Source organism: Frankia sp. CpI1-P, assembly GCF_001421075.1.
GTDB classification, from domain to species: domain Bacteria; phylum Actinomycetota; class Actinomycetes; order Frankiales; family Frankiaceae; genus Frankia; species Frankia torreyi.
In genome coordinates this window covers 1-57671 of record NZ_LJJX01000010.1, presented here as the reverse complement: position 1 = coordinate 57671, position 57671 = coordinate 1, and the positions used below count along the sequence as shown (strand labels likewise).

Below are 57671 nucleotides of genomic sequence, written 5' to 3'. Positions count from 1 at the left end.
CGTTCCCGGGCCACCTCCCGCAGCGCGGTCAGCGTCGGGCCGGTCAGCGGCTCCGCCTGCGCCCGGTAAGCGTCGAAATGGAAGTAGCCGGTGGCCCACAGCTCGGGGAGCACGACGAGGTCGGCGTCGGTCCGGCGCAGTTCGGCCAGCACCCGGCGCACCCGGTCCGCGGCGCTCTCGCCGTCCGGGCAGTCGATCTGCAGGCACACGGTGCGGATGCGGCCGGCCGCCGGAGCGGTCGCCGACGCCGGTGCCGGTGCTGGTGCCGAAAGCGGTGCCGGTGTCGTCGGGTTCATGGCGGGTCTCCAGCATGTCGCGATCAGCTCAGGCCGAGCATCGACTTCCACTGCTGGGCGCTCGTCGGCCGGAAGACGTGGTTCATCCGCTTGACGACCGACAGGTCCTCGGAGGACTGCGGCGAGTACTGGTGGCCCGGAAAGACGGTGGTGGTGTCCGGCAGGGTGGCCAGCCGGCGCAGGCTGTCGTACATCAGCCCGGCATCGCCGCCGGGCAGGTCCATCNGGCCGCAGCCCTCCAGGAACAGGGTGTCGCCCGCGACAAGCCGGTTGTCGACGACGAAGCACTGGCTGCCGGGGGTGTGACCCGGGGTGTGCAGGAGCTGGATCGGGATCTCCCCGACCGTGACCACGTCGGCGTCGTCGTGCTCGACGAGGTCGGTGGCGGAGACCTCGGTGGCCCGGCGCACCCACTCGGCCTCGGCCCGGTTGACGTGGATGGGCACGGGCACGCGGGTGAGCAGCTCGCGGATGCCCTCGATCTCGAAACCGAACGCGGAGCCGCCCACGTGATCGGCGTGGTAGTGGCTGACGAGCGCGCCGGTGAGCCGCATGCCGTCGGCGGCGACCAGGGCGAGCAGGTCGTCCACCTTGTAGGCGGGGTCGACGACCACCGCCTCGCCGGTCTCCCGATCCCCGACGAGGTAGACGAAGTTGACCATCTGGGTGCCGACCGGGTCGCCGACGGCGAAGTCGCGGCCGGACAGAAGCTGGCGGAAGTACAGACGCTCGGTCATCCGTTCAGCTTATGAAGGTCCGCCCCGAGGTGGGACGAGCCGGCGACGTGGGGCTACATTCGGCGACATGACGGGGGATGAACCCACGTCGCGGACGCCGGCAACCGGCCCCCCGCAGCCGCCCGACGCCCGGGTCACTCCCCGCCAGGTGGCGCGCTGGCGTCGCTCCGGGCTGGTCCGCGACGGCGGCCGTGACCTGGCCCAGCTCCGGATGATCGGGACGCTGTGGCGGGCCGGGATCAGCCTGGGCCGCATCCGCGCTGCCTTCGACCGCGCGGCCACCCGTGCCGACCCCACAACGCACGACTCCGGATACGACTTCCGGCGTTACGCCGTGTATGCGGACGAACTGTACGTCCAGCACGCCGACGGAAGCTGGGAAGGCGACCGCCGCCCGGGCCAGCTCGTCCTCGACGAGGCGCTGCCCCTGCACCCGGTCGACGTCGCGCTTGTGTCCGGACCATCCGCTCGCCCGGCGCGCGCGGTCGTCACCCGCCCGGCGCCCCCCATCCGCTCGCCGGGCCCGATCGTTCCGGCCGATGTCGAGGCGATCCGGCGCTTCCTCGCCCGCCAGGACCGCCCAGAACCCCCACAGGATCGCCCAGAACCCCCGCAGGACCCGGAACCCCCGCAGGACCCGGAACCCCCGCAGGACCGGGAATCCGTCGCGTCATCCGGCGACCGGCCGGGGTGCCCGGTGGGCGGTGAAGAAATCGAGGATGGCGCCGGTGGCGTCGAAGGTGCGCCCGGCGGGTGAGTCGTGTGGGTCGCGGCGGGCCTCGGGACTCGCCGGCCACAGGTGGGTGCCGCCGAGGACCGTGTCGAACAGGACCTCGCCGCCGCCCGCGCAGCCGACGTAGCGGCGGGTGACGATCTCGGCGGCGGGCCGGGTGGTCAGCGGGGTCGGGTCGCAGCCGTAGCGATCGGCGTAGGCGCGGACCACCTCCGGCGCCGCGGGCACCCGGGTCGAGGAGCCCGCCACCACGCCGCCACCGTAGGGCACCGACGGATCGGCGGTGCCGTGCACGGCCATCGTCGCCGGCGCGCGCCCGGCGGGGCAACGGGCCTCGAAGGTCGAGGAGACCATGGCCACGGCGGCGAACCGGGCGGACCGGCAGACCAGCGCGGCGGCGAACTCGGCGCCGTTGGAATGCCCGGTGGCGTACACCCGCCGGCCGTCGAGGCAGAACCGGGAGGCGAGGTCGGTCAGCAGGGCACCGACGAAGCCGACGTCGTCGGCCCTGCCCGGCTCGCTCAGGGTGTTCCACCGGCGCGGCGTGCCGAGCGCGTCGGGAGTCACCACGACGAAGCCGCGCCCGGCGCCGGCCGCACCCAGGCGAGACCGCTGATCCTCCAGCGCCGCGTCCGCCTTGAAACCGTGGAAGTCGAAGACGACGGGATAGGAGAATCGCCCGTCGTAATCCGCGGGCACCGCCAACCGGTAGGAACGCCGGACGCCGTCGTGAACGAGAACGTGCACCCCGCCGGACAGCGGAACGCGTCCGGCGGACGCCGCACACCCGTCGCCGGCCGTCAGGCGGGACGAGCCCGCGGCCAGCCGCAGTGGCGGTGCGCCGGCAACCTGGCCGATGGTGGTCTCGGAGCGGCCGGGCAACACCGCCACGGCCAGCGACATGACCGCCGCCATGACGGCGATGCCCATCACGGCGAGCGGCCATCTCGGCACACTCCCAGCACGGAACATCTGACCACGGTACGAACAAGGCCCGGGAAATATGACGTCTGGCCACGGACGCCTGTCCGACTGTCCGCATCGGGACAGGCGCCCGGCAGCGGACCTTCGCCGACGAGGCTCGGCGTCCTCCCCGCGTGGCGAACCGCCGACCAGGCGGCCGACAGCCGCGGCATCGTCGCGATCGTTGCGGAACGGGTCGGTCTGCGGCGGTTTCCCGCACGTACGAACGCGGCGGGGGACAGAACCATAGACTGGCGGAAGGCGGCGGCGCACCGACGGCACCGGCTCACCCGCGCCCACCCGCCTCCTCTCCGAGGCGTTGGCCTGGCGGCCCGTGGCCCGCGCTCGACCGCTCCGCGTCCGACACACCGGCACCGCGCCAGCCACCGATCTCCCCGGGGGGCAACCATGACGTCCGCATCGGCTCCGCCCACGCCCGGCGCCGCGGCGGCGCCCGGTTCGAGGCCGCCGGCCCGCCCGGCGATCCTCACCGTCGACGACGACCCGAGTGTCTCCCGCGCGGTCGCCCGCGACCTGCGGCGCCAGTACGGGGAGCGCTACCGGATCGTGCGCGCCGAGTCCGGGGCGCAGGCGCTCGACGCGTTGCGGGAGATGAAGCTGCGCGGCGATCGGGTCGCCGTGCTGCTCGCGGACTTCCGGATGCCGGCGATGAACGGCATCGAGTTCCTCGAGCAGGCGATGGACCTGTACCCGACGGCGCGTCGCGTGCTGCTGACGGCGTACGCCGACACCACGGCGGCGATCGACGCCATCAACATCGTCGATCTCGACCACTACCTGCTCAAGCCGTGGGACCCGCCGCAGGAGAAGCTCTATCCGGTCGTCGACGGTCTGCTCGACGCCTGGCTCGCCGCCGACCACAGCCCCGTCACCGAGACCCGCGTGGTCGGGCACCGCTGGTCGGCGCGTTCCTACGAGGTGCGCGACTTCCTCGCCCGCAACCAGGTGCCCTACCGCTGGTACCTGTCCGAGGAGCCGGAGGGCGCGCGGCTGCTGGTCGCGGCCGAGGCGTCCCCCGACACGCTGCCGGTCGTGATCACTCCCGACGGGGTGACGTTGACCGACCCCACCGACGCCGAGCTCGCCGGCCGGGTCGGGCTGACCACCTCCCCCGCCGCGGACTTCTACGACGTCGTGGTGATCGGCGGGGGCCCGGCGGGACTGGGCTCGGCGGTGTACGCGGCCTCGGAGGGGCTGCGCACCGTCCTCGTCGAGCGCACGGCCACCGGCGGGCAGGCCGGCCAGAGCTCGCGGATCGAGAACTACCTGGGCTTCCCGGACGGCGTGTCCGGCGCCCAGCTCACCGACCGCGCGCGCCGCCAGGCGGTCAAGTTCGGCGCGGAGGTCCTCACCGCGCGCGACGCCGTCGCGCTGGAGATCTGCGGCCCGGCGCGCACGGTCCACTTCGACGACGGCCGGCAGATCTCCGCGCATGCCGTCGTCCTCGCCACCGGCGTGTCCTACCGGCAGCTCACCGCCCCCGGCCTGGACGAGTTCACCGGCCGCGGGGTGTTCTACGGCTCCGCGCTCACCGAGGCGCCCTCCTGCGCCGGGCAGGACGTCTACATCGTCGGCGGGGCGAACTCCGCCGGCCAGGCGGCGATGCACTTCGCCCGGCACGCCCGGCGGGTCACCATGGTCGTGCGCGGGTCGTCGCTGGAGGCGTCGATGTCCCACTACCTGATCCAGCAGATCGCCGGGGTCGAGGCGATCACCGTACGGACCTGCACCGAGATCGTCTCGGCGGAGGGCGACGGCCACCTCGAACGGCTCACGCTGCGCGACAACGCCAGCGGCGAGACCGAGACGGTCGACACCCAGTGGCTGTTCATCTTCATCGGCGCCGCGCCGCGCACAGGCTGGCTCGACGGCGTGCTGACCCGCGACGAGCGCGGGTTCGTCCTGGCCGGGCCGGACCTGGTCGTCGACGGCCGCCGCCCGCCGGGCTGGTCGCTCGACCGCGACCCCTACCACCTGGAGACGTCGGTGCCGGGGGTCTTCGTCGCCGGCGACGCCCGCGCGGAGTCGGTGAAGCGAGTGGCCTCGGCGGTCGGCGAGGGCGCCATGGCCATCGCGCTCGTCCACCGCTACCTGGAGAAGCATTGATGTGCCTCGCCGGAGCGAAGACGGCCCGACCAGGAGGGCGATCATGAAGACGGTTCCCTGCGACGTCGACGAGCTGCGCACTCTGTTCCTGTTCGAGAAGCTCNCCGACGACCAGCTTCACTGGCTGTGCGAACGCGGGCACGCCGAACTGCTCGAACCCGGCCCGGTCTACAGCGAGGGCGCGCCCGCGACCTGCTTCTACGTGCTCATCTCCGGCGCGCTGGTGATGTCCACCCGGGTGGGTGCCGACGACATCGAGGTTGTGCGCTCCTCCCAGCGGGGGGTGTACGCCGGCGCCTGGCACGCCTATCTCGGCGACCGGGTGCCCCAGCTCTACAAGAACTCGATGCGGGTGACCGAGCCCAGCCGCTTCTTCGTCCTCGACGCCGACGACGTGGCGACCGTGATGCGCGAGTGGTTCCCGATGGCCCTGCACATGCTCGAGGGCCTGTTCTTCGGCATGCAGAACACCCAGCAGGTGGTNGGCCAGCGGGAGCGGCTGCTCGCGCTGGGCTCGCTGTCCGCGGGGCTGACCCACGAGCTGAACAACCCGGCGGCCGCCGCCGTGCGGGCCACCTCGGCGCTGCGCGAGCGGGTCGCCGGCATGCGGCACAAGCTCGGCATGATCGCCGCTGGTCCGTATGAGCGGACCGAGCTGGAGGTGCTCATCCGCCTGCAGGAAGAGGCGGTGGAGCGGGTGGCGAAGGCACCGACGCTCACCCCGATCGAGGTCTCGGACCGCGAGGACCTCATCGGCGACTGGCTGGACGAACGTGACATCGGCGACGCCTGGGACGTCGCGCCGATCTTCGTGCAGGCCGGCCTGGACGTCGCCTGGCTCGACCACGTGGCCGACTCGGTGCCGGCGGGCGTGCTCGACGGCGCCGTGCGCTGGCTGACCTACACGGTCGAGAGCGAACTGCTCATGCGGGAGATCGAGGACTCCACCACCCGGATCTCGACCCTGGTCACCGCCGCCAAGCAGTACTCGCAGATGGACCGGGCGCCGTACCAGACCGTCGACCTCCACGAGCTGCTCGACAGCACCCTGGTCATGCTGGGCCGCAAGATCGGCGACGACGTCGAGATCCGCCGGGACTACGACCGGTCCCTGCCGGCGATCCCCGCCTACGCGGCCGAGCTCAACCAGGTCTGGACGAACCTGATCGACAACGCCGTCGCCGCGATGGACCACCGCGGCACGCTGACGGTGCGTACCTTCGCGGACCACGACTTCGGCGTCGTCGAGATCGGCGACAGCGGCCCCGGCATCGACCCCGCCATCCGGGACCGGATCTTCGAGCCGTTCTTCACGACGAAGGCGGTCGGCGAGGGCACCGGTCTCGGCCTGGACATCTCCTGGCGGATCGTGGTGAAGAAGCACCACGGCGACCTGCGGGTCACCTCCGTCCCCGGCGACACCCGCTTCCAGGTCCGCCTTCCCCTCGTCGCCCCCTCCGCCTCCGCCACCGACAGCCCAGCCGAGGACCCGCCCGCCAGCCCGCCGCAGTCCAAGCAGACGTGAATTCGCCCACCAAGATTTCACGTTTTCGGTGCCAGACCTGAATTCTGAACAGGGAGCACAGGAGCCGCCGGACCCGCGCCGGCGGGGTCCGCGAGCTGCTCCAGCAGGTCGGCGGCCTTCTCCTCGCGGCCGGCGCGCGCGATCTCGGCCTGCAGGCGGCGCGCCTGCGTCGCATAGCGGGGGTCGGCCAGCACCTGACGGACGGCCGTGCGGATCTGCTGCGCGGTCGGTGTCTGGGTACGCAGGTCGATGCCCACGCCGGACCAGGCCACCCGGGCGTTGACCTCGTTCTTGTCCTCGGTGCGGCCGGCGCCGACGATCGGCACGCCGTGCGAGAGCGCGAGCTGTGTCCCGCCGTACCCGCCGTTGGTGAGGAAGACGTCGATGTGCGGCATGAGCTCGTCGAAGGGGATGAAGCGTTCGACCCGGGAGTTGACCGGCAGCGTCCCGAGTTCGGCCGGGTCGGCGCCGCCGGTCACGGCGACCACCAGGATGTCCTCGCCGGCGAGCGCGTCCAGCGCGGGACGGATCAGCTGGGCCGAATCGGTCGCGACGGTGCCCTGGTTGACCAGCACGACCCGGCGGCCCGCCGTCAGTTCGGGCCACCAGGCCGGCGGCTGCCAGGCCGGGTCGGCCAACGGGCGCGGCGGGCCGACGAAGCACACCTGGGGCGGCAGATCCGGAACGGAATACTCGAAGCCGGGCGGGCTGAACTGCAGGTACAGCCGGCAGACCAGCGGATACTCGAACACCATCTGGGCGGTGGGCGCCAGGCCGAGCTGCCCGCGGACGTCGTTGACCGCGGCGGTCATCGGCCGGAACACGACCCGGCGCATGAGCTGGTCGAGCGCGCGGTTGCGCAGCCGTCCGACCAGGCCGGCGGACGGGGCCAGCCCGAGGCCGAAGGGCGCCAGCTCCCGGCTCGGGAAACCGAGCACGGTGATGCCGAAACCGGCGAACGCCGGGCCGCCGAGTTCCTGGATCAGTGCCGCAGCGATGAAGGCGGTGTCGCCGACGATGACGTCCGCGGATTCCCGCTCGAGCAGGGCGCGCAGATCCCGAACGTGTCCGAGCAGGGGAAGGGCGAACCCGTGGACCATCTCGAACTGGAGCTTGCGCAGTCCGGTCCGCTTCTGGTGACCGNGGAACCGCTCGTTCAGGTCGAGGACGCTGAAGTCGTTGTGGTGCTCGCTGAGGGGATGAAAGGTGGCGCCGGTGGCCGTGATGGCGTCGGCGAAAGCCGAACCGGCGTACCACCGGACGCTGTGGCCGCGCCCCACCAGGGTCCGGGCGACCGGGTAGGCCGGGGCGGTGTGGCCTACGCCGGGAGTGGTGGCGAACAGGAAACGGGCCACGGGAAGGTCACCTTTCGGCCGGACCGTCAGGCCACCGGGCTCAGTCCGCCGTCGAGGTTGACGGCCGTGCCGGTGATGTAGGCGGCCCGCGGGGAGAGCAGGAACGCGACGAGGTCGGCGAACTCCTGCGCCCGGCCCACCCGGCCCAGCGGGATGCCGGAGTCGCGCCCCATCCGCGCGTAGAGCTCGTCGATCCCGATGCCCTGCGCGGCCGCGGCCCGGTCCCACTGACCGCTCTCGACCATGCCGATGAGGATCGCGTTGACCCGGACGTTGTCCGGGCCGAGCTCCTTGGACAGGGCCTTGGTGAGCGCGAGTCCGGCGGCCCGGGTGACCGACGTCGGCATGGAGCCCGCGCCCGGCGCCCGGGCGCTGATCGACAGCGAGTTCACGATGCTCCCGCCGCCCGCCCGGCGCAGGTGCGGCAGGACGAGCCGGGACGCCCGCACCGCCGCGTGCAGCTTCAGGTCGAGGTCGCCCTGCCAGGCCTCGTCGGTCTGGCGCTCGAACGGCCCCGCGGAGCTGGCCCCGGCGTTGTTGACCAGGGCGTGGACGGCGTCCCACCGCTCGGTGGCAGCGGCGACGAACCGATCGAGGTCGGCCGGTTCCCGGACGTCGGCGACCACCGGCAGGACCTCCCCGGCCGAGCCACCCGCCGTCTCGGCGACCGACCGCAGCCGCGCGGCGTCCCGGCCGCAGAAGGCCACCCTGGCCCCCTCGGCGGCCAGGGTCCGCACCAGCGCGGCGCCGAGGCCGTCCGAGCCGCCGGTCACCAGCACGACCCGGCCCGAAAGCTGCAGATCCATCCCGCTCCCCTACTCCAGGCCGCCGCCCTGCCGGCCCTCCCACCGACGCCGGCCGTCCCGGAAGCCGGCCGTCCTACTGAAGGTAGTGCTCGACCTGGGAGACGCTGCCGGGCTCGGCGCCCTGCGGGTCCTGGCCGGCGTCGCGCCGGGCGCGGNGGCGGCGCAGCAGGTCCCAGCACTGGTCCAGCGCCTGCTCCAGGCGCTCGAGGCGCTCGTGCTCGGTCTCGGCGTCGATCTCGCCGCGGGCGCGGCGGCCCCGCAGCTCGTGCTCCTCGGCCACGAGGGCGCTGACCTGGGCGTAGATCCGCTCGTCGTCCACCCGCCCACTCAATCACGCCAGCCCGAGGCCGTGGGATCGGACCGCAAAGCGGAAGACNTTCGCGGAACGCGATTCTCGGGATGTGACCTGGCATACTGCGCGGGTGGAAATCGCGATGATGCGAGCCGCGGTCTGCCATCGGCTGGGCACGCCGGACGAGATCACGACCGAGCTGGTACCCAGACCCGAGCCAGGGCCGGGCGAGGCGTTGATCAGGGTGCACGCGGCGGCGGTGAACCTGCCGGACGTGCTCATCGCCGCGGGCCGCTACCAGGTGCCGGTGCCACCGCCGTTCACCCCCGGCAGCGAGTTCGCGGGGGTCGTCGTCGGCGTCGGGTCGCAGGTGACAGGCGTCCGGGTCGGTGACCGGGTGGCCGGCGCGGCGATGAGCGGCGCGTTCGCCGAGTACGTCGCCGCGCCGGCGACGTCGCTCATCCCGGTGCCGGCCGGGGTGGATCTCGCCACCGCCGCGGCGAGCTGGGTCTGCCACCTCACTGCCTACCACGCGCTGCGCTCGATCGCGGACATCGCGCCCGGGGAGCGGCTGGTCGTGCTCGGGGCCGCCGGCGGCGTCGGGCTCGCGACGGTGGAGCTGGGCGCGCTGCTCGGCGCGCGGGTGATCGCCGCGGCCTCCAGCCCGGAGAAGCTCGCGGCCTGCAAGGAGCGCGGCGCCGAGCACCTGATCGACTACGAGCGCACGCCGTTACGCGACGCGATCCGGGCGGCGGCCGGCGGCGCGGACGTGGTCGTCGACCCCGTCGGCGGACGCTTCGCCGAGGCGGCGCTGCGCACCCTCGGCTGGGGCGGGCGGTTCGTCACCGTCGGCTACGCCAGCGGAGAGATCCCGCGCATCCCCCTCAACCTGCTGCTGTTGAAGGGCATGATCGTGCGCGGCTTCGAGCTGCGCACCTTCCCCCAGTTCGAGCCGGAGCTTGCGGCGCGNGACCGGGCCGAGCTCGCCGAGCTGCTCGGCGCCGGCCGGGTCGCCCCCCTCATCGGCGCGCGCTTCCCGCTGGCCGCCACCGGTGCCGCCCTGACCCACGTCGCCGAGCGGCAGGCGATCGGCAAGGTCGTCCTGGAGATGACGGACGGCGACGACACCGGCGTCGAGGCCTGAGGTCATGGCCCCACTCCTGCCACCCCGGACCGGATGACTACTTTCCGTCACCATTCGCTGGTGTCGGCACCGCATGGGGGCACGGCCGCCCGGGTATGGACAGGACCGGGCTGCACGGGGTGCGTCGGGCCGCACGGGGTGGGTGAGGAGTCTTGGTACAGGAGCGTCCGGACCTCTTCGAGCTCCTGAACCTCGCGGTGACCGTGACGGATCTTCGCAGCGGCCGCCTGCGCCGGGCCAACGCGGCGGCCTGCGACCTGCTCGGCCGTTCCGAGGACGAGCTGATCGGCACGTACTGGCAGGACGTCACCGTGCCCGAGGAGCGCGCGCTGNGGCACGAGGAGATCCACCGGCCCGGCCAGCACGACCCGCCGTCCCGGCGGCTGGTCNGCCTGTGGCGCCCGGACCACAGCACCGNCCACGTCCTCGTCACCTCGGCGACGGTGCCCGGACCCGCGGGATGGGAGATCCTCAGCCAGCTCCAGGACGTCTCCGACGAGATCACCGCAAACGACCGGCTGCGCCTCATCCTGGACAACACGCCGGTATCGATGTTCCTGGTGGATCGGGCGGGGTTCGTCCTCGCCAGCGAGGGCCTCATGGACGCGACGCTGTCGCGTCTCGCCGAGCATCCCGACATCTCGGTGTTCACGCTCTTCGAGGACCTGCCCAACGCCCTCGGCCTGCTGCAGGCCGCGCTCGCCGGACGTCCCCTGCACAACGTCATCGAGGCGTTCGGCCGCTGCTTCGACCTGCATCTCATGCCGATCGAGGGACCCGAGGGCGAGGTGAGCTACCTGACCTGTGTCGCGACGGACGTCACCGAACACCAGCAGGCGCTGGCCACCCTGCGAACCCGCTCGGTCGAGCAGGCCATGGTGGCCGACCTGGGCCAGCAGGCGCTGGAGAGCCTCGACGCCGCCTCGATGTGGACCCGGGCCGCCCGGATTCTCGCCGAACATCTCGCGGCTGGAACCGTCCGGATCCACGAACTCGACGACACCGGTCGGCGCACCCGTACCCTCGCCGACGTCTCCCCCGCCGCCGAATCCCCCCACGACACCGAATCCCCGCACAACACCGGATCCCCCGCCGACCTGGCCCGAGCCGACCTGGCCCGAGCCGACGGCGGGACCGACGGGGCCTGGTGCCCGCCGCAGCCCCCCGCCGGGGCCGTCATCGGCGGCCACGAGCTCGTCGTGTCGACCGGCCGAGGTGATCGGCCGTCGGCGGTCATCGAGGTGAGCCGCCCCGCACCCGCACCGGCGTTCAGCGAGCAGGATGTGCAGTTCGTCCGCTCGGTCGGCGCCGTGCTGGGCGCGGCCGCGGTGCGCTTCCGGATGGAGGACGAGATCCGCCGTCGGTCCCTGCGCGACGGGCTCACCGGGCTGCCCAACCGGACGGCGCTGCTCGACCGGCTGGACCGGGCGCTGCAGCGGGCGCGGGGCGACGGGACCCGCATCGGCGTGCTGTTCATCGACCTCGACGGCTTCAAGACGGTCAACGACACCCTAGGCCACCAGGCCGGCGACCACCTGCTGCGGTTGACGGCGGACCGGCTCGAGCACGCCGTGCGGCCCGCCGACGTCGTCGGGCGGCTTTCCGGTGACGAGTTCGCCGTGCTCTGCGAGGACGTCGACTCTCCCGCCGTCATCGAGGCGATCGCCGACCGGGTGCTCGCCACCCTGGACACGCCCTGCGTGCTGCGCGAACGCACGGTCGTGCTGTCGGCCAGCATCGGCATCGCCCTGTCCGAGCCGGAGACCGCCGACGGCGAGGATCTGCTCAACGCCGCCGACATCGCGATGTACGCCGCGAAGCGTCGCGGGCCGGGGCGGCGGCTGGCGTTCGACGAGGTGATGCGCACCCGGCTGATGGCTCAGATCACCGAGAACGACGAGCTGCGCCGGGCCGTGTCCGCCGACGAGCTGGTCATGCGCTACCGGCCGATCCAGGACATCGACCGGGAGGTGGCCGGCGCGGAGGCGCTGCCGCACTGGCGACATCCGCACCGGGGGCTGGTGCCGCCCGCGCAGTTCCTGCCCGATCCCGCGCACGTCGGCCTGCGGGTGCCGATCGACCGCTGGGCCGTGGGCCGGGCCTGCCGGGCCGCCGCCGGGTGGGCGGACGAGCGCGCGGACGGCGCGCCACCACCGCTGCTGACCGTGGCTGTCTCCAGCCGCTGCCTCGTCGAGGCGCGGTTCGTTCCCGAGCTGGACGTGCTGCTGGCCGCCACCGGTGGGGACCTCCGCTACCGGCTGTGCCTCCAGATCGCCGAGCGGGAGGTCGCCGACGACGAGACGGCGCTGTCGGCCGTCTTCGGCGAGCTGCGGCGGCTGGGAGTCGACCTCTGCGTCGACGACTACGGGTCGGCCCGGACGATGGCCTCCGCCATGAACCGGGTGCCCTTCGGCTACATCCGGCTCAACGGGACGTTCGTCGACGGCGTCGACCGCAGCCCGGTGCGCCACGCTGCCTCGGGTGCCCTCATGCACTTCGCCCACGAGCTCGGCATCCGGACGATGGCCGGCGACGTCGGGACGGCCTCGCAGTGGGAGACGCTGCGGGCGCTGCGCTGCGACCTCTTTCTCGGCCCGGTGATCGGTCCGAGCACGGCGGGGCTGCCGCGGCTGGCCGGACGCGGGAACGAGCCGGACACCGCCCGCCGCCCCGCGGCCCCGTCTCGCGGACGGTGACGACCCCGCGCGGCGGCCGACTCCGAATGGTGACGGTCGGCGACAGCGACCCCCGCGGATTGGTGACGACGACGTCAGACCTGCCTCGATCACAAGCCGCCGCGAGCCACCCGGCGTCCCCTGGCCGCCCGCGGCGACCGCCGCTGCGGCGAGCACCGAGGACATCGCGACCGACGGGTCCACCGGGTCACCGTCGGCGCCGGCCCAGCGTCCGGCGGGTGCGTCCGCGCGCCGCGGCGGCCCGACGGGCCCTTCAGCAGCGGCCATCAGCGGACCGGGCAGCAGGTGACGGCCGCTCCGGCCGGGCACCGGTGCATCGGCTGCCCCGGGTCCGAATCTGAGGTTCAATGAGCGATGAAACATCTAACTTCGCACATGAGATGTACGGCGGGTTCCGGCGCGATCGGGATCGCGCCGTGGACATACACCTGCAAACGGGGCCTGCCCACACCCTGCGTCACGTGACATCGCTGTTAGAAATCGAGGTAGCCTCGTATGCTTAGGTGAGGCGCCGCCGCGTGCGGGCAGCCGCCCCGGCAGCGGTTCCGGCGGCTGGCATGGGTGCGTTCGTCCGGCGGCCCTGGGCCGACGGCTGCGGGCGAGATCCCGCCGGGGCCCACCGGCGTCCGCCCTCGATCCAGATACGGGTGGCGCTGTCGCTCCCGCCCAGGGCGGTGGCGCCTGATCCCCCCGGGCAGTAGAAATCAGGAAAGGCGTGACTCCCTCCGCTCTGCGAGAGGAACACGCGCGAGCGAGGAGGTCGAGAACGTGAGCCTTGTCACCAAGCCCGGTACCCGCTACCGGTCCGCCGTCGACCAGACGGAGATCATCGTGGTGAAACCCGCGAAGGGACCGATCGATCTGCGGTGCGGCGGCCATCCGGTCGTGGCGATCGGCACCGAGGCCCCCACCGGGCTCACTCTGGACCCCGCGTTCTCCGCCGGCACGCCGCTGGGCAAGCGGTTCGCCGACACCGACACCGGTCTCGAGCTGCTGTGCACCAAGGGCGGCACCGGTTCCCTGTCCATCGGGGAGGTCATCCTCGCCCAGAAGGACGCCAAGCCCCTGCCCTCCTCTGACTGACGGGTAGCCACGATGCACCTCGGGATGCTTCTCGAAATGGCCGCGGACGGCATGGCCGACCGGGTCGCGCTCGGCCCGTTGGCCTCCGGTCTGACCTTCGCCGAGCTGGCCAGCCGAGCCCGGCGCCTGGGCGCCGCGCTCGAGGCGCGGCCGGGCGAGCGGGTCGGGCTGATCGACCTGAACTCCCCCGCGGTTCCCCTGACACTGTTCGGCTCGGCGATCGCCGGCAAGCCGTTCGTGCCGATCAACTACCGCCTGGCGGATCCGCAGTTGCGCGCCATCGTCGCCCGCACCGCCCCGGCGACGATCATCGTGGGTGAGGGTGTCGTCGAGCGGGTCGGGCCGGTCGACGGCGTCGAGTTCCTCAGCCGGGCCGAGGCCCTGGCGCTCGCCGAGGACCCCGAGGGCAAGGAGAAGGACGGCTGGGGCGGCGACGCCGACGAGATCGCCGTCCTGCTGTTCACCAGCGGCACCACGGGCGAGCCGAAGGCCGCCGTGCTGCGGCACAGCAACCTGACCGAATACATCATCTCCACCGTCGAGTTCGCCGGCTCCGCGGAGGACGAGGCCGCGATCGTCAGCGTGCCGCCGTACCACATCGCGGGCATCTCGGCGGTGCTGTCGTCGACCTACTCCGGGCGCCGGGTGGTCCAGCTCGAGGCGTTCGACCCGGTCGCCTGGGTGCACATCGTCCGGCAGGAGTCGATCACCCACGCGATGGTCGTCCCGACGATGCTCGGCCGCATCCTCGACATCGTGGAGAAGGACGGCAAGGGCCTGCCCTCGCTGAGGTCGCTGTCCTACGGCGGCGGCCCGATGCCCCTGCCGGTCATCGAGCGGGCGGTCGGCCTGCTGCCGAACGTCGGCTTCGTCAACGCCTACGGGCTCACCGAGACCTCCAGCACCATCGCGGTGCTGGGCCCCGACGATCATCAGGCGGCGTTCGCCAGCGACGACCCGGCGGTCCGCGCCCGGCTCGCCTCCGTCGGCAAGCCGCTACCGACGCTCGAGGTGTCGATCCGCGACGCGGCCGGCGTCGAGGTGCCCACCGGCGAGCGCGGGGAGATCTCCGTGCGCGGCGGCCAGGTCTCCGGCGAGTACCTCGGCCGGGGCACGACGCTCGACTCCGACGGCTGGTTCCCGACCCGCGACGAGGGCCACCTCGACGAGGCCGGGTACCTGTTCGTCCACGGCCGGCTCGACGACGTGATCGTGCGCGGCGGCGAGAACCTGTCGCCGGGCGAGATCGAGGCGGTGCTGCTGGAGCACCCGAGCGTGCTCGAGGCCGCGGTCGTCGGGATCCCGAACAAGGAGTGGGGCGAGCAGGTCGTCGCCGCCGTCGTCACCTCCGGCGGGGTGACGGAGGAGGACCTCAAGGCGCACGTCCGCTCCCGGCTGCGCTCCAGCCGGACCCCCGACCACATCCAGTTCCGCGAGGAGCTGCCGTTCAACGAGAGCGGCAAGCTGCTGCGCCGAGTGCTTCGGACCGAGCTGTCCGAGGCCTTCACCTGATCGGTTCCGCATCGCGCGCCCGCCGGCCGGCTGCGACCGGCGGGCGCGGGGTGCGCGGGACGCGGGGTGTGCGGGGTGCGCGGGACGCCGCGTGCGGCGCCCGCGACGCGGCCCGCAGGCCGGCATCGGGTGTGCCGCGGACCGGCCGCCGTCCGGTGACGCGCGTCGGCGAGGACGAGGCGAGGATGAGCTCATCATGACTGTCGTTCCCACCGGTCCCGGTCCCGTCGGGGAGCCGGCGCTTGGCGCCGCGTCAGCCGGCGCCGCGGATCTCGCCCTGCCCCTGCAGGACGTCCTCGGGGTCCGGGAGACCGAGCCCGACGTTTTCGTCGGTGCCCGGGGCGCGCGCGCCCGCGCCGGCATCTTCGGCGGGCAGCTCGCCGGGCAGGCACTCGCGGCGGCCCAGCAGACCGCGGACTTCCCGGCGCACTCGCTGCACGGCTACTTCCTGCAGTCCGGCGACCCGGACATCCCGGTGAGCTACCACGTCGAGCGCCTACGCGACGGCCGCTCGTCGGCGGTGCGCCGCGTGGTCGCCCGCCAGCACGACCGCCGGCTGTTCGAGGTGATGGCGTCGTTCACCATCCCCAGGGAGGGGCTCGACCACGCCGATCCGGCCCCGCCCGATGTGCCCGATCCGGAGTCGGTCGCCGACCTGCCCAGCCATCTCGCCGCCTGGGGGTTCGACGGCCCGCTGCCCCCGCACTTCGCGGTGCTGGACTTCCGGCCGGTCAGCGTCGTGTCCCCGCTCGCGCCGCGGGCGTATCCCCCCAGCCAGCAGGTCTGGTTCCGGGTCAGGACCGCGCTGGGGGACGATCCCCGCGTCCACCTGCAGGCGATCACCTACGCGTCCGATCTGTACCTGCTCGCCACCTCCCTGCGGCCACACGGCATCGCGTCGGCCAGCCCGGGGGTGTCGTTCGCCAGCCTCGACCACGCGATCTGGTTCCACCGCCCGTTCCGGGCCGACGAGTGGCTGCTGCACGACCAGCACTCCCCGACCGCCTCCGCCGGACGCGGATACTCGACCGGCAAGATCTTCCGGCGGGACGGCACCCTGGTCGCGACGACCGCCCAGCAGGGTTTCATCCGCCCGCCGGCCGGCGCCGTCGGCGAGCAGCGCCCGCCGACGCGCTAGGACCGCGCCGCCCGGTAGATGTCCGGGACACCGTCGTGGTCGTCATCGGCCGTCTCGAGCTGGTGGATCCGCGCGTAGACGCGGTTGCGCAGCCGCAGCACCATCGTCGCCAGCAGGGCAGCGATGACCGAAGCGGCCAGCACACCCACCTTCACGTGATCGTCGCGGGCGCTGCCGGGTCCGAACGCCAGCTCCCCGATGAGCAGCGACACCGTGAACCCGATCCCGCCGAGCAGCGCGAGCCCCGCGACGTCGATCCAGGCCAGGCCGCCGTCGAGGCTCGCCCCGGTGAACCGGGCGACGAGCCAGGTCGTCGCGAAGATCCCGACCGCCTTGCCGACGACCAGGCCGACGACGACGCCGAGGGCGGCCCGGTCGGACAGCGCGTCGGCGAGGCCCCCGAACCCACCGACGGTCACCCCCGCCGAGCAGAAGGCGAAGACCGGCACAGCGACGCCCGCCGACACCGGCCGCCACCGGTGCTCGAAGTGTTCCGCCAGCCCCGGGCCCGCCTGCGGTCCCCCGCCCCCCTCGCTGCGCGCCACCGGCACCGCGAAGCCGAGCAGCACCCCGGCGACCGTGGCGTGCACCCCGGAAGCATGGACGAGCGTCCAGGTGAGCACCGCGAGCGGCAGCAGCAGCCACCACGCCCGCACCCGGCGCTGCACCAGCACCGTGAAAGCCGCCAGCGGGACGACGGCGACGACCAGTGGCACCGCGGACAGCTCACCCGTGTAGGCGACGGCGATGATCGCGATCGCCAGCAGGTCGTCAACCACGGCGAGGGTCAGCAGGAAGGTCCGCAGCGCCGTGGGCAGGCTCCTGCCGACGACCGCGAGCACCGACAGAGCGAAGGCGATGTCGGTGGCGGTCGGGATCGCCCATCCCCGCAACGCCCCGCTGTGCAGGTTCACCAGCGAGTACAACACGGCCGGGACGGCGACTCCGCCCGCGGCGGCGGCCACCGGCACCGCCGCCCGGCTCGGGTCGCGCAGGTCCCCGGCGACGAACTCACGCTTGAGTTCGAGACCGGCGACGAAGAAGAAGACGGCCAGCAGCCCGTCGGCCGCCCACTCGCGGACCGAGAGGTCCAGGTGCAGCGCCGCCGGGCCGAAGTCGGTGGCCAGCAACGCATCATAGGTGCCCGACCAGGGTGAGTTCGCCCAGCCGAGGGCCAGGACGGTGGCGGCGAGCAGCAGCGCCCCACCGATCGTCTCCTCGCGCAGGATCCCCGCGATCCGCCGGGTCTCCGCCCAGGAGCCGCGGGCGAACAGGAGGGCACGTCGCGTCGGCGGGTTCAGAACGGTCTCCCAGCGTCCGGGGTCGGGTGGATCACCGCCGACCAGACTTCCCGGCACACCGCGGTCGAGTCTAGCCGTCCGCCGCCGCCCAACCGGCGGCGTGCCGCCCGGCGACCCGCCCCCGCACGGTCGCCGCCCCCACGCTGACCATCGCGAGCAGCACCGGATGGCCGCAGCGCCACCCGCGGTCCGCCCCCACGCTCCCCACCTGCACCCAGCCGACCAGCACCGCGGCCACCACCGTGAACCCGGCCAGCCGGGCGGCCGACCGCCAGGGCAGGATCGACCCGATCAGCACCGCGGGCAGCGCGATCGGGGCGAGGGTCCCCCAGCGGTCGCCGAACTGCGCGGCGAGCAGGGCGACGACGGCGGTCGCCCCCAGGGCACCGCGCAGCAGGTCCCCGGCGGCGGCCCGCCCGACGCGTCAGCCACCGCGGGTCACCGCCCACGCCCTCCCGAGACCACCGACGGCGAGGGCGCCTCACCCACCACCCCGTCGAGGGCAACAGCCTCGGCCCGCTGTCGCGCGGCCCCATCCCCCGCGGCCCCATCCCCCGCGGTCCACTCGGGAGCGGCCGCGCGTGCCGCGCCCTCCCGGTAGCTCTGGCCGTCGGGCGCATACCGGACTGGGCGGGACAGCGCCTGCGCCCCGAAGCGGTGTCGATCCCGGACCTGGTCACGCCAGATCACCAGGGCGGGCAGGAGGAACATCGCGGCCAACAGCGCGACGGCGAGAAGTATGCGATCCCATTCGAACCCGGAATCCACGGTTCGCCCCTTCGGTCAATGATCGTCTTACGACGGGCAGTCTCCGAAAGCCCGAACTCCAAGGCCGGTCGTCTGCCGCCACCGCAGGTCACCGAAGCCGCATCCAGCGGACAGACGTCCCGAAACGGGAATGCGGGTCCACAAGCGCGGACCGGCGGTGCGGCCGAGAGCACGCGACCGGGCAAGCGCCGGCGACAGCATTCCCCACCGGCCAATCCCGGCACGAACCAATCCCGGCACGAGCCAATCCCGGCACGAACCAATCCCGGCACGAACCTCGTGGGCGCCGGGCAGCCGCGGCACAGGCGTCAGGAACGCCGGGCAGCCGCGGCACAGGCCACGCGATCGCCGCGCGGCGGCCCCGCGGGCCTTGCGGGTATCAGGCGATCCCGGCGCGGGCCTGCCTCGGAAGTGGGCGGGAGGGCCGCGGCGGCCCGCGGGCGGCCTGGTGCTCGGCGGGGCCGTCGCAACGGCGGCCGCGGTGTGCCATGCATCGCCAGCGGCCGAACCGGGGAAGGGCGAGGGCCACGGCGGCCGCGGCGAGGACGAAGGTGGTGGGATGGCCCGGCGACCAGGGCCCTGTCACCAGGATTCGCGCATCCTGGCGGGGGGTCGTGGTCTCCCCGGGACCGATCGGGACGGCCACCGCAGTGACCGCTGGCAGCGCCCGTTCGGCCGCCTGCAGGCGCGCCGGCCGCCCGCCGACGCCGCCGACGCCGCTGGCGGCGATGAGGCCGAGCAGCAGCAAGGCCACCCAGGCGGCGCGCAGGCGCCGGTGCTGGAGGGTGGCCATGCGGACAGGCTAGCCCAGCGGGAATCCCTGGCCGACCGGATCGCGAGGCCGGCCAGCCGAGTACGCCCCATCGGCGTGGGCGGTTGCGACCGGGTGCGGTCGGGCAGGCGTAGGGATCTGTGAGCGCTGGAGGTCGATGACGGTTCGCGCGGCGGCAACCACCAGCACCCTCAAGCAACTCGTTGCATTGATACTTGCCGACGGTCGGGCGAGTCCGCGCCGCGGACCGTCGGACGTGCTCGTCTGGGTCGTCAGCCGGACGGTGCCACCGTGGAATCCACCGGCGGCCGGGTTCCCTGGAAGCGGAAGCTGCCTGCCGCCATGGCGATGCCCGTCCGGTCGAAGCCGGCAGCGGCGAGTCGGGCCGGCAACCTGTCGGGGTCGACCGTGACCAAGGTGTCGCCGAGATGGATGAGGCGGAAGCTGTGGTACTTCCCGCTCCGCGGGATCATGGCCACCACGTGACGTGATAGCCGCGTCGTCCTGGGCGAATTTTCTGGCCCCACGATCGNTGGTGGCTCTGCGCGACGGTGACCACCACGGCCAGCATTCATCGGCGGAGTCTCGCCGATTGTTGCGTATCGCGGCGCCCGAACCGCTGCGGCCACGGCTGCACAGTCTTCGGCGCGGTAGAGGCGAACGGCTTCCGACAGCGAGGAAGGCACCCCCCGTTCACCCAACCGGGATCAGGCACGAGACCGCGCCCCCAACCCGCCGCAGCGATCGCCCGCCAAGGCCACCCACCCCAAACCAGATGGCCCCACCCACCCCAAAATCACCCCCCACCCCCACCCCAAAACCACGGGCAAGTTCGTGGGGGGTCTCGGGGGGGCTCGGCCCCCCCGGCAAAATAAAGAGACGCCCCGTTTCTCCCCCCAAAAGGGAGAAAACAAGACGCCCAAAGTCTTGTGGAGCTGAGGGGATTCGAACCCCTGACCCTCACACTGCCAGTGTGATGCGCTACCAGACTGCGCCACAGCCCCAACTGCTGTTCATTTATATCAGACCGAGCGAACCTCGGTGTGTTGCCCCCCTGGCACCGATACCGCCGCGCCTGGCGGGCTACTTCGGCAAGTGTACAGGCTCCGTGTCGGACTCTGTCGGGGCCCCCTGGCTCGGCAGGAGGCGCTCGGACAGACCCGATCCGGCGACGCCGATCTTACCGGTCAGCAGCGGACCCGCGTTGTGCTCGGCGAGCCGGTATCCGCCCTCGACCTGGCGGAGGACCGACCACCGGCAGTTCGCCAGCGGCCCGAAGTGCCACCACAGCTCCGGCGGCAGGCCGAGCACGTGGCCGATCAGCGAGCGCGCCGTGCCGCCGTGCAGCACGAACACGACGAGCCCGGCCGGCCCGGGCGGCAGCCCGTCGGCGCGGATCTCGTCGAAGACCTCCCCGGCGCGCCGGGCGACCTCCCGGTAGGTCTCGCCGCCCCCGCGGCGAACGTCGTCGCCGCGGCGCCAGGCCCGGTCCTCCTCGGGGAACCGGTCGGCCGCCTCGGCGCCGGTGAGTCCGGACCACAGCCCGAGATCGATCTCGCGCAGCCGCGCGTCGGAGCGGAACGGCAGGTCAAGCCCGGCCGCGGTGTCCCGGCAGCGTTGCAGATCGGACGAGACGACCAGGTCCGGGTGCATCGCCCGGATGATCGGGGCCACCGCGGCAACCTGGGCCTGTCCGGTGGCATCCAGGGGCGGGTCCGCGTGCCCCTGGAAGCGGCCGACATCGTTCCAGGTGGTCCGGCCATGCCGCCAGAGCAGCAGCCTCACAGGGCGTTCACCGAGCCGCCGCCGAGCGGGCCGGGCGCCGAGGAGGACCCGGGCACCGAGGAGGACCCGGGCGCCGAGGTTCCTGCACCGGCCCCGACCCCGACGGTCGCGTCGGTGAACGGAATCACCGGGCAGTCCTTCCACAGCCGTTCCAGGGCGTAGAAGACGCGCTCCTCGTCCCGCTGGACGTGCACGACGACGTCGACGAAGTCGAGCAGGACCCAGTGGCCCTCCCGCTCTCCCTCGCGCCGCAGGGGCTTGGCCCCGAGCCGGCGCAGCTGCTCCTCCACCTCGTCGACGATGCCCTTGACCTGCCGCTCGTTGCCTGCGGAGGCGATGACGAAGCAGTCGGTGATGGCCAGCCGCTCGCTCACGTCGAGGATGAGCAGGTCGTGGCCGAGCTTGTCGGCCGCCGCCTGCGCGGCGGCGAGGGCGAGTTCGACGGCTCGCGGGGAAGCGGTCACGCTGAGGGTCTCCAGGGTGGCGACGTCCACGGGACGGCCACCACCGGTCGCCCCGCGCGCCGCCCGTGGTCGGGCGGCTGAGTCCAGCGTGACACATCCCCGCCCGGGCAGTGCACCCATCAGGCCGGCGACGGCCCGAAAACCGTGATATCGCCGCACCGGCCACGGTTCGGGACGGTCCGGCGCCGGGGCCGGGGCTGGGGCCGGGGCTGGGGCCGCCGAAGGTCGGTGGCTCCTACCGGCCAGGCCGGCGACGGGAAGCGGTCAGGCCGGCGGCTGGTAGAGGTGCCGCTTGGCGATGTAGCGCACCACGCCGTCCGGCGTGAGGTACCAGATCGGGGCGCCGCGTCCGACCCGCTGGCGAATGTCGGAGGACGAGATCGCCAGCGCCGGCACCTCCAGCAGACTCACCGAGTTCGCCGGCAGCGCGGCGTCCAGGGCGAGCTGGTAGCCGGGGCGNCTGACACCGACGAAGTGCGCCAGCTCGAACAGCTCGCGGTGGTCCCGCCAGGTGAAGATCTGGGCGAGCGCGTCGGCGCCGGTGATGAAGAACAGCTCGTCGTCCGGCCGGGCTCCGCGCAGGTCACGCAGGGTATCGATGGTGTAGGTCGCCCCGCCCCGGTCGATCTCGACCCGGCTGACGGTGAACTGCGGGTTCCCCGCGGTGGCGAGGAAGGTCATCAGGTAGCGGTCCTCCGGGTCCGAGACCACGCGGTGGACCTTCTGCCAGGGCTGCCCGCTCGGCACGAACACGACCTCGTCGAGGTCGAACAGGGCGGCCACCTCGCTNGCGGCGACGAGGTGGCCGTTGTGGACGGGATCGAAGGTCCCACCCATCACGCCGAGACGCACGACGGGACAGTAACGCTGCATGACCGGCACGCGCGCGCAGCGCCCGGCCGGACGGGAGATGTCCCACAAAGCCTCCCGTCAGCGGCCGCACATCCCCACACCGCACGCCGCCCGGCCGGATCCCACCGCGCCCCCACCCCCGCGCTCCCCGTCCCGCCGGGGGACGACCCGGCGGCCTCCGTCTCGGCGACCGCTGCCGGGGCCGCCGGGACGAACCCGCCCCGCGGGGGACGACCCGGCTAGGCTGATGGCAGGCCGCCGGCCACCCCCGTCCCACCGCGAGGAGGCGCCGCCCATGCCGATCAGCCCACGCGCGGGGCAGCCCGCCGCCCCCGAGGACCTCATCGACGTCAACGCCCTGCTTGCGGCGTATCAGGACGTCCATCCCGATCCCACGGATCCTGCTCAGCGGGTGTCGTTCGGGACTTCCGGGCACCGCGGATCGGCGCTGCGCGGCTCCTTCAACGCCGACCACATCCTCGCCACCACCCAGGCGATCTGCGACTTCCGCGCGGCGGCGGGCGTCGACGGCCCGCTGTTCCTCGGGATCGACACCCACGCCCTGTCCGCCCCGGCGCTGGCCAGCGCCCTGGAGGTGCTCGTCGCGAACGGCGTGGCGGTGCGCATCGCCCCGGACGGCGAGGCGACGCCGACCCCGGTGATCTCGCACGCCATCCTGGGGCACAACCGTGACCGCGGCGCCGCTGCGGCGGGCGCGCCATCCGTACGTGGGCTCGCCGACGGGATCGTGGTGACGCCGTCGCACAACCCGCCGGCCGACGGCGGCTTCAAGTACAACCCGACCCACGGTGGACCCGCCGACACCGCCGCCACCAAGGTCATCCAGGACCGTGCGAACGCCCTTCTCGAAGCCGGTCTCGCCGGCGTCGCCCGGGTGCCCTACGCGCAGGCGCGGGCGGCCGCGGTGGTGCACGACTACGTCGGCGCGTACGTCGCCGACCTGGGCGACGTCATCGACCTCGACGCGATCCGCGCCGCCGGCGTACGCATCGGCGTCGATCCGCTCGGCGGCGCGAGCCTGGTCTACTGGCAGGCAATCGCCGAGCGGTACAAGCTCGACCTGGAGGTGGTCAACACCACCGTCGACCCGACCTTCTCGTTCATGACGACGGACTGGGACGGCAAGATCCGGATGGATCCGTCGTCGCCCTACGCGATGGCCTCCCTGCTTCGCCTCGCCGGCTCCTTCGACGTGGCGGTGGCCAACGACGCCGACGCCGACCGGCACGGCATCGTCACCCCCGGCGCCGGGCTGCTGAACCCGAACCACTACCTGTCCGCGGCGATCGCCTACCTGTTCGGCCACCGCGCCGGCTGGCCCGCGGGCACGGCGATCGGCAAGACCCTGGTGAGCTCGAGCATGATCGATCGGGTCGGCGCGGGCATCGGCCGCGCCGTCGTCGAGGTACCGGTCGGCTTCAAGTGGTTCGTCGACGGCCTCACCGACGGCACCCTCGGCTTCGGCGGGGAGGAGAGCGCGGGCGCGTCGTTCCTGCGCCGCGGCGGCGGGGTGTGGACGACGGACAAGGACGGCCTCATCGCCTGCCTGCTCGCCGCGGAGATGACGGCGGTCACCGGCCGGGATCCCGGGACGCTGTACCGGGAGCTGACCGAACTGCACGGCGCGCCGGCGTACCGGCGGGTCGACGCGCCCGCCACGGCGGCGCAGAAGAAGATCCTGGCGGCCCTCACTCCGGCGAGCCTGGACGCGACCACGCTGGCCGGTTCCCCGGTGACCGCCGCGCTGTCGCATGCGCCCGGCAACGGCGCGGCGATCGGCGGGGTGAAGGTCGTCACCGGCGATGCCTGGTTCGCGGCCCGCCCGTCCGGCACCGAGGACGTCTACAAGATCTACGCGGAGAGCTTCCGCGGGCCGGAGCACCTCGACGAGGTGATCACACAGGCCCAGGTGATCGTGGACGCGGCCCTCGCCCGCGGCTGACCGACCGTCAGGAGGGCAGGAGGCGCTCGATGAAGACCTGGAGCTGGTCGATGTTGCGGCATTCAACCATCTCGTCGACCAGCTCGGCGTAGACGTCGGTCGCCGAATCGCCGGAACCCCAGTAGGTGCGCGGCTCCGGGTTGAGCCAGTAGGAGTGCCGGGCCTGCGCGCACAGCCGCCGGAACACCGCCGCCGACGTCGGCCGGTAGTTGTTGCGCGCGTCGCCGAGGATGAGCAGCGACGTCTTCGGCCCCACCGCCTCCGGGTACTTCTCGGCGAAGACCTCGATGGCGTGGCCGTAGTCGCTGTGCCCGTCGAACCAGACGAGGTCGGCCTCGCCGGAGATCCGCGCCATCATGTCGCCGAGGTCAAGGCCGCGCAGGTAGCGGGTCACCTCGTCGGTGGTGTCGATGAAGGCGAACGCGCGGACCTTGGAGAACTGCTCGCGCAGCGCGTGGGTCAGCATCAGGGTGAAGTGCGCGAACGACGCGACCGAACCGGAGACGTCGCACAGCACAACGAGCTCGGGCTTGTGCGGCTTGTGCGGACGGTGCTTGGTGTCCACCGGCACGCCGCCGGTGGCCAGCGACGCGCGGACGGTGCGCCGGAAGTCCAGCCGGCCGGTGCGGCCGAGGCGGCGCCGCGCGGTCAGCCGGGTCGCGAGACGCCGCGCGAGCGGGTGGACCTGCCGGCGCAGCTCGACGAGGTCGCGCTGGGAGGCGCGCAGGAACTCGACCTGGTCGCTGAGCGGCTTGACCGCGGTGCGCTCGACGGCCTCGATGCCGCGCTCCTCGGCCATCCGGCGCCGCACCTCCGCGCCCACCAGCTCCTCGAACTCGCGGATCCGGTCGGTGATCGTCTGGCGGGCGGCCCGTTCGGCAAGGCCGCCGCGCTCGGAATCGCCCAGCAGCGCCGAGAGCAGGTCGGCGATGAGCGTCTCCGCGGACATCGCGCGCAGTACCCGGTAGAGGAACCAGGAGCGGCCGGCGCTGCCCCGCGCCGAACCGAACGCGCTCACCGCCTGGCGGGCGAGCTGGCGCAGTGCCTCGTCGTCGCCGTCGCGCAGGGCGTCGAGCAGCTTGTCGCGCAGCGCCTGCCGCAGCGCCTCGAGCTCCTCCGGCGTCAGGTCGCCGGGATCCGGCTCCCCGTCGCCGGCCGCGCCGTCGCCCGTGGCCGCCGGGTCGTCGACAAGGTCGTCCAGCGAGACGCCGTCGCCGATGCGAGGCGGGAAGTACAGGTCGAACAGCGTGTCGAAGGCGGGCCGGTACACCGGCCGCTTGCACAGGGTCGCGGCGAACGACGCCCGCACGGCGTCGCGGTCGGCCCAGCCCAGGGCCCCGACGGCGCGGGCTGCGTCCACCGTCTCGGCGCTGCTGACCGGGACGCCGGCCCGGCGCAGGGCGGCGGTGAACTCGACGGTGCGGTCCAGCAGGCTCATGCCGGCGCCCCCTTGTGGACGGGCGGCCGTGGCGATGGCCGCCGCGGTTGTGGTTCGGCGGTAGTCGGTGCGCGCAGGTCAGTTCGCGGTGAGCTTGAGATGGCCGATGGCGCGGGCCTGGTCGCTGGCGTGCTTGAGCACCACGCCGAGGGTGGAGGCGACGGCCGCCTCGTCGAAGGTGTCGAAGCCGAGCGCGAGGATCGTCTGCGCCCAGTCGATGGTCTCGGCGATGGACGGCGCCTTCTTCAGCTCCATCGCGCGCAGCGCGCGCACGATCCGGACCAGCGACTCGGCGAGCTTCTCCGGCAGGTCCGGNACCCGGGAGAGCACGATCTCCTTCTCCCGCTCGGCCGAGGGATAGTCCAGGTTCAGGTAGAGGCAGCGCCGCTTGAGCGCCTCGGACAGCTCCCGGGTCGCGTTCGAGGTGAGGATGACGAACGGGCGCTGGGTCGCGCTGATCGTCCCCAGCTCGGGAATCGTCACCTGGAAGTCCGACAGCACCTCCAGCAGCAGGCCCTCCACCTCGACGTCGGCCTTGTCGGTCTCGTCGATGAGCAGCACCGTCGGCTCCTCGCGACGGATCGCCGTCAGCAACGGCCGGGACAGCAGGAACTCCTCGCTGAAGATGTCGTCGTGGGCCTGCTGCCAGCCCTCCGTGCCGCCGTCGCCGGAACCGGCCTGGATGCGCAGGAGCTGCTTCTTGTAGTTCCACTCGTACAGCGCGCGGGCCTCGTCGAGGCCCTCGTAGCACTGCAGGCGGATCAGCTCGGCGCCGACGGAGGTGGCCAGGGCCTTGGCGAGCTCGGTCTTGCCGACTCCCGCCGGGCCCTCCACAAGCAGCGGCTTACGCAGCCGGTCGGCGAGGAAGACCGTGGTGGCGATCGCCTCGTCCGNGAGGTATCCGGTCCCGCGGAGGCGTTCCTGCACGTCCGCGACGTCGGCGAAAGCGTGTTCCTGAAGCGACATGGCCACCTTCCGTCCCCGTGTCAAGCATCGCCACGTCCATAGTGCCAGGATGAAGCCCCAGACGGGCGACTACGCCCCGCCCGCGGCTTTGGTCCGGCCCTGACGGGCGAACGCCGTGCGTGCGTACGGGGACCGCAGCACCCCCGGCCGCCGCCGGGATCGGTCAGCTCACGAGGTGACCGTCGCCGACGCCGACCCACGTCGTCGAGGTGAGCTCGGGCAGGCCCATCGGCCCCCGCGCGTGCAGCTTCTGGGTGGAGATGCCGATCTCGGCGCCCATGCCGAACCGCTCCCCGTCGGTGAACCGGGTCGAGGCGTTCACCATCACCGCCGCCGAGTCGCAGCTCGTGATGAAGCGCCGGGAGGCGCCGAGCGAGCGGGTGACGATCGCCTCGGTGTGCCCGCTGCCCCAGCGGCGGATGTGCGCCACCGCGTCGTCGAGCGAGTCCACGACGCGCACGGCCATGTCGAGCGACAGGTACTCGGCGGCCCAGTCGTCGTCGGTGGCGGGCACGGCGCGCGGGTCCGCCGCGCACACGGCCTCGTCGCCGTGCACGGCGACGCCCGCGTCGTGCAGCGCGGCCAGGACCCGCGGCAGGAACCGATCCGCCACGGCGCGGTGGACCAACAGCGTCTCCGCCGAGTTGCAGACCGAGACCCGGTGGGTCTTGGCGTTGACGGTGATCGCGAGCGCCTGGTCGAGATCGGCGTCGACGTCGACGTAGACGTGGCAGTTGCCGACCCCGGTCTCGATGACCGGCACGGTCGACTCCTCCACCACCGCCCGGATGAGCCCGGCCCCGCCCCGGGGGATGAGCACGTCGACGAGCCCCCGCAGACGCATCAGGTGCTTGACGGAGTCGTGGTCGAGGCCGGGGACGAGNTGGACCGCGTCAACCGGCAGGCCGCCCGCCGCGGCGACGTCGCGCAGGACCTCCACCAGAGCGATGTTGGACCGCACCGCGGAGGCGCTGCCGCGCAGCAGCACCGCGTTGCCGCTCTTGAGGCACAGCCCCGCGGCGTCCACGGTGACGTTCGGCCGCGCCTCGTAGATGATCCCNACGACGCCGAGCGGGACGCGGACCTGCCGCAGCTCCATGCCGTTGGGCAGCACCCGCCCGCGCACGACCTCGCCGACCGGGTCGTCCAGCGTGGCGACCTGACGCAGCCCGTCGGCCATGCCCGCCAGGCGGGCCTCGGTGAGGGTGAGCCGGTCGACCATGGCACCGGGCGTTCCCGCCGCCTGCGCCGCCGCGACATCCTCGGCGTTGGCGGCGAGAATCCCCGCGGACCGGGCGAGGAGCGCCTCGGCCATCGCGAGCAGCACCCGGTCCTTCTCGCCGCGGCTGACCGGGGCCAGCAGGGCCGCCGCCGCCTTCGCGCGCACTGCTACGTCTCGGACAGCCTCCGCAGAGGTGATCATTTCCGGATCCTCCGTAAGTGCGGGCGCCGCGGCGCAGCCCACTGTCCTGAGGCTACCGGCGCCGGGCGACACTCGCGGCCGCCCGCGCGGACCGGGTGACGATTCGGGCGTTCTGGCTGCCCGACGGCCCGACGCCACGACCACGCCGGACCCCCGTGCCAGTCGGCCACGGGCGCCTGCCTACCGTGCTCGCATGCTCGCCCTGCACACCTCCGACTGGCATCTCGGCCGCGGCCTGCACGGCCATGACCTGATGCCGGCCCAGGCCGCGTTCGTCGACCACCTCGTCGAGGTCGTCCGGGCGGAGTCCGTCGACGTGGTCCTCGTCGGCGGCGACGTGCATGACCGCGCCATCCCGCCGGTGCGCGCGCTGGAACTGTTCGACGAGGCGCTGTCGCGGCTGCGCGACGCGGGCACCCGGGTCGTGGCCATCAGCGGCAACCACGACGCCGCGCGCCGTCTGGGAGACAAGTCCGGCCTGCTCGACCCGCGGATCCGGATCAGGACGGATCCGGCCGCGGTGGGCGTCCCCGTCGTCGTCGAGGACGCCGACGGCCCCGTGCGGATCTACGCGATCCCCTATCTGGAGCCGACGACCGCGAACGCCCTGCTGCCCGCCGCGGAGGCCGAGAGTCCTACCGGCGCAGCCGCCGCGGCAGAGTACTCGCAGGCGGCGACGATGCGCCGCGCGATGCGCGCCGTGCGGGCCGACCTCGGCGGCCACCCGGGCGCCCGCAGCGTCGTCCTCGCGCACGCCTGGGTCACCGGCGGCGCGGGCAGCGACAGCGAACGCGACATCTCCGTCGGCGGGGTCGGCAACGTGCCGTCGAGCCTGTTCGACGGCATCACGTACACCGCGCTCGGCCACCTGCACCGCCCGCAGGCGATCACGCCCGCCGTGCGCTACAGCGGCTCGCCGCTGGCCTTCTCCTTCTCGGAGGCCGCCGACCGCAAGACCTCCCTGCTGGTGGACATCGGCCGCGACGGGGTCCGGGCGGTCCGCGGCGTGGAGGTGCCCACCGAACGGCGGATGGCGGTGCTGCGCGGCACCCTGCACGAGCTGCTGACCGCCGCGACCTTCGCCGCCCACGAACGGGACTTCGTCTCGGCGGTGCTGACGGATCCGGTGCGGCCGGGCGACGCGATGGCGACGTTGCAACGACGCTTCCCCCACGCGCTGCGCCTCGCCCACGAACCACCGCCCGGCGCGGCCGACGAGCGCAGCTTCGGCGAACGGACCCGCGGCCGGACCGACCTGGAGATCGCCACGGCGTTCGTGGCGCACGTGCGCAACGACCCGTCGCCACGGGAACGGGCGCTGCTCACCGAGGCCCTCGACGCGGCCCGGATCGCCGAGGATGCGGCCTGATGCGGCCCCACCGGCTGCGCCTGGAGGCGTTCGGGGCCTTCCCGGGCCGCGTCGATGTCGATGTCGACCGGGTGAGCGGCGGCGGCCTGCTGCTGCTGTGCGGCGAGACCGGCGGCGGCAAGACGACCCTGCTCGACGCGATCGGCTTCGCGCTGTTCGGTGAGGTCCNCGGCATGCGTGGCAAGATCGCCGGTGGCCCGGACCTGCGGTCCCACCACGCCGACGCCTCGGTCNGACCGGAGGTGAGCCTGGAGTTCTCGGTCTCGGCCGGGCGCTACCGGATCACCCGCAGCCCGGCGTGGGACCGGCCCAAGCGTGGCGGCGGCACCACCCGGACCCATCCCACCGCCCGGCTGGACCGGCACACCGCCGACGGCTGGGACACCCTCGCCACCCGGCCGCAGGACGTCGGGCATGAGATCGGCCTGCTGCTGGGGATGACCCACGACCAGTTCTTCCAGGTCATCATGCTGCCNCAGGGACGGTTCGCCGACTTCCTCCAGGCCGGGCACGACGACCGGGAGAAGCTGCTCAAGACGCTGTTCCACGTCAGCCGCTTCGAGTTCACCGAGCAGTGGCTGCGCGACCGGGCCAAGACCGGCCGCGACGGGCTGGCGGTCGCCACGGCCGAGCTCGGTCGGGTGGCCGCGCGGATCGCCCAGGTCGCCGGGGTGACCGAGCCCGCGGACCCGACGGACGATCCCGGCTGGGCCACCGAGCTGGCCCGCGAGGCGGACGCGTCGGCGGCCGCGGCCAAGTCGGCGCACCAGGCCGCCGGCCAGGCCCGCACCGCCGCCGACGCCGCGCTCGCCGACGCCCGCGACCTCATCCGCCGCATCGAGCGGCGCCGCGCGCTCACGGCGCGCCGCGACGAGCTGGACGATCGCCGAGTCGCCGTCGATCAGCTCGCCGCCGACGCCGACGCCGCTCGGCGGGCCGCGGTCGTCACCCCCGCGCTGACCGAGCTGCGCCGGCGCACCGCGGCCGCCCAGCAGTCCCGCGTCGCGGCGGACGCGGCCTGGCAGCGTCTGGCCGCTCACCCCCCGGGCCTGCTGCGCGCCGACCCGGGGGGCGGGCCGGGCGGACCCCCAGGCGTCGAGGAGCTCGGCGGGCTCGTCCGGCTCGCCCACGTCGAGGTCGGCCGGCTCGAGGGACTGGCACGGACCCGGGCGGAGGCGGAGGACGACGACCGGACCGCGAGGGAGGCCGAGCGCGAGGCCGAGGAGCACCGGCGCGACGCCGAGGCGCTCGCCGGCCGGCTCGACGCGGAACTGCCGGCGGTCCGGGCGGCCGCCGAGTTCCGGGTGGCCACCGCACGCCGAGCCGGCGCCGCGCTGCCGGCTCTGACCGAACGGGCCCGGTGGACCCGCGAACTGGCCGATGCGGTCGCCGAGCAGCACCGCGCCCGCCGGGATGCCGACACCGCCCGCGACCGCGCCGCCGAGGCCCGGGCGCGCGCCGGGGACGTGCGCCGGCAGCGCTTCGACGCGATCACCGCGGAACTCGCCGCGGCGCTCGTCGACGACACGCCCTGTCCGGTCTGCGGCGCGTTCGAACACCCCGATCCGGCAGGGGTCCGCGCCGATCATGTGAGCAAGGACGAGGAGACCGCCGCCGAGCAGGAGGCGGACCGGCGCGCGGCCGGCGCGGCGACCGCACTGCGCGCCGCCGACCGGTGGGAGACGCAGGTCCGCACGCTGCATGCCGAGCTGGCCCGCGAGCCGTCCGATCCCTCGGACTCGCCCACCCCACCGGGCCCGAGCACGGACGGCTCGCCCGACCTCCCGCCCGCGCACGACTCGGCAGAGCCGGACGAGTCAGCGGCACCCGACGGGACAGCAGCACCCGACGGGACAGCGGCACCCGACGGGACAGCGGCAGCACCGGACGGCGCCGCGGACGCGCTGGCGCAGGTGCGACGCTTCGATCTCGTCGAGCTGCTCGACGACCGGGCACCTGCGGCGGCGCGCCGGCTCGCCGAGCTCGCCGCCGGCGTGGACGACCTGGTGGCTGCCCGCGGTCGGGCCGCCGCGGACCTGGCTCCCGCCGAGGTAGCCCTGCTCGCCGCGTACGAGGAGGAGAAGGACGCCGCTGCCCGGCTGGCGGGCGCGCGGTCCAGCGAGCAGGCGGCCCGGCTGCGCGCTTCGCAGATGCGCCGGCTGGCCGCGACACGGCTCGCCGCGGTTCCCGCCGACCTGCGCGACGCTGAGGCCCTGACGGCCCGACTGGACGCGGTGACGGCGCTCGCCGCCGACCAGGAGGCCACGCACGAGGCGGAACTGGCGGCCGAGCGGGCCCGCGCGGAGCACGTGCGGGCCGGTCTCACCGCGCTCGACCTCGTTCGCCAGGCCGGCTTCACCGACCTGGACGATGCCGCCGCCGCCGTCCGCGACGGGGACTGGCAACGCATCGCCGAGCAGGAGGTCCAGGAGTACCGGGAGGAGACCGCCGCGGTCGCCGCGGCGCTGGCCGGCGACGATCTCGCCGTCGACCCCGACACCACCGTGCCCCTCGCCGAGCACGAGGCGACCGCCGAGGCGGCTCGGCAGGCACACGAGTCGGCCGTCGCATCGCTCGCGCGGGCGAGCGGGCGGGCCACCGAGCTCGCAGCCCTCCGCACCTCCTTCACCGCGGATCTCACCGCCCTGGGTCCCCTGCGCGCCGAGGCCGACGAGCTGCATCAGCTCGCCGAGCTCGCCGCGGGCCGCGGCGGCAACACCGAGGGAATGCCGCTGTCGAGCTTCGTGCTCGCGGCCCGGCTGGAGGAGGTGGCGGCCGCTGCGAGCCGGCGGTTCGCCGCGATGAGCGCCGGGCGCTTCACCCTCGTCCATGACACCGAGGAGCGGCGCGACCGGCGGCGCCGGGCGGGGTTGGGTCTGCTCGTCGAGGACGCGTGGACGGGCCGGCGACGCAACACCAGGACGCTGTCCGGCGGNGAGACCTTCCAGGCCGCGTTGTCGCTGGCCCTCGGGCTCGCCGACGTCGTGACCGCCGAGGCCGGCGGGCGGCGGATGGATGCGCTGTTCATCGACGAGGGGTTCGGGACGCTGGATCCCGACAGCCTGGACGAGGTGATGGGCGTCCTCGACGAGCTGCGCTCCGGCGGCCGGCTCGTCGGGGTCGTCAGCCACGTCGCCGACCTGCGCCAGCGCATCCCGAACCAGATCCGGGTCGTCAAGGGCACGAACGGCAGCCGCGTCGAGACCACTCCCTGAACCGTCCGGCCGGCCCGGAGGCGCGGAGGCGCGGCGCGGTGGATCAGCGGGTCGGCAGCAGNAGGACGAGGTCGTCCCGGTGCACGATCTCCCGTTCGTAGGAGGGGCCCAGTTCGGCGGCGAGCTCGGCGGTGGACCGCCCCAGCATCGCCGGCAGCTCCACCGCGTCGAACGCCACCAGCCCTCTGGCCACCGGACGCCCGTCGGGAGCGACGAGGTCGACGGGGTCGCCCGCGGCGAAGTCGCCCTCGACGCCGGTGACCCCGGCGGGCAGCAACGACGCCCGCCGCCGCACGACGGCCGCGACGGCCCCGTCGTCCAGGCGCAGCAGCCCCTCCGGCGCGGTGGCGTGCGCCAGCCACAGCAGCCGGGAGGCCCGACGCGGGCCGGTGGGATGGAACACCGTCCCGACCTCCTCGCCGCGCAGCACGGGCGCGGCGTTCGCCGCCGAGGTGATGATCGCGGTAACGCCACCGGACGCGGCCATGCGGGCGGCCTCGATCTTGGTGGCCATGCCGCCGACGCCGACACCGGCGGTGCCCGTCCCGCGGGCGGTGAGCCCGGCGAGATCTGCGTCCGAGCGGACCTCGCGCAGCAGGTTCGCCGGCCCGTGGCGGGGGTTGGCGTCGTAGAGACCGTCCACATCCGACAGCAGCACCAGCAGGTCGGCGGACACCAGGTGGGCGACGATCGCGGCGAGGCGGTCGTTGTCGCCGAAGCGGATCTCCTGCGTGGCCACCGCGTCGTTCTCGTTGACGATCGGAACGACGCCGAGTTCGAGGAGCCGGTCGAGCGCGGTACGCGCGTTGCGGTAGTGGGTGCGGCGGATGACGTCGGTGGCGGTCAGCAGCACCTGGCCGACCCGGAAGCCCGCCCGGCCGAAGGCTGAGGCGTAGCTGTGGACCAGGGAGCTCTGCCCCACGCTGGCCGCGGCCTGCTGGGTGGCGAGGTCACGCGGCCGGCGGGCCAACCCCAGCGGGGCGAGACCGGCGGCGATCGCCCCGGAGGAGACGAGCACGAGCTGCCCGGCCCTGGGCAGCAGCGCGGACACGAGCCCCTCCAGGCGGGCGACGTCGAGTCCGCCCGCCGCCGTCGTCAGCGAGGACGACCCGACCTTGACGACGACCCGCTGCGCGTCGGCCACGAACGCCCGCATGTCGGCGCCTACGCGTCCGCGTCGACGGCGCCGCCCGTCCGGGCGTCGGCACCCGCGGCATCGGCACCCACGGCGTCGGCACCCACGGCGTCGGCACCCACGGCGTCGGCGTCGCCCAGGCGGGCGCGCCGTGCCCGGGCCATCCGCTCGGCCCGGGTGAGCCGGACCGAGCTGCTGAGCCGGTCGTCGCTGCCGCGGGGCCCGAGGGACGCCGCCACCGGGGCCGCCGCGCGACCCGCGGGGCGCGGGGGCACGGTCGGGACGTCCGGGTGCCGCTCCCCCACCGCCACGGCCTGGGCACCCGCGCCCGGCTCGTCGACGCCGAGCCGATCCTCGGCGGCGTTCCCGCCGCCGACCAGCCCGACGCCGCCCAGCCCGCCGCCGCTCAGGGTCGGCTCCCAGTCGAAGGTGACGTCGCCGATCGTGACCTCGACGCCCGCGGTCGCGCCGAGGCGGGCGAGCTCCTTCTCCACCCCGAGCCGGGCGAGCCGGTCGGCGAGGAAGCCGATGGCCTCGTCGTTGGTGAAGTCGGTCTGGCGCACCCACCGCTGCGGCTTCGCCCCGGTGATGAGAAAACCGTCGCCGAGAGACGTCACGGTGAAGTCGGGTTCGTTCACCGCCCGCGGACGCAGGACGACGCGGGTCGCGGACCGGCTCGGCGCCGCCGCCCGCAGCGCCGCGACCCGCTCCGCCAACGCCAGCGACAGCGCATGCACTCCCCGCCGGGTGGCGCTGCTCACCGCGAACACGTCGAGCCCTCGGGCCCGCAGATCGGCGGTGACCAGGTCGGCGAGATCGGCGGCGTCGGGCACATCGATCTTGTTGAGGACGACGAGCCGGGGACGGTCGGACAGGTCGGCGGAGTAGGCCGCGAGCTCGGCCTCGATGACGTCGAGATCGGACAGCGGGTCGCGTCCCGNCTCGAGGGTCGCNCAGTCCAGCACGTGCACGATCAGCGAGCAGCGCTCGATGTGCCGGAGGAACTCCAGGCCCAGGCCGCGCCCCTCGCTCGCCCCGGGGATGAGGCCCGGGACATCCGCCACCGTGTACGGCGGGTGATCCCCCGCCTGGGCTACCCCGAGGTTGGGCACGAGGGTGGTGAACGGGTAATCAGCGATCTTGGGCTTGGCGGCGCTCAGCACCGACACCAGGGACGACTTCCCCGCGCTGGGAAATCCGACGAGCGCGACGTCGGCCACCGTCTTGAGCTCCAGGACGGCGTCGAGCAACTCGCCGGGCTCGCCGAGCTCGGCGAATCCGGGGGCCTTGCGGCGGGCGGAGGCCAGCGCCGCGTTCCCCCGACCACCACGGCCGCCGCGAGCGAGCACGAACGCGCTGCCCGCCCCGACCAGGTCGATGAGCTGCTCGCCGTCGCCGGTGAGGACCACCGTGCCGTCGGGCACGGGGAGGATGAGGTCCTCCCCGTCCGCGCCACTCCGGTTCGAGCCCTGGCCGGGTCGGCCGCGCGAGGCCCGCTGGTGCGGATGGAAGTGGAAGTCGAGCAGCGTGGTCACGCTCGGGTCCACGACGAGACGGACATCGCCGCCGCGGCCGCCGTCACCGCCGTCCGGACCGCCCAGCGGCTTGAACTTCTCCCGGTGGATGGAGGCGCAGCCATGGCCGCCGTCGCCGGCCGCCGCGTGCAACACCACCCGGTCGACGAAGGTCGGCATCGCTGCTCCCTCTTCCCTGGTCCATCTCGTACGGTCTGCGGACCGTCGTCACATGCATGCCAAAACCGCGCGCACCAAACCCAGGCGGGATGATGCGCGCGGCTGTGTGCTCGGGTCTCCGAGGCGGCAAGCGCCGGGACGGCTGAGCCAGGCCTGGCTCAGCCGGTCGGCATCACCGCCCGATCGAGTCAGGCGGCGGGCGCCGCCACCTGCTCGACCACGTTCACGACGCGGCGGCCACGCCGGTGGCCGAACTGCACGTGACCGGCCGACAGCGCGAACAGCGTGTCGTCCTTGCCTCGGCCGACCAGCTCACCGGGGTGGAAGTGGGTGCCGCGCTGGCGAACGATGATCTCGCCGGCCTTGACGAACTGGCCGCCGAAGCGCTTCACGCCCAGCCGCTGGGCGTTGGAGTCCCGACCGTTGCGCGAGGAGCTCGCGCCCTTCTTATGCGCCATCTCGCTCAGGCCTTCCCGGTCTCGATGCCGGTCACCTTGAGACGCGTCAGCTTCTGGCGGTGGCCCTGACGCTTGTGGTAGCCGGTCTTGTTCTTGAACTTGTGGATCCGGATCTTCGGACCCTTGACGACGCCGACCACCTCGGCGGTCACCTCGACGGACGCGAGCGCGCCGGCTTCGTGGGTGACCGAGTCGCCGTCGACGAGCAGGAGCGCCGGAAGGTTCACGGCCGCGCCCGGCTTCCCGGAAAGGAGCTCGACGTCGACGACATCGCCGACGGCGACCCTGTGCTGCTTGCCGCCGCTGGCAACGACCGCGTACACCAGATCTCCCTGCTGTTGTTGAACCGCTGTGACCGCACGGAACTACGTTCCCCGCGGAGCTTTGGGTACGCCCCCCGCCGCCGACGGCCGCACAGCAGCCGTCAGGCGGCTCTTCCGGTGGGCCGGGCCCAGTCCGGATGAACGCGCGGACTCCACCTTACAGGTCATCGCCGCGGGGGTGACGACCGGGAGCCGCGACGGCAGTGCCCGCCGGGTGCCGGACGGGCCGACGGAGACGGCGAGGTCGGCGTTTCCCGGTGGGGATCCGGCCGGATCCCCACCGGACCGGTCACCCCGGTCGCACCCCACCGTCCCCCGCACGCGGGCCATATCTCTGGATGACCCGGACGGGCCATGGTGGAGCGGGCCGAGGAAGGAGAAGCATGGATCGTCCGCATGGCGCAGTTCCACGATGGATCGTGAGGCTTCGACGCCGGAGACAACATGGCGGGAGACAACGTCGCGCCGGGGGNGATGGGGATGGTCTGGCAACTGCTCGTCTGGACCGCGGGGGCCGGAACCGCCATGGCGCTCGCCGTGGCATGCCGCCCAGCGGCCGAGGCGGCCCGCCGCCACGGCTCGGTTCCCGGCACGGTGCCGGCCGCGACCGGCGCCCTGGCAGCGCTGGTGGTGGTCGGCCTGGCCCTCACCGCCTTCGCCGGTGTGCCGCCCTGGGCCGGTGCCTGCTGGCTGGTGGGGACCGCGCTGGCGGCGGGGTGGATCGCGCTGCGGCGCCGGGATCCTGCCGCCTGGGGAGTGCCCGTGACGCAGCCGGTAGGTGGGGAGACGGGGCAGGACGGCTCGCCGCGCCAGTGGATGAGTCCCGACCTCGCCGATCAGGACGATCTCGTCCAGTCGCTGACGATCGCGTCGTACGCGTTGCAGATGGGTGACCCGGGGCGGGCCCATCAGGCCGTCGAGGTCGCGCTGTCCCGCTCCCGGGCCACCCTGGATCTGCTGATGCGGGAGAACCCGGGCCGCGGGTTCGTCCGCTCCGGCCCGGCCACGTCCCAGACTCCGGCCGGTCCAACCGCCGCCTGAGGCTGCCTCCCGGCCGCGTCACCCGGTGGCCGCCCCTCCCGCCCGGAGGGATCCGGAGGGGAAGGGCGACCTACCTGGGCTCGCATGCCTGTGCCACTTCGGCGGCGGCACGCCTGCCGGCCGCCGGTCCGGTCAGGTGCCGGTGGACTCGGCCGAGGGCGGCACGGACTCCAGTGACTCGGCCGGCTTCGACACCGGACGGGACGCCCGGCGCCGCCGGCTCCGGACGGGCTTGCCCGCAGCCACACCGCTGTCGGCGGTGGCGAGGCTGTCGGGGTCGTCGGAGTTCGCGTACACGGGCGGCGCCGAGTCCCCGCCGCCGGTCTGCGCGAGGGGAGCCGTCGGGGCGGTCACCGCAACCGNCCCCGCGGGAACATGGCCGTTGCCGTTCACTGCCACGATCGGCCCGGCAGCGGCAGCGTCCGCCACCACGCCAGTGGGTGCCGACGGCGAGTCCGGGGCGCCCCCGGCATCGCCGAGCGCCATGCCGGCGTCGTCGTTGTCCGCCGCGGCCGGCTGGACGAGGTCCGCCGCCGACACGGCGCCACCCGCCACCTCGGTGTCCCCGGCGGGAGCGCCGACCGAGGCAGCCGCGACGAGCGCGGGGCCGCCGGCAGCGCGGGTGGCGGCGCCGCGCGAGCGCCGGCCCGACCCACCGGACCCGGACCCGACCGCGGCCGGTTCGGACTGGCCGGCGCCGGACCCGGCGGCGACCGAACCGGCCGCCGGGTGGGCGTGCCCGCCACCGCCGCCGTTGAGGTGGATGAGCACGCCACGGCCGTTACAGTGCACGCACGGCTCGCTGTACGCCTCCAACAGGCCCTGGCCCACCCGCTTGCGGGTCATCTGGACCAGGCCGAGGCTCGTCACCTCCGCGACCTGGTGCCGCGTGCGGTCCCGGCCGAGGCACTCGGTGAGCCGGCGTAGGACCAGCTCCCGGTTGCTCTCCAGGACCATGTCGATGAAGTCGATGACGATGATCCCGCCGATGTCCCGCAGCCGGAGCTGGCGGACGATCTCCTCGGCGGCCTCCAGGTTGTTCTTGGTGACGGTCTCCTCGAGATTGCCGCCCTTGCCGGTGAACTTGCCGGTGTTGACGTCGATGACCGTCATCGCCTCGGTGCGGTCGATGACCAGCGACCCGCCCGACGGCAGCCAGACCTTGCGGTCCAGCGCCTTGGCGAGCTGCTCGTCCACCCGGTAGTCGACGAAGACGTCCCCGGACCCGGTGTAGCGGCGGATGCGCGGACGCAGGTCGGGGGCGACCGCGTCGATGTACTCCTCGATCGTCGCGGCCTCGCCGGAGCCCTGGACGACCAGCTCGGTGAAGTCCTCGTTGAAGATGTCGCGGATCACCCGCACGACGAGGTCCGGCTCGCCGTAGAGCAGGGCCGGCGCCGACGCCTTCTTGGCCCGCCGCTCGATGTCCTCCCACTGCGCGGCGAGCCGCTCGATGTCGCGTTCGAGCTCGGCCTCGCTGGCACCCTCGGCGGCGGTGCGCACGATGACGCCGCCGTCCTCGGGCGTGATCTTCTTGAGGATGCTCTTGAGCCGCGCCCGCTCGGTGTCGGGCAGCTTGCGGCTGATGCCGGCGTTCTGGCCGTCCGGCACGTACACGAGGTAGCGGNCCGGCAGGCTGATCTGGCTGGTGAGCCGGGCGCCCTTGTGGCCGATCGGGTCCTTGGAGACCTGGACCAGGACCGACTGCCCCGACTTGAGCACCTGCTCGATCTTGCGGGGACGGCCGTCGAGCCCGGAGGCGTCGTAGTTGACCTCGCCGGCGTACAGGACGGCGTTGCGGCCCTTACCGATGTCGACGAACGCCGCCTCCATGCTGGCCAGCACGTTCTGCACCCGGCCGAGATGTGTATAAGAGACAGCGTCGTAGTTGACCTCGCCGGCGTACAGGACGGCGTTGCGGCCCTTACCGATGTCGACGAACGCCGCCTCCATGCTGGCCAGCACGTTCTGCACCCGGCCGAGGTAGACGTTGCCCGCGTAGGACGCGGAGCTCGCCCGGGTGACGAAGTGTTCGACGAGCACGCTGTCCTCGAGCACGGCGATCTGGGTGCGGTCGCCCGCGTGACGCACGATCATGCGACGCTCGACCGCCTCGCGGCGGGCGAGGAACTCGGCCTCGGTGACGATCGGCGGGCGGCGCCGACCGCTGTCCCGGCCCTCCCGCCGCCGCTGCCGCTTGGCCTCCAGCCGGGTCGAGCCGCTCAGTCCGCGGACCAGGTCATCGTCCCGGCGGATCTCCCGCACGTGCACGACCGTGTTCGGCGGGTCGTCGACCACCGCCGGCTCGTCACCGCCGGCACGCCGGCGCCGCCGGCGTCGGCGCCGGGAACCGCCCGCTCGATCGTCCTCGTCCTCGTCGTCGCCGTCGTCGGCGCGCTCCGCCGCCTCGCCGCCGTCCGCGGCGGCCGGCTCCAGCTCGCCACCGCGCCCGGGACGATCGGTGGCGTCCGCGGCGCGCGGGGCCTCGTCGGTCTCGCCGACGCCGTCCTCGACGTCGGTCTCGGTGCCGTCCTCGTCTCCGCGGGCCCGGCCACGACCCCGGCGGCCACGACGGCGGCGGCGGGTGGAACCCGACCCGCCGCCCTGGTCGTCGTCGTCGAACTCCCCGTCCTCGTCAACGGCGGTGAGTTCCTCGGTGACGATGTCGGTGTCGGTGTCCTCGTCGGCAAGCTCCGGCTCGGCGGGCCGCTCGGCGACGGCGGTCGGCGCCGATTCGGCGGCGGATCCCGCCTCGTCCGCGGCGTCGGCGCGCCGCCAGCGGGCCTCGACGGCCGCCGGCTCCGGCGCCTGGAAGGTCACCATCGCCACCGGGCGGCGAGCCGCCGGGCGGGAGACGGGCTCGACGGGCGGCTCGTCGCCGATGCCGGCCCAGGTCGGGGCGGTGACCCGCCGGGTCCTCGTCCGGGTGCGGGTGCCGGCCGACGCCGATTCGGCGGCAGCCGGTTCGGGCTGCACCGGCTCGCCCTCGGCGGGTGCCTGACCTCCGGCGGGTGCGGAGACGGGAGTCGAGCCGAGCGGCGTGCCCGTGGCCGGCGGCTCGGAGACGCCGGACGGCTGGGCGGCGGCGTCGACGACAGGCGGCTCGGCACCGGCCGACAGCTCAGTGACCGCGGACGGCTCGGCGACGGCGGCCGAGGGAACCTCGTCGGCCGGAACCTCGCTCGCCGGGGCCGGGCCGGGGGGAGCGTCGGCGGCCGAAGATCCGGCGGCCGACACCTCGGCTGCCGGCGCGGAACCGGACGCGGCCTCGGCGGGCGCACCCTTGGCAGCCGTCGCGCGACGCCTGGTGGTCCGGGTACGCGTGGCTCGGGTCCTGGTGGGCTCGCCACCCCCGGCCTCGGCGGGCGCGGTGACGGCCGGCGCCGGCTCGACGGCGGACGGCTCGACGGCGGACGGCTCGGTGGCAGAGGCCTCGGTGGTAGAGGCGGAGGCCTCGGCGGCGGGGGGTGCGACCGGTGCCGTCACCGGGCCGGACGCGGCTCGGCGGGCACGGGTCCGCTTGGGCTTCGGCGTGTCCTCGACGGGCGGCGCAGCCGCGGTCTCTCCGGACGGCGCCCCGGCGACAGGCGAGATCGGGGCCGGCGCCGAGCGGGACTCGGTGCTGGCAGCGGTGGCGGTGCCCGCGGCGACGGCCGGGGCCGGCGTGGTGCCGGCGGCGGCAGACGATCCTGCCGCTGTCGCGTCGGCACCGATCACGGATTCGACCGGGGTCGGGATCTCCGCCGCAGCGACGTCACGGACGGCACGGCGGCTGCGGGTCGCACGGGTACGCCGGGCCGGCGCCGAGGGCTCGACACCCTCGGTCGCGCCGCCACCGGCAGCCGTGGCGGCGTCGGCGGGCGCGGCGGCCGGCGACGTGGCGAGGTCGACGGGCGGGACGGCGCCGGAGACGGCCGGATCGGCCGTGGCAGCCACCTGAGCCGCGGCCGGGTCGACCGTGGCCGCATCGCTCGCGTCGTCCGCCTTTGCCCTGGTTGCGCGGGTCGAGCGGGTGCGCGTCGTGGAGCTGGTCCTCGTCCGCCGCCGGGTGGTGGCCGGCGCGTCGGCCGAGGGCGGCTCCCCGGAGGGGGTGGTGTCCTCACCGGAAACGGCCGCGGGGGCCGGGGGGCCGGCCGCGTCGTTGGTCACGCTCGGGGCGGCGGTTGCCACGGCGCCGTCGGGAGCGGACCCGTCCGGGTGCTCGGGGGGCGGACCGGCGGCCCGCCCTGCGGCCCTGCGCCGACGCGGCGCCGGGCGGGTGGATTCGGATTCGGTCTGGGTGGTCAGATCATCGTCGGGCACGGGTTAAGAAGCCTCTCGGGCTCCCGGGCGCGCTGCCTGGTGCAGTCGCGGCCGCGCAGAAGCCAATGTCTCGGTCCGGCTCGGGTGCTGCCGGGAAAGCCTGCGACGCCCTGCATCACGCTGATGACCGACCTGCTAGCCGGCCAGCGTCGTTGCGGTCCGGCGCCAGCGGGTCCGCCAGCGTCCTATCCTCGCGCAGTCGGCCCTGCTCCAGCCGGGTTGGCTCGGGCGGCACCGACGGGCGCAGACCGGCTACCACGCCAAGGGCGGTCAGCACGTCGTCTGGTCGCACAGCGGGCGTNGTGTGCCGCACGACCATCTCCAGTATCGCACACGTGTCGTTCCCTGCACGACAAACGNCCAAGACCATGGCCGCACGCACATCGAACCGGCGCCGGCCGTCCTTGGTCGCCCGCTCGACCTCGACGACGTCACGGCTCAACAGCTCGGCCACCGCGCCGCGCAACTCGGGCTCCGCGACCCCCGGCAGCCGCACCACCCACCGGGAGGCGTCGATCCGCTCCGCGAGCCCGGCTCCCTCGGCCTCCACGGCGCCCACCACGTCCAGTCCGGGCGGCAACGCCGCGTCCAGGGCGGCCTGCAGCCGCGCCGGCTCCACCGTCGCGGCCAGCGCCAGCTCGACGTACTCGGCCTCGCTCGCGGCGCCGGTGGGCGCGGCGCCCACCCAGGAGATCCGGGGGTGCGGGCTGAAACCCGCCGAGTACGCCATCGGCACCGCCGCCCGACGCAGCCCCCGTTCGAAGGTGCGGGCCACATCCCGATGTGACAGGAATCGCAGCCGGCCCCGCTTCGCGAAGCGCAGGCGAACCCGTTGGACCACCGGCGGGGGCGGCGGCCCCTCAGGCCGGCGTGCCACTACCCACCGCCGCGGGGTCGAGCCGAAGGTCGCCGGCTGGCCCGGCGCCGGCGCCGGCCTCCGCGGCCTCGGCCGCAACCGGGCCGGTGACCACCGGAGAACCCGCCGACACGCCCACCACCGGCAGCAACGATCGGCCGGTCGGGCCAATCTGGGTGTCCGTCCCCATCGTGGGGCAGACGCCACAGTCGTAGCAGGGGGTCCACCGGCAGTCGTCGAGCTCGGTCTCGCGCAGCGCCTCCTGCCAGTCGGCCCACAGCCAGTCCCGGTCGAGGCCCGCGTCAAGATGGTCCCAGGCGAGCACCTCGCGCTCGTCGCGCTCACGGGTCGTGAACCAGTCGAGGGAGACCCCGAGCGGTTCGAGCTCGGCGGCGCACGCCGACTCCCAGCGCCCGAACGAGAAGTGCTCGTTCCAGCCGTCGAACCGACCTCCCTCGCGCCAGACCCGCTCGATCACCGCGCCGACGCGGCGGTCGCCGCGGGCCAGCAGGCCCTCGATGATGCCGGGACGACCGTCGTGGTAGCGGAACCCGACCGCCCGGGCGATCTCCTTGTCGGCCCGCACGGTGTCCCGCAGCAGCTTCAGCCGCGCGTCGGTGACCTCGTGCGACGCCTGGCCCACCCACTGGAACGGAGTGTGCGGCTTCGGGACGAAGCCGCCGATCGAGACCGTGCAGCGGATGTCGCGGTGGCCGCTGGCGCGGCGGCCGGCCCGGATCACCTCCCGGGCGAGATCGGCGATCTCCAGCACGTCCTGGTCGGTCTCGGTCGGCAGGCCGCACATGAAGTAGAGCTTCACCTGACGCCAGCCGTGGGCGTAGGCGGTGCTGACGGTGCGCACCAGGTCCTCGGCGCTGACCATCTTGTTGATGACCTTGCGCAGCCGCTCCGAGCCACCCTCCGGGGCGAACGTCAACCCGCTGCGCCGGCCGTTGCGGGAGAACTCGTTGGCGAGCGTGACGTTGAAGGCGTCGACCCGCGTCGAGGGCAGGCTCAGCGAGACGTTGCCGCCGTCGTAACGGTCGGCGAGACCGGTCGCGATCTCGCCGATCTCGGTGTGGTCGGCGCTGGACAGCGACAACAGGCCGACCTCGTTGAAGCCGGTGGCCCGCAGCCCCGCCTCGACCATGGCACCGATGGTCTCGATGTTCCGCTCCCGCACCGGCCTCGTGATCATCCCGGCCTGNCAGAACCGGCAGCCCCGGGTGCAGCCGCGGAAGATCTCCACGCTCATCCGCTCGTGCACCGTCTCGGCGAGCGGGACCAGCGGCGCCTTCGGGTACGGCCAGGAGNCGAGGTCGGACAGCGTNTGCTTGGTCGGCCGGGCCGGGATGTCGTCGCGGTTGGCGGTGACCGCCTGGATGCGGCCGTCGGGCCGGTAGGCGACGTCGTAGAACGCCGGCACGTAGACCAGCCGTCGACGGGCGAGCCGGGCGAGCAGCTCGGTGCGCCCGCCGGGGGCGCCGGCCGCCTTCCAGGCGCGGATCACGTCGGTGATGCCGAGCACGGCCTGCTCGCCGTCGCCGAGCACCACGGCGTCGACGAACCGCGCGATGGGCTCCGGGTTGAACGCGGCGTGCCCGCCCGCGACGACCAGCGGGGCGGACTCGCCGCGGCGCTCGGCGTACAGGGGGATCCCGGCGAGGTCGAGCGCGGTGAGCATGTTGGTGTAGCCGAGCTCGGTGGAGAAGCTGACGCCGAGCACGTCGAAGTCACCCACCGGCCGGTGGCCGTCCACCGTGAACTGCGGCAGGCCATGCTCGCGCAGCAGCGCCTCCAGGTCGGGCCACACCGAGTAGGTCCGCTCGGCGAGCACGTCCGGCTGCTCGTTGAGGATCTCGTACAGGATCTGCAGCCCCTGGTTGGGCAGGCCGACCTCGTAGGCGTCCGGATACATCAGGGCCCAGCGCACCGCGGCGGCGTCCCAGGGTTTGACGATGGAGTTCCCCTCGCCGCCGACATACTGCACGGGCCTTCGCACCCGCGGGAGCAGCGGCTCCAGGCGAGCGAACAGCGACTGTCCGGACATGCAGGCGAGCCTACGGCACGGCGGCACCCCGCCACGGGCCCGCGCGATCGCCGGACCTCGGCGACTCCTTTGCCCAGCCACCGGCCCGTACGCCCAAGTTGCCTCTTTGGACGGAGACTCCCTGCTTATCCGGCGGACTCCGCACCCGATTCGTCCCTGGGATAAGCAGGGAACGACGGGCGGCGGCTACAGAGCGTAGGGGTCAGAACGCGAGCGTAGGCGGACGTTCTGGAGCAGGCCGACGGCGATCATGTTGGCGAACATCGACGAGCCGCCGTAGGACAGGAACGGCAGCGGCAGGCCGGTGACCGGCATGATCCCCAGACACATGCCGACGTTGACGAACGACTGGAAGGTGAACCAACAGACCACGCCGGTGGCGATCAGCGCGCCGAAGGAGTCCTGGGAGGCGAAACCGATCGACAGCGCCCGCCACAGCACGACGCCGAGCAGCACGATGATCCCGCCCGCGCCGAGGTAACCCAGTTCCTCGCCGGCCACGCTGAACACGAAGTCGGTCTGCTGCTCGGGGACGAACTGCCCCTGAGTCTGCTGGNCGTGCAGCAGACCGCGGCCGTGGATGCCGCCGTTGGCAATCGCGATCATGGCCTGGGCGACGTTGTAGCCCGTGCCCGAGGAGGCCTTGTTCTCGGAGACGAACGAGGTGAGCCGGGCCTCCTGGTACGGCTGGAGCAGGTGGAACTGCAGGATCGCGCCGCCGAACAGCACCCCGCACAGGATCAGTCCCAGCACCCATCGCCGCGGCGCCCCGCTGACCGCCAGCATGCCNAGGGTGGTGAAGACCAGCACCATGACCGTGCCGAAGTCCGGCTGGAGCATGATCAGTGCGATCGGGACCACGGTGAGCCCGAGCACGAGCAGGACGTCGCCGTGACCGGGGGCNCTGTGCCGGATCCCGGTGTGGCGATCCTCGTGCTGCTCCCCCAGCAGCATCGCCGCGCCCACGACCAGCGCCACCTTGGCGAACTCCGACGGCTGGAGCTGGAAGCCGGCGGGCAGCACGATCCACGAGTGCGCGCCGTTGATCGTCGAGCCGAACAGCAGCACCGCCACGAGCCCGACGAGCGAGCCGAGGTAGACGAACGGTGCGTACGCGCGTAGTACCCGATAGTCGACGACGGTCGCGACCGCGCCGAGCACCAGCCCGATGGCGAGGTTCAGCAGATGGCGCTTGAGGAACGTCTGCGGATCGCCGCCAGCCTCGCCGAGGCGCTGGCGGGTCGCCGACCACACCAGCAGCGCGCCCACGACGGACAGGCCGATGACGCAGAGCTGCAACGTCCAGTCGAGCCGCCGCAACGGCGAGTGGCGCCCGGAGGCGCGGTCCCGCAGTTGCCCGATCCGCCCTCGGACGGGTACCGGGGACGAACGCAGCGCGGTCGGTCCCGCCTCCTGGTTCACAACGCCTCCTCCCATCCACCGCCCTCCCGAACGCCGTCCGGCCGGACACCGCCCTCCCGAACATCGCCCGGCCGTCCGCGCGCGCCCGGGACCACGCCGACGCCGGGCGGTCCGGCGGGGCGGGTCACGGGCGCGCGGTGCCCGCGGGCGGGGCTCGGCTCGGCGCCGACGACAGGACGCCGACGGCGGCGGGCGGCCCCGCGCTCCCGGGCGGCGGATGCCAGGCGGCCGGGCCGGTCGCACCGGTCGCCAGCCCGGGGCCGGTGCGGGCGACGTCGGCGGTCGTCGACAGCGCGGGCAGCACCGCGAGCGGGCTGCCGGCCGGTGCTCCCACGACGGGCCCTCGACCCGGCGCCGACACGGGCGCCGCCACGATGGTCCCGACCGGCGGCACCCGCAGCGACGTCGCCGCGATCGTCCCGTCTCGGTTGATCTTCGGCAGGGCGGCCGGGGGCTGTCCGCCCGGCATCGCCGCCGCCTGGCCGACGCCGTAGATGGCCTGGTAGATCCGCTTGGCAACCGGGGCGGCGTACTCGGCGCCGGTGCCGGAGTCCGGGATCGTCACCACGACGGCGAACCGCGGGTCGTTGGCCGGGGCGAAGGAGGCGAACCACGAGGTGTCGCCCTTGCCCTCGACCTCGGCGGTGCCGGTCTTGGCGGCGATCGGGACGATGGTGCTCGGCCAGTCCGCGAAGACGCCGGTCGCCGTGCCGCCGCCCTCGGTGGTGACGCCGGCCAGGCTGCCGCGAATGTAGGCGAGGATCTCCGGGGAGACCGGCAGCGTCCCGGCCTTGCGCGGCGGGAAGGTCTGCACCACCCGGCCGTCCGGGGCGACTGCCGCCTTGGCCAGGGTGGGCTTCCACAGGGTGCCGCCGTTGGCGATCGCGGCGTAGGCCGTGGCGAGCTGCAGCGGGCTCACCGACAGGTACTGCCCCTGGCCGATCGCGAACTGGGTGGCCGCGCCGGCGTTGTAGAGGTAGCCGTCCACGCACGCCTCGGCCGCGTACTTGCGGAACCGCTCCGCCTTGACCGGGTCGGACTCCTCCGGGTAGCNGTTCTTCGCCCGCCGGCAGTAGGAGTCCTTCAGCTCCGCCCAGATCGCCTTCGCGCCGGCGCGGTCGACCACGGACCCCTTGGCTTCCCCGGGCAGGTCCAGGCCGGTGGCCTTACCGAAGCCCATGGCCTGGGCCATCCGGACGAAGTACTCCTTCGGCGGCGAGTAGGGCCCGCGGCCGTTGCGCAGACCGCCGTCGGCGAGCCACGAGTCGTAGGCGAACTGGTCGAAGATGACGTCGCAGGAGATGANGAGCGCCTGGTGCAGGGTGATCGGCCCGGCCGACTCGCCGTCGAAGTTGTGGAAGACCTGGTCGCCGATCTGCAGCGTCGGGGCGCAGTCGTAGCGTTGGTCGCCCTTGGCGCCCAGGTTCTGCATCGCGACGGCAGTGGAGATGGCCTTGAAGGTCGAACCTGCCGCGCCCGAGCCCTGGTAGGCCCGCGAGAGCAGGGGGATGCCGTTGGCGGGGTCCGACAGGGCCCGGTAGTCCTGCTCGGAGACGCCACCGACGAACACCGACGGGTTGTACGAGGGCAGGCTGGCCATCGCGACGACGCCGCCGGTGCGCACGTCGAGGACGACCGCCGACGCGGTCCGGTTGCCGCCGCCGAGCTGGTTGATCGTGTCCTGCAGCGCCTGCTCGGTCGCCTGCTGGACGCCGAGGTCGAGGTTGAGGACAAGGTGGTCGCCGCTGACCGGCGCGGTGGTCGACGCGGTGCCGGCCACCCGGCCGAAGCGGTCCACCTCCAGGCGCTCCACCCCGTCGGTGCCGCGCAGCTCGTCGTCGTAGGTGCTCTCCAGGCCGGCGACGCCGATCAGGCTGTTGAGGTGGTAGCCCTTCTCGTCGCCCTGCTTGTCGAGCTGGTCCTGGGTGACCGGGGCGAGGTACCCCAGCTCGTGGGCGGCCAGCGAGCCGTGCGGATACTCGCGCACGGCCTGCAGATCCGCCGACACGCCCGGGAAGCGATCCGGATGCTCGATGACGGCGAGCGCCTGCTGGGGGCTCACGTCCTTGGCGACCGGGACCGGCTGGTAGGGCGAGCCGTTCCAGCACGGCGGCTTCACCTGGGCGGTACAGAACCTGATCCGCCGGGTCAGCTCGTCGGCCGGCGTGTTGATCACGCCGGCGAGCCGGGCGAGGACCGCCTTGCCGTGGTCGGCCTGCCGGTCCGTCGCGGACCGGTTCACCGAGATGACCAGCGAGGTGCGGTTGCGGACCAGGGGCTGGCCGCGGTCGTCGAGGATCATCCCGCGGGTCGCCGGGGTCACGACCTCGCGCACCCGGTTCGTCTCGGCGACCTGGCGGTAGTGGTCCCCGTCGAGGACCTGCAGCACCCACAGCCGTGCGCCCAGGGTCGCCAGCAGCGACAGGACCAGCACACGCAGCAGCAGGACGCGGATCCGCATCCGATCGTTCATCGGCCGCCCCGCCGGGGGCGCCCGGACAACCGCCGGGAGCCCGCGGCCAGCAACGGAAACAGGAACGGGGTGAGCAGCACCGCGTAGATGCCGGCAGCCAGCGCGCGGACCACCGCCTCACCGCCGGTCAGCGCAGCCTCGCCGAAGATCGAGGTCGTCGCCGCGTAGCCCAGGGTGCCCGCCATGCAGGCCCCGGCGATCGCCGCGAGGGGCACCGCCACCGACCGCTCCGTCGCATCCATCACCAGACCAACAGCGTAACCGACCAGACACATAACGAGAGCAGACTGGCCGAGAACGTGACTTGACGCCAGATCGGCCAACACCCCGACCACGAACCCACTGACTGCCCCGACCAGCGGACCTTCAATCAGCGAGATCGCCGCCAGCAGGACGAGCACGAGATCCAGCCGGCCGCCGGGCAGGCCCAACCGGGCGACGATCGAGACCTGCACGACGAGCGCGACCGACAGCAGCGCGATCGCGGCGACGAAGGTGCGGGCGCGCAGGGTGTCCGCGGAGCCGACGATGTCCCACATGCCGGCTCAGCCCGTCCCGCCCTGACCGGCGCCGATCGTGCCGGAGGTGGTCGTGCCGGGAGTGGCGGTGCCGGGGGCGGCCGGCTGGGTCGGCGCCGGCTGGGTCGGCACCGGCTGCGGCGCCAGCAGGCGGTCGCCCGGGTCTGCCGCCGGCCGGCCGACGACCACGCCGACAAGGTCGAGCGTCCCGACCGACACGTACGGCTTGACCTCCGCCGTCCGGGACAGCCCGCCGACATCGGTGACCTTGGTGACGACGCCGATCGGCACGCCGGCGACGTAGTCCATGCTGCCGAAGGTCACCAACCGGTCGCCCTTCTGCACCCGGTAGGAGGCGTCGTACAGGGTGAAGGTCAACGCGCTCGGCCCCTGGCCGCCGGCCACGGCGCCGAGCAGCTGGGTGCGTTCCAGCCGGGCGCCGACCCGGCTGCCCGGGTCGCAGGCGAGGCGGACCACGGCGGTGTGTGCCGTGGCCGAGGAGACCGTGCCGACGAGCCCGTCGGCGTTGAGGACGGTCTTGTCGACGTCGACGCCGTCGTCCCGGCCCGCGTTGATGGTGACGGTCCAGTCCGTGCCGCTCACGTCGCCGACCGCGATGACCTTGGCCGGCACGATCGAGTACTGGCCCTTGTCCGCGATCAGCCGCAGATCGCCGAGCTGCTTGGACATCCGGCCGATCTCGGCGTTGTCGGCGAGCTGTCGACGCAGCCCGGCGTTCTCCTGGGCCAGCCGGTCGGCGCGGTCGTGGTAACGGTTCGGGTGGGCCAGCGACGAGGCGGTCCGGCCGATCGGCCGGGTCACCGCGGTCACGCCGTCCTCGACACCGCCGAGGACCGAGTGCACGACACCGCGGGCTCCGCTGGCGGAGCGGCCGGTCTTGTAGTCGAGGGTGATCAGGGTGAAGGCGACGATGAGCAGGGCGACGATCACCAGGCGGGATCGCCTCGTGTCACGCCCCACTGCAGCCTCCGAACAAGCTCTCAGGCCCCGCGCCGCCGCACGGCAGGCGCCGGGCGGCACGGGGCACCTGCCCGCTCACCGCGGAGCGGGCACGGCACCGGCCGGGTGGCGACGGGCCGGTGGCGCCGGCCGGAGCCGGCCGCCGCGCACGGTCCGTCGCTGAGGTCGGACGATCCACATCGCCACGACGTTCCCGGATCTGACACGAAATTCCCCACCGGTGGGAACGTCCCGGACAGCGCCCGGGAACGGGCGCGCCGGGGGTTGCGGCCGCGGCGCGCTACCGCCGCGGCTCCGAGATCAGTACCTGCTGGAGCGCCTCGAACTCCTCGACGCACTTGCCCGAGCCCATGGCCACCGAGTGCAGCGGGTTCTCGGCGATGTGGATGGGCATGCCGGTCTCGTGCCGCAGCCGCTCATCGAGCCCGCGCAGCAGGGCACCGCCACCGGTCAGGACGATGCCGCGGTCCATGATGTCGCCGGACAACTCCGGCGGGCAGCGGTCCAGCGTCACCTTCACCGCGTCGATCACGGCGTTGACCGGCTCCTCGATCGCCTTGCGGATCTCCTCCGCGGTCACCACTATCGTCTTCGGCAGGCCGGTGACGAGGTCGCGCCCGCGGATCTCCGCGCTGGGCTCGTCGGGCACCTTGTGCGCCGAGCCGATCGCCATCTTGATCTCCTCGGCGGTGCGCTCGCCGAGCATCAGCGAGTACTCCTTCTTCACGTAGGAGATGATCGCGACGTCCAGCTCGTCGCCGGCGGTGCGGATCGACTGGCTGGTGACGATGCCCCCCAGCGAGATCACGGCGACCTCGGTCGTCCCGCCGCCGATGTCGACGACCATGTTGCCGGTCGGCTCGTGCACCGGCAGGCCCGCGCCGATCGCGGCGGCCATCGGCTCCTCGATGATGTACACCTTGCGGGCGCCGGCCTGGTAACCGGCGTCCTTGACGGCTCGCTGCTCCACCCCGGTGATCCCCGACGGCACGCAGACCACCAACCGCGGCTTGGCGAAGTGGCGTCGCCGGTGCACCTTCTGGATGAAGTACCGCAGCATCCGCTCGGTCGTCTCGAAGTCGGCGATGACGCCGTCCTTCAACGGACGCACGGCCACCACGTTCCCGGGAGTTCGGCCGATCATCCGCTTGGCGTCGGTGCCGACCGCGAGGATGCCCGAGGTCGTGGTGTTGATGGCGACCACGCTCGGCTCGTTGAGGACGATCCCTCGGCCGCGCACGTACACCAGGGTGTTGGCGGTACCGAGATCGACGGCCATGTCACGACCGAGGAACGACAGCGAACTGGACATCGTCGGGTACCGACCTTCCCGGGGGATGCGGTCCTGGCCGCCTCCGGCGCGACCGACGGCACGGCCAGCCAGGGAGCCGGAGAAGCGCGTGGAACACGTACAGGGTTCGTAGATCGGGCAGGACGACCCGGAGCGCCCCACGCGGAAACGATCGCAGCAACCAACCGTCACAGCCGGTCACTGCGACCCACCGGACACGCTCCGGGCAAGTACTTGAAGGGTAGACCGCCGGGCAGCCCCCCGCCGCCCCGGCCGGTCGCGAGGCGGCTCGTGTCACCCTTGGGTCAGATCGACCCAGCGGGCATCAATGGGTAACAGTCCCGGTACGCAACGCGCCTCAACGAGGCCTCGACGGACGGCCAAGGACGCGATGCAGGCACAAAATGGCCGGCCGCGATCGGCGGACTCCGGTTCACGGCTCCGCGGGCGAGTACGCCCCGGGCCGCGCGGCGCCCGGGAACTCACCCGAATCCGGTGAGCGCACGGCGTGGTCCGGTCCGCCCGGGACCACGCCGCGACCACTCACCCATCCGTGCCAGTAAGGATGGGCGCCCGTCAGTCCGCACCCGTCGGACGGCTGGGGACTGACGAGCCCACGCAGGTCAGCTCAGGCCGGGGAAGAACAGGTCGATCTCGCGCTTGGCGGACTCCGGCGAGTCGGAGCCGTGCACGAGGTTCTGGCCGATCTCCAGCGCGTAGTCGCCGCGCAGCGAGCCGGGGGCGGCCTTCACCGGGTCGGTGGCGCCGATCAGCCCACGCGACGCCTCGACGGCCCGCGGGCCCTCGGCGACCAGCGCGACCAGCGGGCCGGAGATGATGAAGTCGACCAGCTCACCGAAGAAGGGCTTGCTGGCGTGCTCGCCGTAGTGCGTCTCGGCGACGGAGCGCTCCAGCGTGCGCAGCTCCAGGGCCACCAGGGTNAGCCCCTTGCGCTCCAGCCGGCCGACCACCTCACCGACGAGGCCACGGCNGACGCCATCGGGCTTGACCAGGATGAGGGTGCGCTCGGCGGACACGGTACTCCTTCTCGATCATCGACATCGTCGTCCTCGACGGGCCCGCGGGCCCGGTGTCAACTTACAGGGTGCCCGCGCCATCACCATGGCCGAACCGGGCCAACTCAGGACCGCAGCAACGCCCGCGCCCGACCCACAACGGGGGCCGAACCAGTCACCAGCACCCCGGCTCCGCCCAGGTCGGCGTCCTCCTCGGCGAGCCGGACCGCGTCGTCGACCGCGTCGTCGAGCCGGGGGGCGACCTCGACCCGGTCGGCGCCGAACACGCCCGTCGCCACGGCCGCGAGGTCGTCGACGCCCAGCGCCGCCGCCGTCGCCCCGGTCGTGACGACCACGGTGGCGAGGACCGGCTCGAGCGCGGCCAGGATCCGGGCGGCGAGCGTCTCGTCGCCCTCGACGGCGACCACGCCGACGAGCACGTCGAAGCTGAACGCCTCGTCGAGCGCGCCCGCGAGGGCCGCCGCACCGAGGGGGTCCTGGGCGACGTCGAGCACGATCGTCGGTGAGCGGCGCACGACCTCCAGCCGGCCCCGGGCGTCCACCTGGGCAAGGCCCGCCCGGACCACGTCGAGATCGAGGGCGCTGCGACCGCCGCCCAGGAACGCCTCGACGGCGGCGAGCGCGACGGCGGCGGCGTGCGCCTGATGGGCGCCGTGCAGGGGCAGGAAGAGCTCGTCGTACGTGCCACCGAGCCCCTTCAGTGTGATCATCTGCCCGCCGACGGCGATGCGGCGGCCGAGCACGCCGAACTCCATGCCCTCCCGCGCCACCGTCGCCCCGCTGCCGGCGGCCCGCCGCAGCAGCGCCTGCGCGGCCGGCAGGGCCTGCTGGGCGAGCACGACGAGGGTGTCCGCCCGGATGGCCGAGCCGACCGGCGCGGCGATCCGGGCGAGCTGCGCCTCGGCGGCGTCGGTGTCCCCGGCGAGCACGGCGGCGTCAACGGCGTCGGCGGCGTCGAAGGCGTCGAGCGGGCTCACCCCGGCGACGCCGTCCGCGCCGGCGACCGTCACCGGGGTGATCGCGGCCACCGGCGCGTCGAGCAGGTCGGCCAGGTCGCCGAGCTCCGCGGAACCGTCCCAGCCCGACTCGACGACGGCCACGTCGACCGGGGCGTCCGCGAACGCGGCGAAGGCCACGGCGGTGAGCAGCTCGAAGGCGCTCAGCGGGCCGTCATCCTCGATCAGCGGCAGGTACGGCGCGATGTCGTCGAAGGCCGCCTCGAGCACGTCGGGCGAGATCGCCGCACCGGCCAGACCCACCTGCTGGGCGCTGCCGAGCCAGCCAGGCGACCGCAGGGAGCCCGCGCGGATGCCGAACGAGTCGAGCAGCACGGTGATGGCGGCCACGGTGGAGCTCTTCCCGACGGACCCCGCGACCACGATGCTGGGGAAGGCCCGCTGCGGCTGACCGAGCAGATCCAGCAGGCGGCGCAGCCGCGCCAGTCCCGGTGGTACCGCGACGGCGGCGCGCTGCGCGTACGCGGCCGCAAACGGCGCAGGACCCGCCCAGGCGGCATCGCCGGACGTCGAGGTGGTGCCGGCGTTCGCCGCGGCGCCTGTCACGGCCCCGATCCTACGAGTCCGGACGACCGGCGGTCCCCGGGCACCCCGGCGGCCCACCGACCTGCCCGTCGACCGGCGCCGGCCGCACGGCCGACTCGTCCGGGTTGCGCGGGTCGCTACTGTCGAGCGCGGGTGAAGGAGGCGGGAACAGCAGGTGACGTGGACCTATGAGGCGGCATGCGCCGCCCTGGCCAGCTCGGTGGACCTGGAGAAGCAGGCGATCACGGCCGAGCCGCCGGTGCCGAGCCTGGACCGGATGCGGGAGCTGGCCCGCCGGCTCGGCGACCCGCAGAACCGGGGCGCGATGATCCATCTGACCGGCACGAACGGGAAGACGTCGACGGCGCGGATCACCTCGGCCCTGCTCGGCGCCGCGGGCCTGCGCGTCGGCCAGTACACCAGTCCGCACCTGGAGCGGACGAACGAGCGGCTGGTCGTCGACGGCCGGCCGATCGACGACAGCGAGTTCGCCCGCTGCGTCGGCGCGGCGGTGGACGCGGCCGCGCCGATGGCGGACCGCCCGACCTTCTTCGAGCTGCTGACGGCCGCGGCGTTCCACTGGTTCGCCGACCGGGCCGTCGATGCCGCGGTGGTCGAGGTCGGGCTGCTCGGCCGGTGGGACGCCACGAACATCGCCGACGGCCGCGTCGCGGTCGTCACCGGCATCGGCGCGGACCATCTGGACTACGCGGGGAGCCTGGCCGGGGTGGCCCGGGAGAAGGCCGGCATCGTCAAGCCCGGTGCGGATCTCGTGCTCGGCGAGGTCGACGCCCGCTTCGACGACGTCTTCACCCGGACGCCGGCGGCCCGGGTCCTGCGCCTGGGCCGGGACTTCGCCATGGCCGGCGGACGCCCCGACCCCGCCGGGCGCCGCGGGGATCTGCGCACCCCCGCCGCCCGCTACGACGACGTCCTTCTGTCGCTACACGGCGCCTACCAGGAGGCCAACGCCGCGTGCGCGCTGGCGGCGGTGGAGGCTTTCCTCGGTCGTCCGTTGCCCGAGGAGGCGGTCCGGGCAGGGCTCGGGTCGGTGCGGGCGCCAGGCCGGCTGGAAATCGTCGGGGCGGCGCCCCTGTGCGTGCTCGACGGCGCCCACAATCCGGCGGCGGCGGCGGCGCTGGCCCGCTCGCTCGCCGAGGAGTTCCCGGACCGGAGCTGGACGGTCGTCTACGGCGCACTACGCGGCCACGACTTCGCCGCCACCCTGGCGGAGCTGCGCGCGCAGCGGATCGACTCGCTGATCTGCTGCGAACCGGCGTCCCCGCGGGCGATCCCGGCCGAGCAGGTCGCCGGGGCGGCGCGGCGGTGGGCGATCCCCGCGCAGAGCGCCCCCGGGGTCGCGGCCGCGGTGCGGCTCGCCCGGCGACGGGCGGGGACGACCGGCGCGATCCTGGTGACCGGGTCGTTCTACCACCTCACCGAGGCTCGGCGGGCGCTGGCGGGGTGATCGCGCGCTGATCCGGAGCCGGGACGGGGCGGGGCGGGCGCTGGAGTCCCGTCCCGCCCCGGCCCGGCTGCGGCCTCAGGCCGACTTCTCCTGGCGGGGCGCCCGCTTCGAGGCGACGTCCCGCGGCACGAGCGTGGGGTTGACGTGCTCCAGGACGACCTCGCGGGTGACGACGACTCGAGCGACGTCCTTGCGACTCGGAATGTCGTACATCACCGACAGCAGCACCTCCTCCATGATCGCCCGCAGGCCGCGGGCGCCGGTGCCGCGCAGGATCGCCTGGTCGGCGATGGCCTCCAGCGCGTCGGAGGTGAAGTCGAGATCGACGCTGTCCAGCTCGANCAGCCGCTTGTACTGCCGGACCAGGGCGTTCTTCGGCTCGGTGAGGATCCGGATCAGCGCCTCGCGGTCCAGGTTGGACACGCTGGTGATGACCGGCAGCCGGCCGATGAACTCNGGGATCATGCCGTACTTGAGCAGGTCCTCGGGCATGATGTCGCCGAACACGTCGGAGGCGTCCGGGTCGTCCTTGCCGTGCAGCACGGCGCGGAAGCCCAGCGACTTCTTGCCGATCCGCGACTCGATGATCCGGTCCAGCCCGGCGAAGGCCCCGCCCACGATGAACAGGACGTTCGTCGTGTCGATCTGGATGAACTCCTGGTGCGGATGCTTGCGGCCGCCCTGCGGCGGCACGCTCGCGGTGGTGCCCTCCAGGATCTTCAGCAGGGCCTGCTGGACGCCCTCGCCGGACACGTCCCGGGTGATGCTGGGATTCTCCGACTTACGGGCGATCTTGTCGACCTCGTCGATATAGATAATCCCGGTTTCGGCCTTTTTGACGTCGTAGTCGGCGGCCTGGATCAGCTTGAGCAGAATGTTCTCGACGTCCTCGCCGACGTAGCCCGCCTCGGTCAGCGCGGTCGCGTCGGCGATGGCGAACGGGACGTTGAGCATCCGTGCCAGGGTCTGGGCCAGCAGCGTCTTGCCGCACCCGGTCGGTCCGAGCAGCAGGATGTTGCTCTTGGNGAGCTCGACCTCGACCTTGCCGCCCTCGGCGCCGCCGCCCCCGCCCGAGNCGCCGGCCTGCACCCGCTTGTAGTGGTTGTAGACCGCGACGGAGAGGGTCTTCTTCGCCGTCTCCTGCCCCACGACGTAGCTGTCGAGGAACTCGTAGATCTCGCGGGGCTTGGGGAGCTCGTCCCACTTCAGCTCGGAGGACTCGGAGAGCTCCTCCTCGATGATCTCATTACACAGATCGATGCACTCGTCACAGATATAGACGCCAGGGCCGGCGATGAGCTTTTTCACCTGCTTCTGCGACTTACCGCAGAACGAGCACTTGAGCAGGTCACCGCCATCACCGATGCGTGCCACCGAGGACTCAGTCCCTTCGTCCAGACGATGGTGTCGCCTGCGTGTCAGGGGCGGTTGACACCGCCCGGTCGTCGCGTGTCTGCCTGCAACCATCCCCGTGGGGACGGTACCCCGCCGAGCGGCCCGGTGAGTGCCCTATCGCTCGGCTCATACCGGTCAGCCTACGGTCACCATGGCCGTCCTCGCGCGTCCGCGCAGTCCCATAAGGCCAACGCGTCACGGACATCAGGAAGCTGACCGCATTCGACCCGTCGGCGCGTCGCGCGAACCGGCCCCCGATGGCCCCGCGCCACGCCGCCGACCTCGCGCGGCATCGTGCCGCGCGAGGCGTCGGCCGCTGGGCGCGCGAGGCGCCCGACCGGCGCCCCGGCCCGCGCCGGGAGTCCGGTGAGCGCCCCTCGTCCGGCACGCGTCCGGGACCCGCCGCTAGCGCGTCGTGGCGAGCCGCGAGGACTTGCGGGTCTTGATGACCTCGTCGATCAGGCCGTACTCCTTGGCCTCGTCGGCGCTGAAGATCTTGTCCCGCTCGATGTCCTTGCGGATGTCCTCTTCCTTCCTGCCGGTGTGGGTGGCAAGCATCCGCTCCAGCAGCGACCGCATCCGCAGGATCTCGCGGGCCTGGATCTCGATGTCGCTGGACTGGCCCNCCCCCTGCGCCGACGGCTGATGGATCAGGATCCGGCTGTTNNCCAGCGCGAACCGCTTGCCCGGCGTCCCCGCCGCCAGCAGCACCGCCGCCGCCGACGCCGCCTGCCCCATGCAGATCGTCGAGATGTCCGGCCGCACGAACTGCATCGTGTCGTAGATCGCCGTCAACGACGTGAACGACCCACCCGGCGAGTTGATGTAGATCGAGATGTCCCGGTCCGGATCCTCCGACTCCAGGAACAGCAACTGCGCCATCACGTCGTTCGCCGACACATCGTCGATCTGCACGCCGAGAAAGACGATCCGCTCCTTGAGCAGCTTCGAGTACGGGTCCAT

40 protein-coding genes, 1 tRNA gene and 39 pseudogenes (1 of these 80 running past the window's edge) are annotated in these 57671 nt (G+C 73.5%); 20 read left to right on the top strand and 60 right to left on the bottom strand.

All coding sequences use genetic code 11. The annotated features are described in order from the left end of the window. The 3 genes and pseudogenes from FF86_RS09010 to FF86_RS09005 all read right to left on the bottom strand — a co-directional run. Positions 1–296, bottom strand: partial view of a carbon-nitrogen family hydrolase gene (locus FF86_RS09010; RefSeq protein WP_242418435.1) — the start only. 592 nt of this gene lie to the left of the window's left edge; only the first 296 of its 888 coding nucleotides appear in the window; the start codon lies at positions 294–296; its stop codon lies off the left edge, out of view. A gap of 23 nt (positions 297–319) precedes the next feature. Beyond that, positions 320–521 (bottom strand): annotated as a pseudogene (locus tag FF86_RS44170) (MBL fold metallo-hydrolase); the annotation flags it as partial. Position 522: 1 nt separating this feature from the next. Then, on the bottom strand, positions 523–1033 hold a 511-nt coding region (locus tag FF86_RS09005), incomplete at its 3' end, for an MBL fold metallo-hydrolase (protein ID WP_242418434.1). A gap of 67 nt (positions 1034–1100) precedes the next feature. Between FF86_RS09005 and FF86_RS33180 the strand changes: the two genes are divergently transcribed. Beyond that, positions 1101–1790, top strand: coding sequence for a helix-turn-helix domain-containing protein (locus FF86_RS33180; protein ID WP_052680870.1), 690 nt, complete (start codon positions 1101–1103; stop codon positions 1788–1790). Here FF86_RS33180 and FF86_RS08995 read toward each other — a convergent pair. Continuing rightward, positions 1704–2720 carry a PHB depolymerase family esterase gene (locus tag FF86_RS08995; protein ID WP_236706247.1) on the bottom strand — a complete coding sequence of 339 codons (1017 nt, stop codon included), beginning with the start codon at positions 2718–2720 and terminating at the stop codon, positions 1704–1706. The two genes, FF86_RS33180 and FF86_RS08995, sit on opposite strands and share 87 nt — an antisense overlap. Positions 2721–3137: 417 nt before the next feature. Between FF86_RS08995 and FF86_RS08990 the strand changes: the two genes are divergently transcribed. The 3 genes and pseudogenes from FF86_RS08990 to FF86_RS08985 all read left to right on the top strand — a co-directional run. Then, complete coding sequence (locus FF86_RS08990; protein WP_199865293.1) at positions 3138–4856, top strand: FAD-dependent oxidoreductase; 1719 nt, start codon at positions 3138–3140, stop codon at positions 4854–4856. A gap of 104 nt (positions 4857–4960) precedes the next feature. Further along, positions 4961–5339, top strand: a pseudogene (locus FF86_RS44165) (cyclic nucleotide-binding domain-containing protein); the annotation flags it as partial. 1 nt (position 5340) lies between these two features. Further along, on the top strand, positions 5341–6381 hold a 1041-nt coding region (locus tag FF86_RS08985; RefSeq protein WP_242418433.1), incomplete at its 5' end, for a sensor histidine kinase. A 17-nt stretch (positions 6382–6398) separates the two neighbouring features. On the opposite strand, the gene FF86_RS08980 is transcribed toward FF86_RS08985, so the two are convergent. The 4 genes and pseudogenes from FF86_RS08980 to FF86_RS08970 all read right to left on the bottom strand — a co-directional run. Next, complete coding sequence (locus tag FF86_RS08980; protein ID WP_396229823.1) at positions 6399–7136, bottom strand: glycosyltransferase; 738 nt, start codon at positions 7134–7136, stop codon at positions 6399–6401. A gap of 626 nt (positions 7137–7762) precedes the next feature. Further along, on the bottom strand, positions 7763–8542 hold the full coding sequence (locus tag FF86_RS08975) for an SDR family oxidoreductase (protein ID WP_044882948.1): 780 nt from the start codon (positions 8540–8542) through the stop codon (positions 7763–7765). 73 nt (positions 8543–8615) lie between these two features. Continuing rightward, positions 8616–8697, bottom strand: a pseudogene (locus FF86_RS44155) (DUF2630 family protein); the annotation flags it as partial. A gap of 1 nt (position 8698) precedes the next feature. Further along, positions 8699–8861 (bottom strand): DUF2630 family protein (locus tag FF86_RS08970; protein ID WP_242418446.1); only part of this gene is annotated, 163 nt, incomplete at its 3' end. A 115-nt stretch (positions 8862–8976) separates the two neighbouring features. Between FF86_RS08970 and FF86_RS08965 the strand changes: the two are divergent. The 8 genes and pseudogenes from FF86_RS08965 to FF86_RS08945 form a co-directional block, all read left to right on the top strand. Next, positions 8977–9803 (top strand): annotated as a pseudogene (locus tag FF86_RS08965) (NADPH:quinone oxidoreductase family protein); the annotation flags it as partial. A 1-nt stretch (position 9804) separates the two neighbouring features. Then, positions 9805–9978 (top strand): zinc-binding dehydrogenase (locus FF86_RS44150; protein ID WP_242418445.1); only part of this gene is annotated, 174 nt, incomplete at its 5' end. Positions 9979–10130: 152 nt separating this feature from the next. Beyond that, positions 10131–10310: pseudogene (locus FF86_RS44145) on the top strand (PAS domain-containing protein); the annotation flags it as partial. A 1-nt stretch (position 10311) separates the two neighbouring features. Continuing rightward, positions 10312–10367: pseudogene (locus tag FF86_RS44140) on the top strand (hypothetical protein); the annotation flags it as partial. Positions 10368–10396: 29 nt separating this feature from the next. Next, a partial coding sequence (locus FF86_RS08960) for a bifunctional diguanylate cyclase/phosphodiesterase (RefSeq protein WP_242418432.1) occupies positions 10397–12674 on the top strand: 2278 nt, incomplete at its 5' end. A 768-nt stretch (positions 12675–13442) separates the two neighbouring features. Beyond that, the gene (locus FF86_RS08955) at positions 13443–13757 is read left to right on the top strand and encodes a hypothetical protein (protein ID WP_011603124.1); all 315 of its coding nucleotides are present in this window, start codon (positions 13443–13445) and stop codon (positions 13755–13757) included. Positions 13758–13769: 12 nt separating this feature from the next. Continuing rightward, the gene (locus FF86_RS08950; RefSeq protein ID WP_044882946.1) at positions 13770–15269 is read left to right on the top strand and encodes a class I adenylate-forming enzyme family protein; all 1500 of its coding nucleotides are present in this window, start codon (positions 13770–13772) and stop codon (positions 15267–15269) included. 196 nt (positions 15270–15465) lie between these two features. Beyond that, complete coding sequence (locus tag FF86_RS08945) at positions 15466–16407, top strand: acyl-CoA thioesterase II (protein ID WP_055408933.1); 942 nt, start codon at positions 15466–15468, stop codon at positions 16405–16407. On the opposite strand, the gene nhaA is transcribed toward FF86_RS08945, so the two are convergent. The 11 genes and pseudogenes from nhaA to FF86_RS62075 all read right to left on the bottom strand — a co-directional run. Next, positions 16404–17708, bottom strand: coding sequence for a Na+/H+ antiporter NhaA (gene nhaA, locus FF86_RS08940; RefSeq protein WP_044883046.1), 1305 nt, complete (start codon positions 17706–17708; stop codon positions 16404–16406). The two genes, FF86_RS08945 and nhaA, sit on opposite strands and share 4 nt — an antisense overlap. 70 nt (positions 17709–17778) lie before the next feature. Continuing rightward, positions 17779–18006: a hypothetical protein gene (locus FF86_RS08935; RefSeq protein ID WP_052680869.1), complete on the bottom strand. Its 228-nt coding sequence runs from the start codon at positions 18004–18006 to the stop codon at positions 17779–17781. 140 nt (positions 18007–18146) lie between these two features. Next, complete coding sequence (locus tag FF86_RS44130) at positions 18147–18476, bottom strand: hypothetical protein (RefSeq protein WP_236706250.1); 330 nt, start codon at positions 18474–18476, stop codon at positions 18147–18149. Positions 18477–18855: 379 nt separating this feature from the next. After that, positions 18856–19269, bottom strand: coding sequence for a hypothetical protein (locus FF86_RS08925; RefSeq protein ID WP_044882943.1), 414 nt, complete (start codon positions 19267–19269; stop codon positions 18856–18858). A 251-nt stretch (positions 19270–19520) separates the two neighbouring features. Then, on the bottom strand, positions 19521–19721 hold the full coding sequence (locus FF86_RS08920; protein WP_199865292.1) for a hypothetical protein: 201 nt from the start codon (positions 19719–19721) through the stop codon (positions 19521–19523). A 457-nt stretch (positions 19722–20178) separates the two neighbouring features. Continuing rightward, positions 20179–20252 (bottom strand) — tRNA-Ala (locus FF86_RS08915). 79 nt (positions 20253–20331) lie between these two features. Then, complete coding sequence (locus FF86_RS08910; protein WP_044882941.1) at positions 20332–21033, bottom strand: histidine phosphatase family protein; 702 nt, start codon at positions 21031–21033, stop codon at positions 20332–20334. Continuing rightward, entirely contained in the window at positions 21030–21497 is a 468-nt protein-coding gene (gene rsfS, locus FF86_RS08905; RefSeq protein WP_044883044.1) for a ribosome silencing factor, read from the bottom strand. The genes FF86_RS08910 and rsfS overlap by 4 nt, the downstream gene beginning before the upstream one ends. Before the next feature lie 264 nt (positions 21498–21761). Further along, a pseudogene (locus FF86_RS44125) lies at positions 21762–21956 on the bottom strand (nicotinate-nicotinamide nucleotide adenylyltransferase); the annotation flags it as partial. Position 21957: 1 nt separating this feature from the next. Next, positions 21958–22286, bottom strand: a pseudogene (nadD, locus tag FF86_RS44120) (nicotinate-nucleotide adenylyltransferase); the annotation flags it as partial. A 1-nt stretch (position 22287) separates the two neighbouring features. Further along, positions 22288–22379: pseudogene (locus FF86_RS62075) on the bottom strand (nicotinic acid mononucleotide adenylyltransferase); the annotation flags it as partial. 265 nt (positions 22380–22644) lie between these two features. Here FF86_RS62075 and pgm point away from each other — a divergent pair. Continuing rightward, positions 22645–24312 carry a phosphoglucomutase (alpha-D-glucose-1,6-bisphosphate-dependent) gene (gene pgm / locus FF86_RS08895; RefSeq protein ID WP_044882940.1) on the top strand — a complete coding sequence of 556 codons (1668 nt, stop codon included), beginning with the start codon at positions 22645–22647 and terminating at the stop codon, positions 24310–24312. A 7-nt stretch (positions 24313–24319) separates the two neighbouring features. Here the strand turns inward: pgm and FF86_RS08890 are convergent, their stop codons facing one another. The 6 genes and pseudogenes from FF86_RS08890 to FF86_RS44095 all read right to left on the bottom strand — a co-directional run. Continuing rightward, on the bottom strand, positions 24320–25750 hold the full coding sequence (locus FF86_RS08890) for a VWA domain-containing protein (RefSeq protein WP_044882939.1): 1431 nt from the start codon (positions 25748–25750) through the stop codon (positions 24320–24322). Positions 25751–25828: 78 nt separating this feature from the next. Further along, a pseudogene (locus FF86_RS44115) lies at positions 25829–26065 on the bottom strand (MoxR family ATPase); the annotation flags it as partial. 1 nt (position 26066) lies between these two features. After that, positions 26067–26643 (bottom strand): annotated as a pseudogene (locus tag FF86_RS44110) (AAA family ATPase); the annotation flags it as partial. Positions 26644–26879: 236 nt separating this feature from the next. After that, positions 26880–27599, bottom strand: a pseudogene (locus FF86_RS44105) (glutamate-5-semialdehyde dehydrogenase); the annotation flags it as partial. Position 27600: 1 nt separating this feature from the next. Then, positions 27601–27776 (bottom strand): annotated as a pseudogene (locus FF86_RS44100) (gamma-glutamyl-phosphate reductase); the annotation flags it as partial. Between the two features lies 1 nt (position 27777). Continuing rightward, positions 27778–28139 (bottom strand): annotated as a pseudogene (locus FF86_RS44095) (gamma-glutamyl-phosphate reductase); the annotation flags it as partial. Positions 28140–28332: 193 nt separating this feature from the next. Between FF86_RS44095 and FF86_RS08875 the strand changes: the two are divergent. From FF86_RS08875 to FF86_RS44075, 6 genes and pseudogenes are all read left to right on the top strand, one after another. Then, positions 28333–29508, top strand: coding sequence for an exonuclease SbcCD subunit D C-terminal domain-containing protein (locus FF86_RS08875; RefSeq protein ID WP_044882936.1), 1176 nt, complete (start codon positions 28333–28335; stop codon positions 29506–29508). Further along, positions 29508–29676 (top strand): annotated as a pseudogene (locus tag FF86_RS44090) (AAA family ATPase); the annotation flags it as partial. The gene FF86_RS08875 and the pseudogene FF86_RS44090, both read left to right, overlap by 1 nt. A gap of 1 nt (position 29677) precedes the next feature. Then, positions 29678–29741: pseudogene (locus tag FF86_RS44085) on the top strand (hypothetical protein); the annotation flags it as partial. 1 nt (position 29742) lies between these two features. Then, positions 29743–29983, top strand: a pseudogene (locus FF86_RS44080) (hypothetical protein); the annotation flags it as partial. A gap of 1675 nt (positions 29984–31658) precedes the next feature. Continuing rightward, positions 31659–32443, top strand: a pseudogene (locus FF86_RS65710) (exonuclease); the annotation flags it as partial. A 1-nt stretch (position 32444) separates the two neighbouring features. Continuing rightward, positions 32445–32723: SbcC/MukB-like Walker B domain-containing protein (locus FF86_RS44075; protein ID WP_242418430.1), on the top strand; the 279-nt coding region annotated here is incomplete at its 5' end. Between the two features lie 62 nt (positions 32724–32785). On the opposite strand, the gene proB is transcribed toward FF86_RS44075, so the two are convergent. The 28 genes and pseudogenes from proB to FF86_RS08795 all read right to left on the bottom strand — a co-directional run. Then, the coding region (gene proB / locus FF86_RS08865) for a glutamate 5-kinase (protein WP_242418429.1) at positions 32786–33879 on the bottom strand (1094 nt) is incomplete at its 3' end. A gap of 8 nt (positions 33880–33887) precedes the next feature. Next, positions 33888–34798 (bottom strand): annotated as a pseudogene (gene cgtA, locus FF86_RS44070) (Obg family GTPase CgtA); the annotation flags it as partial. Between the two features lie 14 nt (positions 34799–34812). After that, positions 34813–35552 (bottom strand): GTPase ObgE (gene obgE, locus FF86_RS44065; protein ID WP_242418428.1); only part of this gene is annotated, 740 nt, incomplete at its 3' end. Positions 35553–35740: 188 nt separating this feature from the next. Continuing rightward, on the bottom strand, positions 35741–36010 hold the full coding sequence (rpmA, locus tag FF86_RS08855; protein ID WP_009739808.1) for a 50S ribosomal protein L27: 270 nt from the start codon (positions 36008–36010) through the stop codon (positions 35741–35743). Between the two features lie 5 nt (positions 36011–36015). Next, complete coding sequence (rplU, locus tag FF86_RS08850) at positions 36016–36333, bottom strand: 50S ribosomal protein L21 (protein ID WP_041939020.1); 318 nt, start codon at positions 36331–36333, stop codon at positions 36016–36018. Positions 36334–37737: 1404 nt separating this feature from the next. After that, a pseudogene (locus FF86_RS44055) lies at positions 37738–39001 on the bottom strand (Rne/Rng family ribonuclease); the annotation flags it as partial. Between the two features lies 1 nt (position 39002). Then, positions 39003–39237 (bottom strand): annotated as a pseudogene (locus tag FF86_RS65705) (hypothetical protein); the annotation flags it as partial. Positions 39238–39264: 27 nt separating this feature from the next. After that, positions 39265–41676, bottom strand: a pseudogene (locus FF86_RS44050) (ribonuclease E/G); the annotation flags it as partial. A gap of 115 nt (positions 41677–41791) precedes the next feature. After that, positions 41792–41977, bottom strand: a pseudogene (locus tag FF86_RS44045) (radical SAM protein); the annotation flags it as partial. A 1-nt stretch (position 41978) separates the two neighbouring features. Beyond that, a pseudogene (locus FF86_RS44040) lies at positions 41979–42035 on the bottom strand (hypothetical protein); the annotation flags it as partial. A 1-nt stretch (position 42036) separates the two neighbouring features. Beyond that, on the bottom strand, positions 42037–42553 hold a 517-nt coding region (locus FF86_RS08835), incomplete at its 3' end, for a TIGR03936 family radical SAM-associated protein (RefSeq protein ID WP_242418427.1). Beyond that, positions 42537–43739: pseudogene (locus FF86_RS44035) on the bottom strand (radical SAM protein); the annotation flags it as partial. The pseudogene FF86_RS44035 and the gene FF86_RS08835, both read right to left, overlap by 17 nt. 1 nt (position 43740) lies before the next feature. Further along, positions 43741–43845, bottom strand: a pseudogene (locus tag FF86_RS44030) (hypothetical protein); the annotation flags it as partial. Between the two features lie 18 nt (positions 43846–43863). Continuing rightward, positions 43864–44582 (bottom strand): annotated as a pseudogene (locus FF86_RS44020) (B12-binding domain-containing radical SAM protein); the annotation flags it as partial. Positions 44583–44768: 186 nt separating this feature from the next. After that, a pseudogene (locus tag FF86_RS44015) lies at positions 44769–45138 on the bottom strand (FtsW/RodA/SpoVE family cell cycle protein); the annotation flags it as partial. 1 nt (position 45139) lies between these two features. Further along, positions 45140–45371, bottom strand: a pseudogene (locus FF86_RS44010) (FtsW/RodA/SpoVE family cell cycle protein); the annotation flags it as partial. A 1-nt stretch (position 45372) separates the two neighbouring features. Then, a pseudogene (locus FF86_RS44005) lies at positions 45373–45485 on the bottom strand (hypothetical protein); the annotation flags it as partial. A 1-nt stretch (position 45486) separates the two neighbouring features. Then, positions 45487–46004, bottom strand: a 518-nt coding sequence (locus FF86_RS44000; protein WP_313954311.1) for an FtsW/RodA/SpoVE family cell cycle protein, incomplete at its 3' end; no start/stop codon positions are given. A 124-nt stretch (positions 46005–46128) separates the two neighbouring features. Next, positions 46129–47057 (bottom strand): annotated as a pseudogene (locus FF86_RS43995) (penicillin-binding transpeptidase domain-containing protein); the annotation flags it as partial. Position 47058: 1 nt separating this feature from the next. Beyond that, positions 47059–47309: pseudogene (locus FF86_RS43990) on the bottom strand (penicillin-binding protein 2); the annotation flags it as partial. A gap of 1 nt (position 47310) precedes the next feature. Next, positions 47311–48477, bottom strand: a 1167-nt coding sequence (locus tag FF86_RS43985; protein WP_255355741.1) for a penicillin-binding transpeptidase domain-containing protein, incomplete at its 3' end; no start/stop codon positions are given. Then, positions 48474–49016: a rod shape-determining protein MreD gene (mreD, locus tag FF86_RS08815; protein WP_044882927.1), complete on the bottom strand. Its 543-nt coding sequence runs from the start codon at positions 49014–49016 to the stop codon at positions 48474–48476. The genes mreD and FF86_RS43985, both read right to left, overlap by 4 nt. Before the next feature lie 6 nt (positions 49017–49022). Further along, positions 49023–49976 (bottom strand): rod shape-determining protein MreC, encoded by a 954-nt coding sequence (gene mreC / locus FF86_RS08810; RefSeq protein ID WP_055865583.1) that lies wholly within the window; start codon positions 49974–49976, stop codon positions 49023–49025. Between the two features lie 280 nt (positions 49977–50256). Then, entirely contained in the window at positions 50257–51288 is a 1032-nt protein-coding gene (locus FF86_RS08805) for a rod shape-determining protein (protein WP_009739818.1), read from the bottom strand. Positions 51289–51890: 602 nt separating this feature from the next. Then, positions 51891–52208 (bottom strand): annotated as a pseudogene (locus FF86_RS08800) (nucleoside-diphosphate kinase); the annotation flags it as partial. Between the two features lies 1 nt (position 52209). Continuing rightward, positions 52210–52258 (bottom strand): annotated as a pseudogene (locus tag FF86_RS43980) (nucleoside-diphosphate kinase); the annotation flags it as partial. A gap of 1 nt (position 52259) precedes the next feature. Then, a partial coding sequence (locus tag FF86_RS62070) for a nucleoside-diphosphate kinase (RefSeq protein WP_255355743.1) occupies positions 52260–52304 on the bottom strand: 45 nt, incomplete at its 3' end. A 104-nt stretch (positions 52305–52408) separates the two neighbouring features. After that, positions 52409–53866: a dihydrofolate synthase gene (locus FF86_RS08795; RefSeq protein ID WP_044882924.1), complete on the bottom strand. Its 1458-nt coding sequence runs from the start codon at positions 53864–53866 to the stop codon at positions 52409–52411. A 154-nt stretch (positions 53867–54020) separates the two neighbouring features. Between FF86_RS08795 and FF86_RS08790 the strand changes: the two genes are divergently transcribed. Then, complete coding sequence (locus FF86_RS08790) at positions 54021–55313, top strand: folylpolyglutamate synthase/dihydrofolate synthase family protein (RefSeq protein WP_044882923.1); 1293 nt, start codon at positions 54021–54023, stop codon at positions 55311–55313. Positions 55314–55388: 75 nt separating this feature from the next. Here FF86_RS08790 and FF86_RS43975 read toward each other — a convergent pair. The 7 genes and pseudogenes from FF86_RS43975 to FF86_RS43940 form a co-directional block, all read right to left on the bottom strand. Then, positions 55389–55654: pseudogene (locus tag FF86_RS43975) on the bottom strand (ATP-dependent Clp protease ATP-binding subunit ClpX); the annotation flags it as partial. A 1-nt stretch (position 55655) separates the two neighbouring features. Continuing rightward, a pseudogene (locus FF86_RS43970) lies at positions 55656–55769 on the bottom strand (hypothetical protein); the annotation flags it as partial. Between the two features lies 1 nt (position 55770). Continuing rightward, a pseudogene (locus FF86_RS43965) lies at positions 55771–56338 on the bottom strand (AAA family ATPase); the annotation flags it as partial. Between the two features lies 1 nt (position 56339). Then, positions 56340–56388, bottom strand: a pseudogene (locus FF86_RS43960) (hypothetical protein); the annotation flags it as partial. 1 nt (position 56389) lies between these two features. After that, on the bottom strand, positions 56390–56687 hold a 298-nt coding region (locus tag FF86_RS43955), incomplete at its 3' end, for a ClpX C4-type zinc finger protein (RefSeq protein ID WP_304438113.1). A gap of 426 nt (positions 56688–57113) precedes the next feature. Then, a pseudogene (locus tag FF86_RS43950) lies at positions 57114–57333 on the bottom strand (ATP-dependent Clp protease proteolytic subunit); the annotation flags it as partial. Positions 57334–57376: 43 nt separating this feature from the next. Next, the coding region (locus FF86_RS43940; RefSeq protein ID WP_242418425.1) for an ATP-dependent Clp protease proteolytic subunit at positions 57377–57671 on the bottom strand (295 nt) is incomplete at both ends.

Excerpts from the sequence above, each read along its gene's own strand:
- rpmA (WP_009739808.1), bottom strand. The coding sequence starts at position 36,010 with ATGGCGCATAAGAAGGGCGCGAGCTCCTCGCGCAACGGTCGGGACTCC.
- FF86_RS08990 (WP_199865293.1), top strand. The coding sequence starts at position 3,138 with ATGACGTCCGCATCGGCTCCGCCCACGCCCGGCGCCGCGGCGGCGCCC.
- FF86_RS08920 (WP_199865292.1), bottom strand. The coding sequence starts at position 19,721 with ATGATCCCGCGGAGCGGGAAGTACCACAGCTTCCGCCTCATCCATCTC.
- pgm (WP_044882940.1), top strand. The coding sequence starts at position 22,645 with ATGCCGATCAGCCCACGCGCGGGGCAGCCCGCCGCCCCCGAGGACCTC.
- FF86_RS08950 (WP_044882946.1), top strand. The coding sequence starts at position 13,770 with ATGCACCTCGGGATGCTTCTCGAAATGGCCGCGGACGGCATGGCCGAC.
- FF86_RS08980 (WP_396229823.1), bottom strand. The coding sequence starts at position 7,136 with ATGGTGTTCGAGTATCCGCTGGTCTGCCGGCTGTACCTGCAGTTCAGC.
- FF86_RS08925 (WP_044882943.1), bottom strand. The coding sequence starts at position 19,269 with ATGGCCACCCTCCAGCACCGGCGCCTGCGCGCCGCCTGGGTGGCCTTG.
- FF86_RS08890 (WP_044882939.1), bottom strand. The coding sequence starts at position 25,750 with ATGAGCCTGCTGGACCGCACCGTCGAGTTCACCGCCGCCCTGCGCCGG.
- FF86_RS08805 (WP_009739818.1), bottom strand. The coding sequence starts at position 51,288 with ATGTCCAGTTCGCTGTCGTTCCTCGGTCGTGACATGGCCGTCGATCTC.
- mreD (WP_044882927.1), bottom strand. The coding sequence starts at position 49,016 with ATGTGGGACATCGTCGGCTCCGCGGACACCCTGCGCGCCCGCACCTTC.
- FF86_RS08945 (WP_055408933.1), top strand. The coding sequence starts at position 15,466 with ATGACTGTCGTTCCCACCGGTCCCGGTCCCGTCGGGGAGCCGGCGCTT.
- FF86_RS08975 (WP_044882948.1), bottom strand. The coding sequence starts at position 8,542 with ATGGATCTGCAGCTTTCGGGCCGGGTCGTGCTGGTGACCGGCGGCTCG.
- FF86_RS33180 (WP_052680870.1), top strand. The coding sequence starts at position 1,101 with ATGACGGGGGATGAACCCACGTCGCGGACGCCGGCAACCGGCCCCCCG.
- FF86_RS08875 (WP_044882936.1), top strand. The coding sequence starts at position 28,333 with ATGCTCGCCCTGCACACCTCCGACTGGCATCTCGGCCGCGGCCTGCAC.